The organism is Xylanibacter ruminicola, assembly GCF_900107775.1.
Taxonomy (GTDB): Bacteria; Bacteroidota; Bacteroidia; order Bacteroidales; family Bacteroidaceae; genus Prevotella; species Prevotella ruminicola_C.
The window spans coordinates 115,343-173,013 of the sequence record NZ_FNRF01000006.1; the positions used below are offsets into that span (position 1 = coordinate 115,343).

The 57,671-nt window shown below is 47.7% G+C and carries 44 protein-coding genes and 3 tRNA genes (2 of these 47 running past the window's edge); 24 read left to right on the forward strand and 23 right to left on the reverse strand.

Annotated features, from left to right (window positions below; genetic code table 11):
• On the forward strand, positions 1-713 hold the 3' portion of the coding sequence (locus BLU97_RS14310) for an alpha/beta hydrolase family protein (RefSeq protein ID WP_074762160.1). The gene continues 487 nt to the left of window position 1, outside the view; the window shows 713 of its 1,200 coding nt (coding positions 488-1,200); its start codon lies beyond the left edge, outside the window; it ends in the stop codon at positions 711-713.
• A 39-nt stretch (positions 714-752) separates the two neighbouring features.
• Here BLU97_RS14310 and BLU97_RS14315 read toward each other — a convergent pair whose 3' ends face one another.
• Genes BLU97_RS14315 through frr form a run of 3 tightly spaced genes read right to left on the reverse strand, consistent with a single transcriptional unit; the run spans position 753 to position 4,698 of the window.
• A complete protein-coding gene (locus BLU97_RS14315; RefSeq protein WP_074762161.1) occupies positions 753-3,197 on the reverse strand; it encodes an alpha/beta hydrolase family protein in 2,445 nt (814 codons plus the stop codon).
• Between the two features lie 10 nt (positions 3,198-3,207).
• The gene (rsgA, locus tag BLU97_RS14320) at positions 3,208-4,137 is read right to left on the reverse strand and encodes a ribosome small subunit-dependent GTPase A (RefSeq protein WP_074762162.1); all 930 of its coding nucleotides are present in this window, start codon (positions 4,135-4,137) and stop codon (positions 3,208-3,210) included.
• Complete coding sequence (gene frr / locus BLU97_RS14325) at positions 4,138-4,698, reverse strand: ribosome recycling factor (protein WP_073046568.1); 561 nt, start codon at positions 4,696-4,698, stop codon at positions 4,138-4,140.
• A gap of 286 nt (positions 4,699-4,984) precedes the next feature.
• Between frr and BLU97_RS14335 the strand changes: the two genes are divergently transcribed.
• From BLU97_RS14335 to BLU97_RS14350, 4 genes are read left to right on the forward strand one after another with little or no spacing between them, the layout of a single operon-like run.
• A complete protein-coding gene (locus BLU97_RS14335) occupies positions 4,985-6,886 on the forward strand; it encodes a PAS domain-containing sensor histidine kinase (protein WP_175456395.1) in 1,902 nt (633 codons plus the stop codon).
• A 1-nt stretch (position 6,887) separates the two neighbouring features.
• Complete coding sequence (locus BLU97_RS14340) at positions 6,888-8,870, forward strand: PAS domain-containing sensor histidine kinase (protein WP_074762165.1); 1,983 nt, start codon at positions 6,888-6,890, stop codon at positions 8,868-8,870.
• Between the two features lie 2 nt (positions 8,871-8,872).
• Entirely contained in the window at positions 8,873-11,644 is a 2,772-nt protein-coding gene (locus BLU97_RS14345; protein ID WP_175456396.1) for an ATP-binding protein, read from the forward strand.
• A gap of 18 nt (positions 11,645-11,662) precedes the next feature.
• Positions 11,663-14,398: an ATP-binding protein gene (locus BLU97_RS14350; protein ID WP_074762167.1), complete on the forward strand. Its 2,736-nt coding sequence runs from the start codon at positions 11,663-11,665 to the stop codon at positions 14,396-14,398.
• A gap of 39 nt (positions 14,399-14,437) precedes the next feature.
• On the opposite strand, the gene nhaD is transcribed toward BLU97_RS14350, so the two are convergent.
• Entirely contained in the window at positions 14,438-15,769 is a 1,332-nt protein-coding gene (gene nhaD / locus BLU97_RS14355; RefSeq protein WP_074762168.1) for a sodium:proton antiporter NhaD, read from the reverse strand.
• Positions 15,770-15,973: 204 nt separating this feature from the next.
• On the opposite strand from nhaD, the gene BLU97_RS14360 reads away from it, so the two are divergent.
• The 3 genes from BLU97_RS14360 (at position 15,974) to recA (ending at position 18,985) form a co-directional block, all read left to right on the forward strand.
• Complete coding sequence (locus BLU97_RS14360; protein ID WP_074762169.1) at positions 15,974-16,579, forward strand: DUF6621 family protein; 606 nt, start codon at positions 15,974-15,976, stop codon at positions 16,577-16,579.
• 104 nt (positions 16,580-16,683) lie between these two features.
• Positions 16,684-17,922: a saccharopine dehydrogenase family protein gene (locus BLU97_RS14365; RefSeq protein WP_013065478.1), complete on the forward strand. Its 1,239-nt coding sequence runs from the start codon at positions 16,684-16,686 to the stop codon at positions 17,920-17,922.
• A gap of 40 nt (positions 17,923-17,962) precedes the next feature.
• On the forward strand, positions 17,963-18,985 hold the full coding sequence (gene recA, locus BLU97_RS14370; RefSeq protein ID WP_074762170.1) for a recombinase RecA: 1,023 nt from the start codon (positions 17,963-17,965) through the stop codon (positions 18,983-18,985).
• A gap of 40 nt (positions 18,986-19,025) precedes the next feature.
• Here the strand turns inward: recA and BLU97_RS14375 are convergent, their stop codons facing one another.
• Positions 19,026-20,426 carry a hypothetical protein gene (locus BLU97_RS14375; protein WP_074762171.1) on the reverse strand — a complete coding sequence of 467 codons (1,401 nt, stop codon included), beginning with the start codon at positions 20,424-20,426 and terminating at the stop codon, positions 19,026-19,028.
• A 180-nt stretch (positions 20,427-20,606) separates the two neighbouring features.
• Here BLU97_RS14375 and dnaK point away from each other — a divergent pair, with 180 nt between their 5' ends.
• The 3 genes from dnaK to BLU97_RS14390 all read left to right on the forward strand — a co-directional run bounded on the left by dnaK (position 20,607) and on the right by BLU97_RS14390 (position 24,543).
• Positions 20,607-22,520, forward strand: a complete 1,914-nt coding sequence (dnaK, locus tag BLU97_RS14380; RefSeq protein WP_033151012.1) for a molecular chaperone DnaK — start codon at positions 20,607-20,609, stop codon at positions 22,518-22,520.
• A 785-nt stretch (positions 22,521-23,305) separates the two neighbouring features.
• Positions 23,306-23,806 carry a GNAT family acetyltransferase gene (locus BLU97_RS14385; RefSeq protein ID WP_074762172.1) on the forward strand — a complete coding sequence of 167 codons (501 nt, stop codon included), beginning with the start codon at positions 23,306-23,308 and terminating at the stop codon, positions 23,804-23,806.
• Between the two features lie 11 nt (positions 23,807-23,817).
• The gene (locus BLU97_RS14390) at positions 23,818-24,543 is read left to right on the forward strand and encodes a DUF2461 domain-containing protein (RefSeq protein ID WP_074762173.1); all 726 of its coding nucleotides are present in this window, start codon (positions 23,818-23,820) and stop codon (positions 24,541-24,543) included.
• Between the two features lie 3 nt (positions 24,544-24,546).
• On the opposite strand, the gene BLU97_RS14395 is transcribed toward BLU97_RS14390, so the two are convergent.
• A complete protein-coding gene (locus BLU97_RS14395; RefSeq protein WP_074762174.1) occupies positions 24,547-25,281 on the reverse strand; it encodes an MBL fold metallo-hydrolase in 735 nt (244 codons plus the stop codon).
• 164 nt (positions 25,282-25,445) lie between these two features.
• Here BLU97_RS14395 and BLU97_RS14400 point away from each other — a divergent pair, with 164 nt between their 5' ends.
• From BLU97_RS14400 to asnS, 6 genes are all read left to right on the forward strand, one after another.
• On the forward strand, positions 25,446-26,744 hold the full coding sequence (locus BLU97_RS14400) for a phenylacetate--CoA ligase family protein (RefSeq protein WP_013064721.1): 1,299 nt from the start codon (positions 25,446-25,448) through the stop codon (positions 26,742-26,744).
• Between the two features lie 16 nt (positions 26,745-26,760).
• Positions 26,761-27,186, forward strand: coding sequence for an ACT domain-containing protein (locus BLU97_RS14405; protein WP_033151016.1), 426 nt, complete (start codon positions 26,761-26,763; stop codon positions 27,184-27,186).
• Between the two features lie 88 nt (positions 27,187-27,274).
• Positions 27,275-27,349: transfer RNA gene (locus tag BLU97_RS14410), tRNA-Val, on the forward strand.
• Positions 27,350-27,456: 107 nt separating this feature from the next.
• Positions 27,457-28,803 carry an adenylosuccinate lyase gene (gene purB / locus BLU97_RS14415; protein WP_013063464.1) on the forward strand — a complete coding sequence of 449 codons (1,347 nt, stop codon included), beginning with the start codon at positions 27,457-27,459 and terminating at the stop codon, positions 28,801-28,803.
• A 54-nt stretch (positions 28,804-28,857) separates the two neighbouring features.
• Positions 28,858-30,207, forward strand: coding sequence for a pseudouridine synthase (locus tag BLU97_RS14420; protein ID WP_074762175.1), 1,350 nt, complete (start codon positions 28,858-28,860; stop codon positions 30,205-30,207).
• Between the two features lie 27 nt (positions 30,208-30,234).
• Complete coding sequence (asnS, locus tag BLU97_RS14425; protein WP_013064884.1) at positions 30,235-31,674, forward strand: asparagine--tRNA ligase; 1,440 nt, start codon at positions 30,235-30,237, stop codon at positions 31,672-31,674.
• A gap of 42 nt (positions 31,675-31,716) precedes the next feature.
• On the opposite strand, the gene BLU97_RS14430 is transcribed toward asnS, so the two are convergent.
• The 3 genes from BLU97_RS14430 to BLU97_RS14440 are packed head-to-tail and all read right to left on the reverse strand — an operon-like array spanning position 31,717 to position 35,398.
• Positions 31,717-32,562, reverse strand: a complete 846-nt coding sequence (locus tag BLU97_RS14430) for a S1 RNA-binding domain-containing protein (RefSeq protein ID WP_013063099.1) — start codon at positions 32,560-32,562, stop codon at positions 31,717-31,719.
• Positions 32,559-33,242, reverse strand: a complete 684-nt coding sequence (locus BLU97_RS14435) for an ABC transporter ATP-binding protein (RefSeq protein ID WP_013063685.1) — start codon at positions 33,240-33,242, stop codon at positions 32,559-32,561. Before BLU97_RS14435 ends, BLU97_RS14430 begins: the two co-directional genes overlap by 4 nt.
• A gap of 23 nt (positions 33,243-33,265) precedes the next feature.
• Positions 33,266-35,398 carry a cation:proton antiporter gene (locus tag BLU97_RS14440; RefSeq protein ID WP_074762220.1) on the reverse strand — a complete coding sequence of 711 codons (2,133 nt, stop codon included), beginning with the start codon at positions 35,396-35,398 and terminating at the stop codon, positions 33,266-33,268.
• A gap of 90 nt (positions 35,399-35,488) precedes the next feature.
• Here BLU97_RS14440 and BLU97_RS14445 point away from each other — a divergent pair, with 90 nt between their 5' ends.
• Together BLU97_RS14445 and BLU97_RS14450 are read left to right on the forward strand one after the other, a co-directional pair.
• Complete coding sequence (locus tag BLU97_RS14445) at positions 35,489-36,502, forward strand: aspartate-semialdehyde dehydrogenase (protein ID WP_013065686.1); 1,014 nt, start codon at positions 35,489-35,491, stop codon at positions 36,500-36,502.
• On the forward strand, positions 36,492-36,992 hold the full coding sequence (locus tag BLU97_RS14450; protein ID WP_074762176.1) for a lipocalin family protein: 501 nt from the start codon (positions 36,492-36,494) through the stop codon (positions 36,990-36,992). The genes BLU97_RS14445 and BLU97_RS14450 overlap by 11 nt, the downstream gene beginning before the upstream one ends.
• Here the strand turns inward: BLU97_RS14450 and BLU97_RS14455 are convergent.
• Positions 36,962-37,756: a DUF4249 family protein gene (locus tag BLU97_RS14455; RefSeq protein WP_081353054.1), complete on the reverse strand. Its 795-nt coding sequence runs from the start codon at positions 37,754-37,756 to the stop codon at positions 36,962-36,964. The two genes, BLU97_RS14450 and BLU97_RS14455, sit on opposite strands and share 31 nt — an antisense overlap.
• 5 nt (positions 37,757-37,761) lie before the next feature.
• The gene (locus BLU97_RS14460; protein ID WP_074762178.1) at positions 37,762-39,816 is read right to left on the reverse strand and encodes a TonB-dependent receptor plug domain-containing protein; all 2,055 of its coding nucleotides are present in this window, start codon (positions 39,814-39,816) and stop codon (positions 37,762-37,764) included.
• An 82-nt stretch (positions 39,817-39,898) separates the two neighbouring features.
• On the opposite strand from BLU97_RS14460, the gene BLU97_RS14465 reads away from it, so the two are divergent.
• The gene (locus BLU97_RS14465) at positions 39,899-40,369 is read left to right on the forward strand and encodes a hypothetical protein (RefSeq protein WP_074762179.1); all 471 of its coding nucleotides are present in this window, start codon (positions 39,899-39,901) and stop codon (positions 40,367-40,369) included.
• Here the strand turns inward: BLU97_RS14465 and BLU97_RS14470 are convergent.
• The 3 genes from BLU97_RS14470 to rsfS are packed head-to-tail and all read right to left on the reverse strand — an operon-like array spanning position 40,361 to position 43,644.
• Positions 40,361-41,212 carry a phosphatidate cytidylyltransferase gene (locus BLU97_RS14470; RefSeq protein ID WP_074762180.1) on the reverse strand — a complete coding sequence of 284 codons (852 nt, stop codon included), beginning with the start codon at positions 41,210-41,212 and terminating at the stop codon, positions 40,361-40,363. The genes BLU97_RS14465 and BLU97_RS14470 overlap by 9 nt on opposite strands.
• On the reverse strand, positions 41,205-43,277 hold the full coding sequence (gene ftsH, locus BLU97_RS14475) for an ATP-dependent zinc metalloprotease FtsH (RefSeq protein ID WP_074762181.1): 2,073 nt from the start codon (positions 43,275-43,277) through the stop codon (positions 41,205-41,207). Before ftsH ends, BLU97_RS14470 begins: the two co-directional genes overlap by 8 nt.
• Positions 43,278-43,293: 16 nt before the next feature.
• Complete coding sequence (gene rsfS, locus BLU97_RS14480) at positions 43,294-43,644, reverse strand: ribosome silencing factor (protein WP_074762182.1); 351 nt, start codon at positions 43,642-43,644, stop codon at positions 43,294-43,296.
• Between the two features lie 176 nt (positions 43,645-43,820).
• Here rsfS and BLU97_RS14485 point away from each other — a divergent pair.
• Positions 43,821-43,891 (forward strand) — tRNA-Gln (locus BLU97_RS14485).
• A gap of 37 nt (positions 43,892-43,928) precedes the next feature.
• On the opposite strand, the gene BLU97_RS14490 is transcribed toward BLU97_RS14485, so the two are convergent.
• A complete protein-coding gene (locus BLU97_RS14490; protein ID WP_074762221.1) occupies positions 43,929-44,231 on the reverse strand; it encodes a TIGR04076 family protein in 303 nt (100 codons plus the stop codon).
• Between the two features lie 109 nt (positions 44,232-44,340).
• On the opposite strand from BLU97_RS14490, the gene BLU97_RS14495 reads away from it, so the two are divergent.
• The 3 genes from BLU97_RS14495 to aat are packed head-to-tail and all read left to right on the forward strand — an operon-like array spanning position 44,341 to position 47,490.
• Positions 44,341-44,646, forward strand: coding sequence for an ATP-dependent Clp protease adaptor ClpS (locus tag BLU97_RS14495; RefSeq protein ID WP_074762183.1), 306 nt, complete (start codon positions 44,341-44,343; stop codon positions 44,644-44,646).
• A gap of 2 nt (positions 44,647-44,648) precedes the next feature.
• Complete coding sequence (gene clpA / locus BLU97_RS14500; RefSeq protein WP_074762184.1) at positions 44,649-46,862, forward strand: ATP-dependent Clp protease ATP-binding subunit ClpA; 2,214 nt, start codon at positions 44,649-44,651, stop codon at positions 46,860-46,862.
• Entirely contained in the window at positions 46,840-47,490 is a 651-nt protein-coding gene (gene aat, locus BLU97_RS14505) for a leucyl/phenylalanyl-tRNA--protein transferase (protein WP_074762185.1), read from the forward strand. Before clpA ends, aat begins: the two co-directional genes overlap by 23 nt.
• A gap of 496 nt (positions 47,491-47,986) precedes the next feature.
• Here the strand turns inward: aat and BLU97_RS14510 are convergent, their stop codons facing one another.
• From BLU97_RS14510 to recQ, 8 genes are all read right to left on the reverse strand, one after another.
• Positions 47,987-49,375 carry an MATE family efflux transporter gene (locus BLU97_RS14510; RefSeq protein ID WP_074762186.1) on the reverse strand — a complete coding sequence of 463 codons (1,389 nt, stop codon included), beginning with the start codon at positions 49,373-49,375 and terminating at the stop codon, positions 47,987-47,989.
• Between the two features lie 67 nt (positions 49,376-49,442).
• Positions 49,443-49,517: transfer RNA gene (locus BLU97_RS14515), tRNA-Val, on the reverse strand.
• Positions 49,518-49,612: 95 nt separating this feature from the next.
• Positions 49,613-51,451 (reverse strand): DNA mismatch repair endonuclease MutL, encoded by a 1,839-nt coding sequence (gene mutL / locus BLU97_RS14520; protein ID WP_074762187.1) that lies wholly within the window; start codon positions 51,449-51,451, stop codon positions 49,613-49,615.
• 9 nt (positions 51,452-51,460) lie between these two features.
• A complete protein-coding gene (locus BLU97_RS14525) occupies positions 51,461-53,062 on the reverse strand; it encodes an OstA-like protein (protein ID WP_254771739.1) in 1,602 nt (533 codons plus the stop codon).
• The gene (locus BLU97_RS14530) at positions 53,043-54,422 is read right to left on the reverse strand and encodes a peptidylprolyl isomerase (RefSeq protein ID WP_074762189.1); all 1,380 of its coding nucleotides are present in this window, start codon (positions 54,420-54,422) and stop codon (positions 53,043-53,045) included. Before BLU97_RS14530 ends, BLU97_RS14525 begins: the two co-directional genes overlap by 20 nt.
• Positions 54,419-55,852: a peptidylprolyl isomerase gene (locus BLU97_RS14535; RefSeq protein ID WP_074762222.1), complete on the reverse strand. Its 1,434-nt coding sequence runs from the start codon at positions 55,850-55,852 to the stop codon at positions 54,419-54,421. The genes BLU97_RS14530 and BLU97_RS14535 overlap by 4 nt, the downstream gene beginning before the upstream one ends.
• A 2-nt stretch (positions 55,853-55,854) precedes the next feature.
• Positions 55,855-57,336 carry an IMP dehydrogenase gene (gene guaB / locus BLU97_RS14540; protein ID WP_013064397.1) on the reverse strand — a complete coding sequence of 494 codons (1,482 nt, stop codon included), beginning with the start codon at positions 57,334-57,336 and terminating at the stop codon, positions 55,855-55,857.
• A gap of 38 nt (positions 57,337-57,374) precedes the next feature.
• Positions 57,375-57,671: the 3' portion of a DNA helicase RecQ gene (gene recQ / locus BLU97_RS14545; RefSeq protein WP_074762190.1), read on the reverse strand. It continues 1,884 nt past the right edge of the window; only the last 297 of its 2,181 coding nucleotides appear in the window; its start codon lies off the right edge, out of view; the stop codon is at positions 57,375-57,377.

Below are 57,671 nucleotides of genomic sequence, written 5' to 3' on the forward strand. Positions count from 1 at the left end.
GCAGTGGACCAGAGAATCGTGACGAAGAAGTATATGCCCACAAGCCGTTTGCTGTAATAGCCGACCGTCTGGCGCGCGCTGGCATAGCCACATTGCGCTACGATGATCGCGCCACAGGTCAGTCGGTGGGTGGCAATATGAAGAACGCCACATCAGCCGATCTGGCTGAAGATGCCGCAGCAGGTATCGAGTGGCTACGCATGCAGAAACGATTCAAGAAAGTAGGTTTGCTAGGCCACAGCGAAGGTGGACTGATAGCCTTTATGCTGGGTGCACAGCGTAAGGCTGATTTCATCGTGTCGCTGGCAGGTCCTGCCGTCAAGGGTGATAGCATCCTGCTGTATCAGACCAGAAACAGCGGCAGTCCGCTGGCCAAAGGTATCACCATGGAGTATCTGCGCAATATGATGAAGGGCAACAAGTGGGTGGAGTGGTTTATGGATTATGATCCCACACAGAATATCAACAACACCAAGTGCCCAGTGCTGGCACTTAATGGCACCAAGGATTGTCAGGTGCCCGCTGCACAAAACATCCCAGTACTACGTCGCCTGCTGCCAAAGAACAAAAAGACGGTCATCAAAGAGTGCGAAGGACTGAACCATCTGTTTCAGCACTGCGACACAGGTCGTCCTGATGAATACTACAATATTGAAGAGACCATAGCTGAAGAGGTACTTGCAGATATTGTTGGTTGGGTAAAGACGCTATAACAATAAATCCCTCGCCGGTAAGCGAGGGATTTTTGTTATTTAAAGATGTTTCTTGGGATAGAGAGCGTCCCACCAGGTGGGATCATCCTTCAGCCACTTCTGGAACCATGCCATCTGGGTGGCCAACCACTTTTCTTTCTTAGAGTAGTCGAGAATGTGATGATTCTCACCCTCAACCTCTACCAACGAAACTTCGCGACCTAAGAGTTTCAGTGCAGTGAACATCTGCAGACTCTCGATGAGTGGCACATTGGTATCGGCATTACCATGGAGCAACAGCAGAGGGGTGTGAATCTTATCGGCATTGAACAGCGGACTCTGATCGACATACAACTGGCGATGACTCCAAGGATAGCTGTTGGCCATCGACACCTCGCTGTAGTTATAACCCCAATAGCCTTCACCCCAATAACTGGTGTGGTTGGCAATACCGGCATGCGAAACAGCGGCAGCAAAGATATCGGTCTGTGTTTGCAGATACTGGGTCATAAAGCCACCATACGAAGCACCCATACAACCAATCTTATCCTTATTAATAAATGGATGAGCCACGCAGATTTTCTTAGTTCCCTCGATGATATCCTCGGCAGGGCCACGACCAGCGGTATTAACATGGCGCGATGCCCACTCCTGACCAAAACCGGTTGCACCACTGGGCTCAAGGATATAAGCCACATAACCCAGAGAGTTCCAATACTGAGGCGCATATGGAGATTCGAAATAACGCGACACAGGCGAGCAACCACCATAGTAATAAACAATCATAGGATACTTCTTGGTGGCATCGAAATCCTTAGGCAGATAAAGACGACCATAAACGGTATCGCCCTTACTGTTGGTGAAGTTCCAATCCTGACAGGTACCAATCTCAGCATCGCCAAGTGCCTCTTTGCCATTGAACATTATACTATGAGCATTAAACTTTGCATTCTTAATAGTAGCTACATAGGCCGATGCAGGCTCCATCGTTTTATACGACAGATAAGCCAGCACAGGAGCATGAGCAGCCATATTGAAACGATAGGTATAATCGCCCTTAACAGGCAGTTTAGCAACATTTCCCGTATTCGGATTCAGTACAAACATATTGACATAATCACGATCTTCGGCAGAGAAGTAAATCTGCCCATCAGTCCACGACCAATCGACATCATTAATTGAAGGATCGAAATCCTTTGTTAATGGCTTAACCTGTTTTGATGCGATATCAAACAGGAAGAGTTCATTCTCCGTCATACTGGGTGTAACCTCGGCAGGCAGCTGACAACCAATACGATTAAAAGCCTCGGGATTACCCACAAACAATACCTGCGATCCATCTGGCGAGAAAGAACCTGAGCCCAGGAATTCGGCACCTGACAGCAACGTATCAACCTTCAGTGTCTGGGCATCCATTACAAACACATCAGAAACTGTGGTAGGACGCTTAGTCAGACGAGAACGGTTGCTGATAACCAGCAGTTTGCTACCATCCTGTGAGATGTCATACAGATACTCGCCCTTATTACCAAAAGTGATGCGCTGAGTCATACCTGTTTTAATATCGTACTTGGCCAGATAGCTGCGTTTGCGCCACCCAGGCTGACGATCGTCCATCTCGAGAATCTCGAATACTTCCTTATCCTCCTGTGGACCTTCTTCTTCAAGTGTAAAAATGAGATAATCCTCGGTAGGAGCAACCGTGTAGCTACCCTCAGGGATATCATAGGCAAAGCGCGTGCGAACACCTGTCTTGGGGTCAACCTTATATAATACGCGATGACTACCCTCTTTCTCCTCTTCCAACCAAGCGATGCTCTTTGGCATCCATCGTGGATTACGTGAAGGCTGCGAAATCAGTCGACCAGACTTCACATCGCGCAACTCATAGTTCCAACGAGTGTTACCACCACGGTCGGTTGTCTGATAAGACACACAAACAAACTGACCATCGGCCGAAAGATTGACACCACGAACGCGCTTACCATCTGTCAGATCGTGTACCATGTAAGGATGATTAGGTGTCAGCTGATAGGTGATGGATGTTGGTGTATCGAAAACCACCTGGATAGAATCGGTATCCTTAGGCTCGGCCAGATACTGGATGGTAAAGGTGTGATGTTCGGGGGCAAGCTTTAACTCACCGCCAGCCTCAACACCATCGATAAAAAGCTTGGAGTGCTTGGGACCTTTCACCTCGATCTTACCCTTGATAAAATCGGAGTTATTAACATAGAAACTCAGCAAACCTACGCTCTTACTATCAGGCAACGATGGGAGTACCTGACCAGAGAACTTTCCTGTAAAGTGAGAGGTTAAAGCAATGGAACCCAACTGCGAAACGGGATCGAACTTCTTGCCCTGCACATCAACTGTATCGATAGCAAAAGGGGCTGAAACTGCATAAGGACCTGCGAGATTAAACTCGGATACAGGCGTCTTTACTTGGGCTGTAGCCATCATGCCAATGGCCAACAGCATTTGTGTTGTAATAAGTCTTTTCATTTATGTTTGTTTAATAAGCTGCTCTATATTTGCCTTCGTCCTTATCCTCGAGCATCGAGAGATATGACTGATAGCGGCTTTCGGCAATGTAATGGTCCTCGAGTGCTTTGAGCACAGCACAACCAGGTTCGTGGGTATGGGTACAATTTGAGAATTTGCAATCCTGAGAAAAATGGAATATCTCCTTGAAATAGCTGGTAAGCTCCTCTGGCTCCATATCGAACGTACCAAAGCCCTTAATACCTGGGGTATCGATAAGCCAGCCCTCATCCAACCGTATCATCTCACTGAAAGTGGTGGTGTGCTGACCCGTGTTATGGGCATCGCTAATTTCGGCTGTACGCTGACTGGCACCAGGCACCAAATGGTTAATAAGCGTTGACTTACCTACGCCACTATTACCACTCAGCAAGGTTATCTTATCCTTGAGCAAGGGCTGCAGAGCCTCAACACCTACACCTGTTTCGGCCGAAATCTGATAACACTCATAGCCAATGGTTTGATACAGATGTACCATCGCCTCCTGATAGCGGCGTGTATCTTCATCGAGCAGGTCGGTTTTATTAAATACCAGGATAACCGGCACGCGATAAGCCTCGGCCGAAGCCAGGAAACGATCGATAAAGGTAGTGGATGTCTGCGGATTAACCACCGTAACCACCAAAATGGCCTGATCGACATTAGCCGCCAGAATATGACTCTGCTTGGAGAGGTTGATACTCTTACGGATAATGTAATTACGACGATCCTCGATCTCGGTAATAAAAGCTGTACCCTCGTTGTTAGGTACAATCTCCACCCTATCGCCCACGGCTACAGGGTTAGTACTACGGATACCCTTCAATCGAAAGTTACCCTTTATCTTACACTCAATCAGCTGGCCATCGTCGGTTAAGACGGTGTACCAGCTGCCTGTATTCTTAATAACAAGTCCGCGCATTTATACGGTCATGATTTCCTTGTTCTTGGCCGTAATCAGTTCATCAATCTTCTTGATAAACTTATCGTGCAACTTCTGGAGCTCAGCCTCGGCATCCTTCTCCAAGTCCTCCGACAGACCATCCTTAATTGCTTTCTTAAGCTTATCCTTGATATCACCACGCACGTTACGTACCTCAACCTTAGCCTTCTCGGCAATCTTGTTGCACTGCTTGGTTAGATCGCGACGACGCTCCTCAGTGGGCTGAGGAATATTCAATCGGATAATCTCACCATTATTCTCAGGAGTGATACCTACATCGCTATCCATAATAGCCTTCTCGATATTGCGGATCTCCTTGCGGTCCCAAGGCTTGATAGCAATGGTACGAGGATCGGGCACACTCACGTTAGCCACCTGATTGAGGGGCACCTTGCTGCCATACACTTCTACGCGTACAGCATCGAGAATAGCCACGTTGGCGCGACCGGCACGGATACGATTCAGCTCCTCCTCGAGGTACATAGCCGCCATTTCCATGCGCTCTTCGCTCTTGCTTAAAATTTCTTTTACGTCAACCATATTTTTGTACTTTTAGTCATTTTCTGATGACAAAAGTAACGTTTTTCTGCGAAACTTCCAAATAATTGCGTTTTTTTCGTTCAAAAATTTTGTTATTTGCGCAAAATCAGCTATCTTTGCGGGTGTTTACTACCATACTTACGGACAATTTATGCTTATATACAGCAATCATATATATATTTATCTGATAGCGGTTTTCTTGATATCCGTTATTGGCATGGTAGTATACAATCGGCTCATCTACTATCGCGAACGCAAAATAACCAGGAAAGTACAACGGCTGAATATGCAACTAACGCTGATTATGGATGCCAACAAAACTGATACCTGGACCTATCATACCAAGAAGAATATATTTAAGGTTATATCAAAACAGGATCTGACCGAGACACTCTATACACCTTTCGACTTTTCACAGCTTTACGACCGCGATGACTTTAAAAAGATACAGAAAGCCATTACAAACATACAGAACAGAGAAACCCTATCGGACACACTGACCGTGAAGAGTGCACCCAACAAAGACGGATTAGTGAAATGCTACGAGATAACCCTCTCGGTACTGCACAGGAACCGCCACGACATGCCAAGCGAGATTCTAGGTACCCAGCGCGACATTACTCTGGAGCAGCAAAGGGCAGAGAATACCCAAAAACTGATGCTGAGATACCACACAGTATTTAACTCGTCGTTAGTTGACATGATTTACTATGATGCAGATGGCTATCTGGCCGACCTGAACGATAAAGCCTGCGAGACATTTGGTGTGAAAAACCCTCAAGCCTTGCTTGACCGCCAGATGAAAATGACCGATATTCCCTCGTACAGGGAAATGGACGTACGCACTATAGAGCACACCCAGCTATCGTCGATTACCGATATCAGTCAGACAAAAGCTATCGATGAGCGTGTTCCCGAGGTAACACGCCAAGGCAAGATATACTATGAGGTGATGTTAGGGCCTATCCGAAACGAGGACAACCAGCTTTATGGTGTGATTGCAGCAGGCAGAGACATTACCGAGATGGTAGAGTCGACACACAAGCAGAAGGAAGCTAGCAAGCTGATTGAGAAACGTACCAAAGACATACAGCAATACATCAGAGACATCAACTACTCGCTGAGAATCAGTGAGGCACGCCTGGTAAACTACTACCCCGACACCCATGAACTGGAGATTCTGAGCGACCTGACCGAAACAGGTAAACGTATAGCACAGCTACATGCCGTAGCACTGATACATAGCGACGACCGTCCCAAAGCCAAGCACTTGATTCTGCATATGGACAAACGGCGTTTGGGCACGATATCAGAAACACTGCATACCAAACTGCCCGACAAGCAGGGACGCGACATTTACTTGAACTTCAACCTGATGCCCATCACCAACCACGATGGCATAGTAACGCATTACTTCGGTCTGCTACGAAACGACACAGAGATGTCGTACACTGAAATGCGACTGCAGGAAGAAACAGCCAAAGCCCAGGAAGAGGAGCAGCTGAAGAACGCCTTCCTGTTGAACATGAGCTATGAGCTGCGCGTGCCCTTACACGCAGTGATTGGTTTTGCCGACTTGTTCAAAACAGAGCACAGCCTGGAAGACGAGCCGATATTTGCCAACGAAATCAAGAAGAACACAGATGTGCTGTTAAACCTGATTAACGATATCCTGTTCATATCGCGTCTGGATGCCCACATGATAGAATACAATTACGAGGTGCACGACTTTGCCACCTTGTTCGACAGTTGGTGCCAGCATGGTTGGAGCGAGACGAGCAACGATGCCAGAAAGATCATCAACAACTCCTATAAATCACTTCGCGTGAAAATAGATAAGCACAACTTGGGTATTGCCATCGAGAAGCTGTGTAACTATGTAGGTTTGAGTACCAACGAGGGACTTATCAAATCAAGATACGAATACCTGCACGACGAGCTGATTGTGATTGTTGACAGCACAGATGGCGGTATGGACCTGGAAGATGCCACCAAGATGTTCGACCGCTTTGTAAGCGATGGCAAGAACAAGCGCATTGGCACAGGATTGGATCTGCCTATCGTGAAAGAGCTGATAGAACAGATGGGCGGTACCATCGATGTGCTGTCGGAACCCGACAAGGGTAGCTCGTTCTTTATCGCCCTGCCCTGCGAGATGATTGACTTTGAAAGAAAAATAGTGATATAGTATGCAGATACTGATAGTTATATTAACCCTGGTGGTGATTATCATAGGCGTGATATTGAACCGCATTACACTCTACAGCATTCGAAAGAATACCTGGAGAGCCAAGGATATGGCTACCATCATGCAACGCACGCTGAACGATAATAACTACGTGCTCCGATTGAATCTGCAAAACCACCTGGCCTATAACCTGTATGGCGATTTCCTGCCTACAGATGGCATGACCTACGAACAGAGTCTGGAATACATACATCCCGACGACCGCCATCTCTACACCGAATTCATGATCCGACTGGTAAAAGGAGCTGAATCGTCGGACTGTATTTTCAGATGGGACAGAAGTCAGGATAAGCACGAAAACGACTGGCGCTATATACACGATGTTGGCGTAGTGGAATACGACCAGGCTGACAAGAAAACACCAATCAACTTTTACTGCACGCTGAATGACAAGACCGAACAGATACTGACCGAGAAAGAAGAGCGCGAACTAACCGACCGCTACCGCAAGCTGTTTGAGCAGAGTATCGTTGGTCAAGCCTTCTACGACAAGGATGGTCATCTGCTGACAGCCAACCACAAGTTGCGCGAGATACTGAAGTTTAAGTCGGAAGACGACCCATTCTATCATCGCTACACGCTGTTTGATCTGCCAACTTTCCGTTATATTCTACGGAAGGACCTTACCGACGATCTCTACTTCTGCACCAAGACAGTGATGTATGAGCGTGGTGTGAACTGTTATTCAGAAATCAGGATACACCCCATTCTCAATGAAGACCACCAATTGGAGTTCTTCACACTGTATATGCGAGATGTTACCCAGGAACGCAAGCTATACCAACAGGACAAGGAGAACGAAGCATCGCTGCAACGTACCAATCAGGCCATAGAACAGTACGAGACAGAGTTGAAATACCTGATGGAGAATGTTGACATGCACTTTTTCCGCACCTCGTTCGAGAAACGCGAGGTTACCTTCTATCGCGAGATGAGTGTGATAGAAAGCAAAATGGGTTTCGACGAGCTCATTACCCACTTTATCGACGATCCGTTTGCTGAAGGATTGCGTCATCCCTACGAGTTCTTTAACGAGCCTAAGTCGACCCTGACCCACATGCGTCCGTTCTTCCACGACAGCGATGAACTGGAGTGGACCTTTATCGATAGTATTCCATACTATGATGAGAACGGCAAGCAGACGGGTACCTACGGTGTGATAAGAGATGTTACCGCCCTGATTAACAAGCAGGAACAGTTGAAGGAAGAAACCGAACGCGCCAACCAGTCGGGTATACGCAAGAGTACCTTCCTGGCCAGCATGAGTCATGAGATACGTACCCCACTGAATGCCATCGTAGGTTTCTCGGATGTATTGGCAACCATGAGTACCCCCGAGGAGCGAGAGGGTATTATACAGGTGATATCCAACAACTGCGACATGCTGTTACGCCTGGTGAACGATATTCTGGCACTCTCATCACTAGAGAGTGGCGACATTATCGTAAAACCCACAAGAACCGACTTTGCCAAGTGCTTTAACAGCGTAGCCACGTCGTTGGCGCAGCGCATCACGAACCCAAAAGTTGAATTCAAGGTAGAGAGTCCCTATCCTACCTATATCACGTCCATTGATGGCGGACGTACCCAACAGATTGTAACCAACTTTGTGACCAACGCCATCAAATATACCCACCAAGGGCATATTAAGATAGGTTACAAACAGCAGATACGACAGGATAAGGAAGGCCTATACATCTACTGCGAAGATACCGGTGCTGGCATACCCAAGGAGCACCAGGGGAAAGTATTCGACCGCTTTGTAAAGCTGAACGATTTTGTACAGGGCACCGGTCTGGGCCTGAGCATCTGCAAGCTTATTGCCGACAACAGCGGTGGTGAGATTGGCGTTACATCCGAAGGCAAGGATTGTGGCTCTACCTTTTGGGTATGGATTCCATGTAAACAAGAAATTACAGAATGATTATGAATAGATTTAAAATATTTGCACTACTTCTGGCATGCCACTTGTCATTAGGCATCGCATCTGCTCAGAAAGATAGCATCATTGTATACAATGACCAGCGACCACTGGTGTATGAGGATGCCTGGGACCTGTGGCCCTACGTCTTCCTGAACGAGAACGGCGAACCTGATGGTTATAACGTCGACCTTTTGAAGATGATTTTCAAAGAGCTCGATATTCCATACATCATCAGACTACGCCCTACCCTAGAAGCACAGAAAGACCTGAAAGAACATAAGTCGGACCTGATGTTGAGAATGGATGCCGACTTTGCCCGCAATAACTCTTCATACGGAAAAACCATTGTACAGATATTCACCCATAGTCTGGTAACCCCAAAAAGTCAGGCTATCCATGCCCAGTCTGGTAAGGACCTGACCGACTACTCCATCATTGTACATGAAGGCAGTTTCAGTCACCATAAACTGATTGATAACGGATGGGCCAAGGAAATCATTCCCTTCGACGACATGAAGGAAGCTATACAAACGGTAAGTTCTGAAAACAAGGGTGTGATACTCTGGAACTCCATGTCGCTGAAGTGGCTGATGATGAAGTACCATACCGATAACCTAGAACTCACTCCATTCGACTTCCCATACGGCGAATATAAGTTCTTTGCCAACGACCACCATCTGTTGGAACAGCTGGATAGCGTTTACTCGAAACTGCGCGCCAACGACCAGCTGACTGCAATCCAGAACAAGTGGTTCTACCCAGAGCGCCAGGAATCGGGTATCCCATCATGGATCTGGGATTGGATCAAGTTCTTTGCCATTCTGGCTTTGGCCGTTATCATGTACTACGCCTTCTTCAAGATTCGCGAACGCCAGATGACAAAGAAAATCTTGAAGGAAAATGAACGTCTGTCGTTGGTAATGCGTACCAGTAACGTAAAGTTCTGTACTTACGATGTTGCCTCACAGAATTTTGTGATGATGGATTCGGCAGGTTATCCCGAGCGCAACTACTCGCTACTGGAGTTCTCACACCGATTTGATCCTAACGACTTTACCCAACTTACCGAAGGTTTGCGCATGGTTATCGAGGAGAAAGTACCTACCTGTACCCTGCAGCTCAAGGAATACGAGAACGACCTGATTCATAGCAACAACTACACAGCAACCCTATCGGTATTGCGACGCGATAAGCACAAAAAGCCATCAATCATCATCTGTTCGAAAACCGATACTACACAGGAGCGCATGCGCCAGCAGCTCATCAAGGAGTCGATGCTACGCTATCAATCGCTGTTTAACTCGGCTATGGTTGATATGGTGTACTATGATGCCGATGGACATATCACCGACATGAACTCCAAATCACTTGCCGCAGTAGGAGTTGACATAGAAACAATCAGAAAACAGCACATCACGCTATCCGATGTGCTGGGTATAGAAGATCTGGATCTCGACGACCTAGAAATCTTCTATGCCACACAGATATTTAACGGACCTGGCGATGGGCGTACACTGAACAATCTGTTGAAACGCGACAAGCTATACTACGAGTTGCAGGTAATGCCTATCCGCGATAAGAATGGTAAGCGCATCGGGTTCTTCGGTTCAGGACGTAATGTTACCGAGGTAGCCCACTCGTACCGACAGCTACAGGAAAACACCAACGAACTACAAGAGGTTCAGGACGAGGTTACCAGCTATGTGCGTAACATCGACTATGTGCTGGCTGTAGGAGGCATCAGTCTGGCCAAGTACCACCTCGACACGCATACGTTGACCGTGTTCAGCGAGATTAATCACGAAAAATATTCGCTTACCCAAACCAGGGCATTGGCATTCATCGCCCCCTCATCGGAGAAACAGGCACTGCGCATACTGAACAAGATGGATAATAAGCAGCCTGGCAGTCTGCGAGCAGAAATCAAAACCTGCATCAGGCGCAAGGACCGCGTTACCCTTCACCTGCAGTTTAACTTTGTGCCCACCTACAAAGATGGACAGATAGTGGAATACTTCGGACTGATTCGTGACATCAGCGATATCAAGGCCGTGGAGGAGAAACTAGCATTGGAGTCGGTTCGTGCCCAGGAGGTTGAAACGGTAAAGAACGCCTTCCTGCACAACATGAGCCACGAGATACGTACACCATTGAATACGGTAGTAGGATTCTCCGAGCTGTTTGAAATGGATCACTCGCCTGAAGACGAGGCTGTATTTATCAATGAGATTAAGGAGAGCTCGGCCTCGCTGCTCAAACTGATCAACGACATTCTGTTCCTGTCGCGACTGGATGCCGGCATGATTACCATCTCGCCTCAGCCCATCGATCTGGCCAGCATCTTCGAGGGCCGTTGCTCATCTGTATGGGACAACCACAGGCAACCAGGCGTAGAGTATATTGCACAGAATCCGTTTAAGCGATTGATAGTTGAGATTGATGAGCCCAATGTATCGATGATTCTCAACAAGATACTCACTAATGCCATACAACACACCACCTCGGGATCTGTATTGGCACGCTATGAGTTTATTGCCGACAGACTGATTGTATCGGTAGAAGATACTGGTTGCGGTATTAAGCAGGAGGATCTTGAGCACATTTTCGACCGTTTTGTAACTGGTGCCAACAATGGTGCCGGTCTGGGTCTCAGCATCTGCCATGAGCTGGTAGAGTATATGGGCGGACAGATAGAGCTTAAATCTACCGAAGGCAAGGGCACCATGGTGTGGTTCTCGATACCATGTAAGCTGATAGAAATGGAACGTCGTTAAAACAGAAACTTATTGAACATGACAAAAAAGATATTCATACTCGCTATTACCAGTTTGCTTGCCATATGCCACGTGCAGCAAGCAAAGGCCAAATATATACGTGAATATACCACCGAAAATCCACTGATTATTGTGAGCGACTGGGAGTTTCCGCCTTATGAGTTCAGAAACGACATGGGCGAACCCGATGGCTATAATGTTGAGGTACTGAACCTGATATTAGACAAACTGGGTATCCCGCACAAGTTTGTGATGAAAGAGTGGTACCAGTGTACAGAGACCTTCGACAAACACGAAGCCGACCTGATCCACTGTCTGAAGTTCAAATACGACCGTCCTCCCTTCGAGTACACCCAGAACATGATTACCTATTATAAAGTAAGGGCTGTGCGACTGAAGGGCACCCGTCCGCTCCGACGCATCAGTCAGCTTACCAAGGACGACACTCTGACTCTGAAGAAGAACGACTATGTGGACTTGAAGGTAGCCGAACAGAAGAGCAAGCCGTTTAGGGTAGAATACCATTCACCCCGCGAGGCCCTGATGGGTATCCGAAGTGGCAAGTACAAGTACTACATGTGGGGCGAACAGCCACTGATGATGAAGGTTAAGGAGCTGAACATCGATGATGTTGAGTTTGATGAGACCGACATCCCTGCTGGCGAGCTACGTATCATCGGCTACGATAAGGAACTGATTCATGCTATCGACGATACATTTGCACGTATGGAGCAGTCGGGAGATATTGAGAGGATATACGACAGGTGGTTCCATCCAGAGAATGTACACAACGATGCCTCACCCATGACACTCATTCTGCTGGTTGGCATCATCGCGGCAGCCATCTTCTTCCTGCTATTCAGTCAGGTGATGCGTATCCGTGTACGAAAGGCTGTTGAGAAATCTGTTGACCTGAACGAGATGATGCATAAAGCACTGAGTTCTGGTAGATATTATGTGATAGAGTTCGACATCCAGACGCAATGGTTGAAAAACAGATATGGCGACATGCTACCCGAAGAAGGTATGAGTCATGCCGTGTTTATGGAACGCCTACCCGAAGAAGAGAAAGGTAAATTCAGCGAAGCCATGCGAATGATGAGTCAAGGGCACAAGGATCTGGGCTACCTGAAACGCCGTTACAACAGAGGCACCATTGACCAGCCCGACTGGCATTGGATTGAGGGACATGCCGTAGTAGAATATGATGAGGACAAGCCACGCTACATCATTACCTCGTTCAGGGATTACACCAACGAGGTACAAGAGGAGCGCATGAACGAAGAGATTGCCAGCAAATACAAGAACATGTTCGAGTATGGCTTGATAGCCATGTCGTTCTATGACAAGGATGGAAAACTGATTGACGTGAACCGTCGCATGGCCGACCTCTGCGAGTTTGACAAGGATGGCGAGGAATTCTTCCGCCAGATGAACCTGTTCGAAGTTCCCCTGGTAAAAGGTCTGTACCACAAAGGCGACAAAGAGAACTTCCACGTTTGTCAGCGCATGTTCTATCCCGAGATTGGCATCTACAAGTATATCGAGATTAAGGTACGCCCAACATTCGATGAGAATGGCGAGATGCAGTTCTACGTGGTAACGGCCCGCGATATGACAGCCGAACGACACCTATATCTGGAACAGCATAGGCACGATACCGAAATTCGTAAAGCTACCGAGAATATTAAGACCTACGAGAACCAGCTGGGTTATCTGCTTGAAACCTGTAAGATGTTTGTTTGGACATTCGACTTGAAAGAGGGACTCATCCACTTCAGTTATAGTGGTCGCAAAACCGACTATACCAAGACTCTGGATGAATTCTATGGAGGCGTAACTGACGAGTTTAGCGAAAATGCACTCAAGGATGCTATGGCAACAATTGCCCAAGCTAAGCCATACAACCAGACCATCCACTTCAAGTACACCGTTATCAACCCTAATCCTGTATGGTATGCCATCAGCGGTATTCCTAGTTTCGATGAGAATGGAAAGGTATATCAGTATTTTGGTGTGGCTCGTAACATCGACACCCTGATGGAAGCTCAGCAGAAACTGAAGGACGAGACCCTGCTCGCTGAGGAATCAGGTAAGATGAAGGCTGCCTTCCTGGCTAATATGACCCATGAGATACGTACCCCACTGAATGCCATTGTGGGATTCAGCGATCTGCTGCCAGTGGTTGAGGAACATAGCGAGCGTATGGAGTTTATCCGCATTATCCGCAACAACTGCGACATGCTGATGCGACTCATCAACGATATCCTCGAAGCATCTAACGTGGGACAGGCATTGGCTATCAAACCTGAACAGGTTGATTTTGCCAAGGTGTTCGATGATATCTGTCAGACATTGGCCCAGCGTGTAGATGAAGCAGGCGTACAATTCATCAAGGATAACCCATACGACACCTTCCCTGCCACACTCGACAAGGGGCGCATACAGCAGGTACTTACCAACTTTACCACCAACGCCATCAAGTATACCCACGAGGGACACATCAAGGTGGGCTATCGCGAGCAGGATGGTGGCATCTACTTCTACTGCGAGGATACAGGTGCTGGTATCCCCAAGGACAAGCAGGCAGCTGTGTTTGAGCGTTTTGTAAAGCTGAACGACTTTGTACAGGGTACTGGTTTAGGATTGAGTATCTGTAAGGCTATCGCCGAACGATGCGAAGGAAAGATTGGTGTTGACTCAGAAGGTGAAGGTCATGGTTCTACCTTCTGGATGTGGATACCAAGGAAATAAAAACAATAAAGCCCTCGCCATTTAGCGAGGGCTTATTATTTAGAAGAACAATGCTCTTTCAACCCAGTAAGTAAGAATACCTGCCAGATAACCTACAAAAGCCACCCAGGTAATCTTCTTCATATACCAGCCAAAGGTAATCTTCTCCAGGCCCATCACAACCACGCCTGCAGCCGATCCGATGATAAGCATTGAACCGCCCACACCAGCACAGTAGGCCAGCAACTGCCAGAAGATACCATCGATAGCCATATCGCCAGTAGCAGCTACGGGATACATACCCATACATCCTGCTACCAGAGGCACGTTATCAACAATCGAAGAGAGTACACCAATAATACCTGTTACCAGGAAGTGATTACCCTCGAAAGTGGTATCAAGCACACCACCCAGCATGGTGAGTACGCCAACCTCCTGCAGTACGGCTACTGCCATCAGGATACCTAGGAAGAACATAATGGTAGACAGGTCGATACGCGACAGCAGATCGCTTACACGCTTGGCCATGGTGTCATCATCAGAGGCACTGTAATGGAAGATTTCTGTAACTGTCCAGAGCAGACCCAGCACAAGCAGGATGCCCATGAATGGAGGCAGATGGGTAATCGTTTTGAAGATGGGCACGAAGCACAGACCGCCAACTCCCAGCCAGAAGATGATGTCGCGCTGCGACTTGGTAAAGGTGCTGACATCGGCCTTTGGCAGATTCTGCTCCTTATCAAACTTGCCTTCCAACTGATACTGCAGGATAAAGGCTGGTACCAGCATAGAAATCAGCGATGGGATAAAGATTTCGGTCAGCACTCCCTGAGTAGTAATAACGCCCTTGATCCAGAGCATGATGGTGGTTACATCGCCAATAGGCGAGAATGCACCTCCCGAGTTTGCCGAGATAACTACCAGAGCAGCATAAATCAATCGGTCGTTACGACTCTGAACCAGCTTACGCAGCACCATAATCATCACGATAGATGTTGTTAAGTTATCAAGAATAGCCGAAAGGAAGAAGGTCATAAAGGCCATTCGCCACATCAGCTTACGCTTAGAGCGTGTCTTTAATGTATCGCGAACAAAGTTAAAACCACCGTTTGAATCTACTATCTCAACGATGGTCATGGCACCCATCAGGAAGAACAGGGTACCAGCGGCATCGCCCAAATGATGTTCGATAACCTCGGATATGTGGTGCATCACATCACCACCTAATAAGCTGGGATAATACGACGTAGGATCGAGCATAAGCAGTGTCCAGCACAGCACACACATCAGCAGCGCAATAGCCGCTTTATTTACTTTTGTCAGGCTCTCAAGAGCTATACAAAGATAGCCTATACAGAACACAACGACAATCAAAATTGTTAATGTTGACATTTTTGTTTAGAATACTTTTAATTATTGTTTTGAATTTGGCTGCAAAGGTACGAATAAGTGAGAAGAAAACCAAATATTATTTGAGTTTTCTCGAACGGAAGTACCTTAGAGCGAAGCTCAGAGGTAATAATAAGTGAGAAGAAAACCAAATAAAACGAGAAAAGTTTGTTGCTTAGCGAAAAAGTTTGTATATTTGCACTCCATATGAACAACGAACTGAATAATGAAGTAAAGTGGAGTGACAACGTGGTACTGGTAGATGCAGACTACGTTGACACTGTGGCATTTAATCTCATTGTGAACTTCGAGCGCATGATTGGAAGACGCATACCACAGGCTGATATCGCCAAGTGGCTCGACTGCGTGGCACTCGATGGCGGTGTGAGAGAGGGCGAGAACGAGATACAGGTAATCCTGATTCACCAGAAGGACCAGCAGCAGATGAAAAACTTCGTACCAGGAAACTATGCTAACGACTTGAGCGAAAAGGCTTTCAAGGATCATCTGGGCGAGTTTACCATCAATGCCTACCAGCCCGAAGGGTTTGCCAAGACAGGTGATTTCTTTGGCGAGGTACTCGAACTGGTCTGCGCCCAGAAGAACATTAAGCGCCTGATGGTGATTCCAAATGCCGAAGATGCCTCTATATATAATAAGGTACGCGAGACGTTACGCCATGCCGACGATGATGACAAGCGCATCACCGTGTTCAGCATGCAGCCACAAGCAGGCGGTAACTATCGTCAGGAAATCTTAGGCTACTCGCTAATGGCAGCACTCGGTATCAAAGCCGACGAGATTAAAGATTAAAGATTAAAGGCCTCGATTAAGTGAGAGCAAAGCCAAGCTTGCTTGAGCTATGCCGAACGTGAGAGGGCTCAATACGAAGTATTAACATTAAAAATTATAGGACTATGGCAAAAGTATTAATGATTGGCGCTGGTGGCGTGGCTACCGTTGCAGCGTTTAAGATTGCTCAGAACGCTGACGTGTTTACAGAGTTTATGATTGCTAGTCGCCGTAAGGCTAAGTGTGATAAGATTGTGGAGGATATCCACAAAGCTGGATATAAAATGGATATTAAGACCGCTCAGGTTGATGCTGATGATGTAGAGCAGCTCAAGGTGCTGTTCAACGACTTCAAGCCCGAGCTGGTTATCAACCTGGCCCTGCCCTATCAGGACCTGACAATTATGGATGCCTGCTTGGCTTGCGGTTGCAACTATCTTGATACAGCCAACTACGAGCCAAAGGACGAGGCTCACTTTGAGTACTCATGGCAGTGGGCTTATCGCGAGCGCTTCGAGAAGGCTGGCCTGACAGCTATCTTGGGTTGCGGTTTCGACCCAGGTGTAACTTCTATCTATACCGCCTATGCAGCCAAGCACCACTTCAAGGAGATTCAGTATCTGGATATTGTTGACTGTAACGCTGGCGACCACCACAAGGCTTTCGCTACCAACTTCAACCCAGAGATCAACATCCGCGAGATTACCCAGAAGGGACTGTACTGGGAAGATGGCAAGTGGGTTGAGACTGAACCTCTGGAGATTCACAAGGATCTTACCTATCCAGAGATCGGTCCTCGCGACAGCTACCTGCTGCACCACGAGGAAATCGAGAGTCTGGTTATCAACTACCCCACCATCAAGCGTGCCCGTTTCTGGATGACCTTCGGTCAGCAGTATCTGAAGCACCTCGAAGTGATTCAGAACATTGGCATGAGCCGTATCGACGAGGTAGAGTACGAGGCTCCATTGGCCGATGGTACTGGTACTGCCAAGGTAAAGATTGTACCTCTGCAGTTCCTGAAGGCTGTACTGCCTAACCCACAGGATCTGGGCGAGAACTACGAGGGTCAGACCTCTATCGGCTGCCGCATTCGTGGTATTGGCAACGATGGTAAGGAGCATACCTATTATGTATATAACAACTGCAGCCACCGTGCCGCTTACGAGGAGACTGGTATGCAGGGTGTTAGCTACACCACAGGTGTACCTGCAATGATTGGTGCCATGATGTTCTGCAAGGGTCTTTGGAACACCCCAGGCGTTCACAACGTAGAGGAGTTCGATCCCGATCCATTCATGGAGCAGCTCAACAAGCAGGGCCTGCCTTGGCATGAGATCCACGATGGCGACTTGGAATTATAATCAATTATAAATAATAACTCATCAAATAGTAAAACTAACTATGGCAAAAGAAAAAGAAGAGGCCTTGTCGCCTCAGCAGGAAAAAATGAAAGCGCTTCAGGCAGCCATGTCGAAGATTGAGAAAGACTATGGTAAGGGCTCGATTATGCGCATGGGAGACGAACAGATAGATAATGTTGAAGTCATCCCAACAGGTTCGATAGGTTTGAATGCAGCCTTAGGTGTAGGTGGCTACCCCAAAGGTCGTATCATCGAGATATATGGTCCCGAGTCATCAGGTAAAACCACACTGGCCATTCACGCCATTGCCGAGTGCCAGAAGAATGGTGGTATTGCCGCTTTCATCGATGCCGAGCATGCTTTCGACCGTTTCTATGCAGCCCACCTGGGTGTTGATGTGGAGAACCTCTACATCTCACAGCCCGATAATGGTGAGCAGGCTCTGGAGATTGCCGACCAGCTGATTCGTTCGAGCGCCATCGATATCATCGTCATCGACTCTGTTGCAGCTCTGACTCCTAAGAAGGAGATTGAGGGCGACATGGGTGATTCTGCAGTAGGTCTGCAGGCCCGTCTGATGAGTCAGGCACTCCGCAAACTCACCTCAACCATCTCTAAGACCAACACTACCTGTATCTTCATCAACCAGTTGCGTGAGAAGATTGGTGTGATGTTCGGCAACCCCGAAACTACCACAGGTGGTAACGCCCTGAAGTTCTACGCTTCAGTACGTCTGGATATCCGCAAGTCGCAGGCCATCAAGGATGGTGATGAAATCGTTGGAAACCAGGTAAAGGTAAAGGTTGTAAAGAATAAAGTGGCTCCCCCATTCCGCAGGGCTGAGTTCGAGATTACCTTTGGCGAGGGCATCTCAAAGATTGGCGAGATTGTAGATCTGGGTGTTGAGTACGAGATTATCAAGAAGAGCGGCTCATGGTTCAGCTATGGTGACTCGAAGTTGGCTCAGGGCCGTGATGCAGTAAAAGCGCTGCTCAAGGATAACCCAGAGCTTTGCGAGGAACTCGAAGCAAAGATTATGGAAGCTATCGCTGACAAGAAATAATAAAAACAATTATCCCAGCCGCTTGGCTGGGATAATTGTTTTATTCTTCCAAAGGATCGGCTTTACCACCCATCCAACCTTTTACTGGCTGAGGTTTCTTCTTTTTCTTACCAGTGCCTTCGTTCATATCCTTTACGCTGGTTTTCTTAACCACACCCGTTCCATCGAACTCTACATACAGCAGTTTATCGTTCGAGCGGTTAAACACCCAGAAGTACTGTCCACCCTGTCCGGGCTCAACCTTATCGGGCTCACCAGCTGCCATCTGAACCTCGTCCTCGCTCATACCGATACCTACGTGTCCGGCACGAATCATAGCACGACTGGCTTCGCTGGTTACAACCTTCTTACCAGGACCAGGAGCAAATATCAAACCGAAAAACTGATCGGGATGAGCCTCGCTCTGATACTGATCAAGGAAGCACTCGGCATAGAAGTAGGTACCAAGTGTGGTATTCTTCAGCTTAACGGTAGCCATATTATCGCTCTTGTGGGGCGTAATCGATTCAATCTTGTACTCAGCCAAACGTGGGATAGCCTGCTGCTTGCTGGTGACCTCGTTCAGCATCTTTACAGGAATCTTGGTGTGTACCACCTTACCAATAAACAGCTTGTAGTTACGACTGCTGATTGACATGATGTCGTCCTGCAACTCAAACGAGTTATTGAACAGGAATCGGGCATCTTCACCTGCCAACTCATCGTCGCGCAAGCCACAGTTGGTTCTCGACATCGTTACGTTCTGGTAGAACTGGTTGCCATCCTTATCCTCGACAACGATTTTAACTGGGAAATTACGCGAGCCAACACCTACAGCCACTACTTTTACCACCATGTCCTGGTCAACCAGCATCTCCTGATAGCCCTCGCCATCATACTCGGTATCCATACGGTAAAGCTTGGTCTTGGTGTACAGCATCTTATCCATCAGCTTCTCCTTGGCAATATCCACATCGCCCAGATAGGCCAATGTGGGCACACCCGTTTTCTGGAAGCAATAGTCCTCAAAGGTGCCGTAATCTATCTCGTAATAATAGGCTTTGCCATCATCCTGACACTGGAAGTTAATCAGCGCATGCCCATCCTTACTCTCCGAATGGCCTTTGTAGATCATGATTTTGTACTTCAATGTGAGGTTGCTCACATTCTTGCCCGTGGCAGCATCAGTAAAGGTTTTCACCACCAGATCGTACTTATCAGGCATCACCATAAACTTCATGCCTTCCTCCCAATCACACAAACTGTGAAAACGGAAGTTCTGGCTGATGAAGTCCTGAGCACTCTCCTCATCCTCCTCCATCGCTTCGGCAATCTCGTCAGCCATATGATTCTGAGCACTCTTGGTAGCACCCTTAGTCTTCACGATATAAGAGTTGGTCTGAGCCGAGGCTGCCAGAAAGGCAAACGCCATACAGGCAGTTAAAAACGTTTTTTTCATCATGACCGATTGTTTTAATATAGAATTCTGTGTGCAAAGATAGACTTTTTCGGATGAATATCCAAATATTTTGTGCCAAAATGACGTAATAAAAAACATTTTTATCATAAAAGGACATTTTGGCACATGCTTTGCACTCCCGATTGTGACAAATTGAGTATAAATTAAAAAAATATAAGAATTATGGGAAAGATTATTGGAATCGATTTAGGAACTACCAACAGCTGTGTTGCCGTATTCGAGGGTAACGAGCCAGTAGTAATTGCCAACAGCGAGGGTAAGCGTACAACACCTTCAGTAGTTGGTTTTGTTGATAACGGTGAGCGTAAGATCGGTGATCCTGCTAAGCGTCAGGCCATCACTAATCCTAAGAACACTGTTTACTCTATTAAGCGTTTCATGGGTGAGAACTGGCAGCAGACCGAGAAGGAGATTGGTCGTGTACCATATACTGTAGTTAACGAGGGTGGCTACCCACGTGTAGATATCAACGGTCGTAAGTACACTCCACAGGAGATTTCGGCAATGGTTCTGCAGAAGATGAAGAAGACTGCCGAGGACTACCTGGGTCAGGAGGTTACCGAGGCTGTTATCACCGTACCTGCTTACTTCTCTGATTCTCAGCGTCAGGCTACTAAGGAGGCTGGTCAGATTGCCGGTCTCGACGTAAAGCGTATTGTAAACGAGCCTACAGCCGCAGCTCTGGCTTACGGTGTTGACAAGGCTAACAAGGATATGAAGATTGCCGTATTCGACCTGGGTGGTGGTACATTCGATATCTCTATTCTGGAGTTCGGTGGCGGCGTATTCGAGGTACTCTCTACCAATGGTGATACTCACCTGGGTGGTGACGACTTCGACCAGGTTATCATCGACTGGCTGGTACAGGAGTTCAAGAACGACGAGGGTGCCGACCTGACAGCCGATCCTATGGCTATGCAGCGCCTGAAGGAGGCTGCCGAGAAGGCTAAGATCGAGCTGAGCTCAAGCACAAGCACCGAGATTAACCTGCCTTACATCATGCCTGTAGCAGGTGTACCTAAGCACTTGGTTAAGACGCTGACTCGTGCTAAGTTCGAGCAGCTGGCTCACGACCTCATCCAGGCTTGTCTGGCTCCATGTCAGAAGGCTATGGCCGATGCTAAGCTGAACACAGCTGATATCGACGAGGTAATCCTGGTAGGTGGTTCAAGCCGTATCCCAGCCGTTCAGACTCTGGTTAAGAACTACTTCGGTAAGGAGCCTTCAAAGGGTGTTAACCCCGACGAGGTTGTAGCCGTAGGTGCATCAATCCAGGGTGCTATCCTGAACAAGGAAGGTGGCGTAGGCGACATCGTACTGCTCGACGTTACTCCTCTTACACTGGGTATCGAGACCATGGGTGGTGTAATGACTAAGCTGATCGAGGCTAACACTACTATCCCTTGCAAGAAGAGCGAGACATTCTCTACTGCAGCTGATAACCAGACCGAGGTAACTATCCACGTTCTGCAGGGTGAGCGTCCAATGGCTTCACAGAACAAGTCAATTGGTCAGTTCAACCTCACAGGTATCGCTCCTGCACGTCGTGGTATTCCTCAGATCGAGGTAACCTTCGATATCGATGCCAACGGTATCCTCAAAGTATCTGCCAAGGATAAGGCTACAGGTAAGGAGCAGGCCATCCGCATCGAGGCTTCATCTGGTCTGTCACAGGACGAGATCAACCGCATGAAGGCCGAGGCTGAGCAGAATGCTGAGAACGATAAGAAAGAGCGCGAGCGTATTGACAAGCTGAACCAGGCCGACTCAATGATTTTCCAGACCGAGAATCAGCTGAAGGAGCTTGGCGATAAGATTCCAGCACAGCACAAGCCAGCTATCGAGCAGGCTCTGCAGCAGCTTAAGGATGCCCACAAGGCAGGCGACGTAGCTGCTATCGACACAGCCATCGCAGCCCTGAACACTGCTTGGCAGACTGCTTCGCAGCAGATGTACCAGCAGAGCGGTGCAGCCGGTCAGCCTGGTGGCGATCAGTTCCAGGGCGGTCAGCAGCAGGCTCAGCAGGGTCCAAAGCCTGAGGACATCCAGGACGCCGACTTTGAGGAGGTAAAGTAAACAATTGATTTACTTACAACATAACCAAGAGGTGCAGATTCAACGTCTGCACCTCTTTTGTTTTATTTCTCAATCAACCAGTATGCCATATGATTCCATTTTCCCCAAAAATTTTTCGGCATATTGCCTACATGCCTACATAAAATCGCTCGAAAACCGCATGCGTAAATGGTTTCTGGCGTTTTCAAGCCTACATAAAGTACCACAAAAGCCTACATAAAGCCTACATAAAATCGACCGAAAAGTAGCTTTTTAGGGTACGAAAAGTAGCTTTTGGGCCTTTTGATGCTTACTTATCAGTATGCGAAAAGCTACTTTCTGCCTTGCGAAAACATACTTATTAATGTACTTGCAATATTTCTTCCTAAAGGACGCTGCGAAATTCTCTAGAGAATTTTCGGCTAAGTGTCTTACTAAACATTACTGAGTGCCTTGGTAGCTGCAAAATTCTCTAGAGAATTTCGCAACGAGTATTAAGGATAAAAGCTGCTAACCAGGCAAACAATATCTGTTAGTACGTAGGTAAACGGCAAAAACATGTAGGCTGCATGTAGGCTTTATGTAGGCTTTTGTGGGGCTTTATGTAGGCTGCAATCTTTGTAACACATTGTATAATAGGTGTTTAAGGCTAAAATATGTAGGCATGTAGGCTTGTTGCAAAACTTTTTCTTGCAATTATCCAATAAATTAGCTACCCATAACAGCAATTCATAATTCATTTATTTCAAAATTTTCATTCTAGTTTGAACAGAAATTAGTAACTTTGCCGACGGTAATAGAAGATAATGATAATGAATAGAACCATCACAAAAGCCAACCCGCAGCAGGTTGACGACATCATGAACGTCATCGCTGCAGCCAAAAAGATTATGCGGCAATCGGGCAACATGCACCAATGGGCCGACAATTACCCCTCAACAGATGTGATTCTGCACGACATAGAGATTGGTGGCGGCTATGTGGTAGAAGACGATGGCACCATCGTGGCCTATTTCGCCTTTCTACCCAGTCCAGATCCAACTTACGCCAAAATCTACGAGGGCAACTGGATAGAGGACACTCTACCCTATCACGTAGTGCATCGCATAGCCAGTTATCCTGATGCCCACGGTGTTTTTAAGAGCATCATGGACTTCTGCTTTGCCCACGACAGCAACATCCGCATCGACACCCATCGCAACAATCAAATTATGCAGCACGTCATCCTCAAACAGGGCTTTACCTACTGCGGCATCATCTACCTACTCTCAGGCGACGAACGCCTGGCATATCAGAAAACGAAATAAATACGAAGAATATGGATACAAAACGAATTCTAAGCTATCTGAAGCAGTTGATGGCAAATAACAACCGTGATTGGTTTTGGGAGCATAAGGCAGAGTACGATGCTGTAAGAGCTGATTTCGAAGCAGGAATTGAAATGGCAATTAACAGGATTGCGAGTTTCGACCCCTCGATTGCACATCTTACAGTAAAGGATTGCACGTATCGTTTTAATCGCGACACACGTTTCTCACCCGATAAGTCGCCCTACAAGAACCATTTTGGCGGCTATATTGCAGCCCATGGCAAAAAGGCTCTGCATGGCGGATACTACCTGCACCTGGAGCCAGGACATTGCATGGTGGCGTGTGGCAACTACTGGCTGCCAACCAACATACTCACATCGTGCCGCAATGAGATGATGGGCAACACAGCCGAGTGGCTGAAGTGCGTAGAAAACAAAGAATTCAAGAAATACTATGGTAGTCCTGTAGCCAGCAGCTTCACGACACCAACAGATGTATCAAGCTGGGACCAGCCTCAAGGCTTTGGACTGGAGAAACTGAAGAAATGCCCAGTGGGATTTCCCAAAGACTGGCCCTACGTAGAGTATCTGCGCATGAAGGACTACTGTTGCTGGCATCAGGTGCCAGATGACTTTTATGAAGGCGAAAAATGGCTCGACGAAATTGAACGCATGTTCAAAGCCGCCAAGCCAATGATGGATTTCATGAACTCAGTAATCGACGATTACGAGTAGTCCTTACTCGTAATGACGAATCCTTACATCGATACCTGTTCCTTCAAGCTGAGCAGGTATCGAACTCAGGTCGGTTTGTCCGTAGTGATAAGGAAACAGTACCTTGGGTTTGATAACCTTTGCTGCACGCACCAGCTGATCGGGTGTCATCGTATAAGGCTGGTTACAAGGCAGGAAAGCAATGTCGATATCCTTAATCTGCGCCATCTCCGGGATATCCTCGGTATCGCCGGCAATATAGATACGCAAGCCATCGATGGTAAGGATATAGCCATTATCGCGCCCCTTGGGGTGGAACTGCTCGCGACCTACCGTAGAGTTATACGCAGGCACAGCCTCAACACTAACATCGGCTAACTGCAGTTTGTCGCCATTTACCATCACTTTCCCCGAACCATACATATCGGCACAGCGCTTATTCATCACCAGCTGCGTTTTGTCAGCCGATAATGTTTTAAGTGCAGCAGCATCGTAATGGTCGGCATGCTCATGGGTTACAAAGATGTATTCGGCCTTAGGCATGGCTGCATAGTTAACAGAACGATTGCCCAGCTTCGACACAGGATCAATCTGTATCTCCTTACCATCGTACTGGATACGGATACATGCATGCATCAGCGCATGAAACTTAACGGTTTTACCACTCGCGGTGGTAAACTCATCTACCTCGTAAGGTGACTGGCCACAGGCTGTGTTGAGACCTAAAACGGCCATTAGCAATAAAAATAGTTTCTTCATACCTTATTAATATATAGAACTGGGGCAAAAATACGATAAATATACGAAAGTTCCAAACCAAATAAATAAAATATACACTTTTGATGGTACTTTCTTGGTTGATTCAAAAAAATACCTTAACTTTGTGCCCGTAAAGTACATATAATCAACGACAAGAAACAGACATGATTTGGAATGAAACAATGGAGTGCATGGATCGCGAACAGCTTCGCGAAATCCAGAGTCAACGCCTAGTAAAAATGGCAGAGTATGTATATTACAACACCCCCTTCTACCGTAAGAAGTTTCAGGAGATGGGGTTGGAACCTGGCGATATCAAGAGTATCGACGACATCACCAAGCTGCCTTTTACTAACAAGCTCGACCTCCGCGACAACTATCCCTTCGGACTGGCTGCCGTGCCCATGAGTCAGATTGTCAGAATCCACGCCTCATCGGGAACAACCGGTAAACCAGTTGTAGTACTTTACACCCGCAAAGACCTTGCTATGTGGAGCGAAGCCATTAGTCGCGCCTTTACCGCCTATGGTGCAGGTAAGGACGACATCTTCCAAGTGGCTTATGGCTATGGTCTGTTCACTGGAGGTCTTGGCGCTCACGACGGAGCCACCAACATCGGCGCATCGGTAATCCCCATCTCTTCAGGTAACACCCAGAAGCAGATGACCCTGATGCACGACTTTGGCACCACCATTCTGTGCTGTACCCCCAGCTACGCCATGTTCCTGGGCGAGGCCATGAAAGAGTGCCCATGGAGCCGTGACGAGTTTAAGCTGAAAGTGGGCGTGTTTGGCGCAGAGCCTTGGACCGAGAAGATGCGTAAGAAACTGGAAGAGAGTCTGGGTATTAAAGCTTACGATATCTACGGACTGAGCGAGATTGCCGGTCCTGGCGTAGGCTACGAATGCGAGCACCAGTGCGGCACCCACCTGAACGAAGACCTGTTCTATCCAGAGATTCTGGACCCAAAGACTGGCGAGCCTCTACCAGAAGGTCAGTTCGGCGAACTGACATTCACCCACCTTACTAAAGAGGGTATGCCATTGCTCCGCTATCGCACCCACGACCTGACAGCCCTGCACTACGACAAGTGTAAGTGCGGACGTACCTTGGTACGTATGGACCGTATTCTGGGCCGTTGCGATGATATGCTGATTATCCGTGGTGTGAACGTATTCCCATCACAGATTGAGGATGTCATCCTGAAGTTGCCTGAGTACGAGCCTCACTTCCTGCTCACCGTCGATCGCGTGAACAATACCGATACCTCAGAGCTGAAGGTTGAGGTGAAGGAGGAGTACTTTACCGACGATATGGCCACGATGGTTGGTTTGCAGAAGAAACTGGAAGGCGAGCTGCGTAGCGTGATCGGACTGGGCTTCAAGGTTAAGCTGGTTGAGCCAAAGGGCATTGAGCGCTCGGAGGGCAAGGCCAAGCGCGTGATTGACAAACGTAACATCTAAAAATACAATCGTAATTATGAAGACTAAGCAACTATCAATTTTCCTTGAGAACAAGTCAGGCCGTCTGACTGAGGTGACCGAGGTGCTTGGTGCAGCTGGCATCAACCTTTCGGCCATGAGTATTGCCGATAACAGCGACTTTGGTATTCTGCGCTGCATCGTTTCCGATCCCGACAAAGCCTATCAGGTTCTGAAAGAGGCACACTTTGCCGTGAAGATTACTGATGTGATCGGATTTGTATGCCCCAACACCAGCGGTTCGCTGGCCATCGTACTGAAGCACCTCTCACAGAACGGTATTTTCATCGAGTACATGTATTCGTTTGCTAATGGCGATGTGGCCACAGTGGTAATCCGCCCCACCGATTTGGATGCCTGCGAGAAGATACTTTCAGACAAAAAAGTGGAGTTGATGGCCGCAAACGACCTCTATCAGCTATAAATTTACAAGAAACTGCAAGATTTTCGCCTGAAAATTTTGCAGTTTCATTTTTTCTTTGTACCTTTGCACCCGCAAACAAGAAAAACAAGGGCGTTTAGCTCAGCTGGTTTAGAGCATCTGCCTTACAAGCAGAGGGTCGGCGGTTCGAATCCGTCAACGCCCACAACACAAAAAATCCGCTTTCCGCAGCCGATGAGGTTGCGGTTTTGGGTTAAAGAAGGATATTGAACATTTAGAAATTATCGATAATTACAGGAATTAATTTAAAACATGGATTTAAGTTTATTGACAGCCATCTCGCCTATTGATGGCCGTTACAGAAGTAAGACCGAACCATTGGCAGAATACTTTTCAGAGTATGCCTTGATACGTTACAGGGTACGCGTTGAAATCGAGTATTTCATTGCCTTGTGTGAATTGCCATTACCTCAACTTCAGGGTATCAACCACTCAACATTCGATCAACTTCGTGACATCTACCGTAATTTCACACCCGCTAATGCACAGCGTGTGAAAGACATTGAGTCGATTACTAACCACGACGTAAAAGCCGTAGAGTACTTTATCAAGGAGCAGCTCGACGCCATGGGCGGTTTCGAGAGCTACAAGGAGTTCATCCACTTCGGCCTCACCTCGCAGGACATTAACAACACCAGCGTTCCCCTTTCTATCAAGGAGGCTCTGGAGCAGGTTTACTATCCTATGGTTGAGGAGCTGATTGAGCAGCTGCACGATTATGCCGAGCAGTGGAAGAACATCCCTATGCTGGCCAAGACCCACGGACAGCCTGCATCGCCTACCCGCCTGGGTAAGGAGGTAATGGTTTACGTGTACCGTCTGGAAGAGCAGCTGCGCGGCCTGAAGGCTACCCCTATCACCGCTAAGTTTGGTGGTGCTACCGGTAACTACAATGCCCACCACGTGGCTTATCCACAGTACGACTGGCGTGAGTTTGGTAACACATTCGTAAGCGAAAAGTTAGGATTGGAGCGCGAACAGTACACCACTCAGATTTCGAACTACGACTGGTTGGGTGCTATCTTTGATGCTATGCGTCGTATTAACACCATCGTCATCGACCTGGATCGCGACTTCTGGATGTACATCTCTATGGACTACTTCAAGCAGAAGATCAAGAAGGGCGAGGTTGGTTCGAGTGCTATGCCACATAAGGTGAACCCCATCGACTACGAGAACTCTGAGGGTAACCTGGGTATTGCCAACGCCATTCTGCAGTTCCTGGCAGCCAAGCTGCCCGTAAGCCGTTTGCAGCGCGACCTGACCGACTCTACCGTTCTGCGTAACGTAGGTGTACCTATGGGTCATGCTGTGATTGCTTTCCAGAGCACCCTGAAGGGCTTGCGCAAGCTTATTCTGAACGAGGAGAAGCTGCAGGAGGATCTCGACAACACCTGGGCTGTAGTAGCCGAGGCTATCCAGACCATTCTGCGTCGTGAGGCCTACCCCAACCCATACGAGACACTGAAGGCGCTGACTCGTACCAACGAGAAGCTGACTGGCGAAAAGATCAAAAATTTCATTGAAACACTCGAGGTGAGTGAGGATGTAAAAGAAGAACTTCGTGCCATCACCCCATCAACCTATACAGGCATTTAATTACACATTATTTATTTTATAGACATTAGTAACATTTTTAAAGAATAACAAGTCATGGATTTCGAAAACAACGAGAAAAAACAGGAAGAGACAGCACAGGACGGATATCAGAAGGAGTATCGTCCAGGTCGTTCACCACGTCCACGCATTCATACCGCTGCGCGCCCAGTATATGAGCGTCCCAGCTATCGCAATAACAACGACGAAGGCGAGTTCCGCCCAGAGGGATTCGGCGCAGGTCTGCAGAGCAATGCACCTCAGCGTCCTCAGGGAGGCTATCGCCCACGTAACAACTACAATAACGAAGGTGGCTACGGCCAGCAGCGTCAGGGTGGTTATGGTCAGCGTCCACAGGGTGGTTATGGCCAGCGTCCACAGGGCGGTTACGGTCGTCCTCAGCAGGGTGGCTATGGCCAGCGTCCACAGGGTGGCGGTTATGGTCAGCGTCCTCAGCAGGGTGGTTACGGTCGTCCTCAGCAGGGTGGTTATGGTCGTCCTCAGCAGGGTGGCTACGGTCGTCCTCAGCAGGGTGGCTACGGTCGTCCTCAGCAGGGTGGCTATGGCAAGCCTTACGGAGCTGCTCCTTATAAGAAGGGTCCACGTCAGCGTACAGCCGACTACGATCCAAATGCAAAGTACTCAATGAAGAAGCGCATCGAGTACAAGGAGATTAACTACGATCCAAACGAGCCACTGCGTTTGAACAAGTTCCTGGCTAATGCCGGTGTTTGCAGCCGTCGCGAGGCCGACGAGTTCATTCAGGCAGGTGTAGTATCGGTTAACGGCGAGATTGTAACCGAGCTGGGAACAAAGATTCTGCGTACCGATGTTGTTAAGTTCCACGATCAGCCCGTAAACATCGAGAAGAAGGTTTACGTACTGCTCAACAAGCCAAAGGACTATGTGACTACCAGCGATGATCCTCAGCAGCGTAAGACTGTCATGGACCTCGTTAAGAACGCTTGTCCTGAGCGCATCTACCCCGTAGGTCGTCTCGACCGCAACACTACTGGTGTGCTGCTGCTCACCAACGATGGAGATCTGGCTTCTAAGCTTACACATCCTAAGTACCTGAAGAAGAAGATTTATCACGTTTACCTCGATAAGAACGTTACCGCTCACGATCTGGCACAGATTGCCGAGGGCATCCAGCTTGAGGATGGTGAGATTAAGGCCGACGACGTTCAGTATGCACATCCTACTGATAAGAAGCAGGTTGGCATCGAGATTCACTCAGGTAAGAACCGTATCGTTCGCCGCATCTTCGAGAGCCTGGGCTACCGTGTTCAGAAGCTCGACCGCGTACAGTTCGCTGGTCTGACCAAGAAGAACCTGAAGCGTGGCGACTGGCGCTACCTGACCGAGGAGGAGGTTGACCGCCTGCGTATGGGAGCTTACGAGTAAGTGATAATTGACAATTGATAATTGACAATGAAAAGAACAAAGATTATTGATGTGCTGAAGAGCACTGAATATGGCAAGGAGGTTTGCGTTAAGGGTTGGGTGCGCACGCACCGCAGCTCTAAGGCTGTAGACTTCATTGCACTCAACGACGGTTCTACCATCAAGAATGTGCAGATTGTTGTTGATCCTACTAAGTTCGACGAGCAGGTATTGAAGGATATCACCACAGGTGCCTGCATCAGCGCCGAGGGTACACTGGTTGAAAGTCAGGGTGCCGGTCAGAGCAGCGAAATCCAGGCTACTAAACTTGAGGTTTACGGTCTGTGCGGCAACGACTACCCCATGCAGAAGAAGGGCCAGAGCTTCGAGGTAATGCGTAAGAACGCTCACATGCGTCTGCGTACCAACACTTTCGGAGCAGTGATGCGTATCCGCCACAACATGGCGATGGCTATCCACACCTACTTCCACGAGCATGGTTTCTTCTACTTCCACACCCCACTGATTACTGCCAGTGACTGTGAGGGAGCAGGTAACATGTTCCAGGTAACTACCAAGAACCTCTACGACCTGAAGAAGGATGAGAACGGCAAGATAATCTACGACGATGATTTCTTCGGCGAGCAGACTTCGCTGACTGTATCTGGTCAGCTGGAGGGTGAGCTGGGTGCTACCGCACTGGGTTCTATCTACACCTTCGGTCCTACTTTCCGCGCAGAGAACAGTAACACACCTCGCCACCTGGCCGAGTTCTGGATGGTTGAGCCTGAGGTTGCTTTCTTGGATCAGGAAGAGCTGATGGATCTTGAAGAGGACTTCATCAAGTACTGCGTACGCTGGGCTCTCGATAACTGTAAGGACGACCTCGAGTTCCTGAACAAGATGATCGACAAGACTCTGATCGAGCGTCTGGAGGGTGTACTCAAGGAGACCTTCGTTCGCCTGCCTTACACCGAGGGTATCAACATCCTGCAGGAGGCTATCAAGAACGGTAAGAAGTTCGAGTTCCCCTGCAACTGGGGCGACGACCTGGCCAGCGAGCACGAGCGCTACCTGGTTGAGGAGCACTTCAAGAAGCCAGTTATCATGACCGACTATCCACGTGCATTCAAGTCGTTCTATATGAAGCAGAACCAGGACACTGCCGATGGCGGTTCAGTAGGTTACAAGGGTGCTGTTGCCCCTGGTCCTACCATGCAGGGTACCGATGTACTCTTCCCACAGATTGGTGAGATTATCGGTGGTAGTGTTCGTGAGGAGAGCTACGATAAGTTGATGGGCGAGATTAATCGCCGCGAGATGGATCAGACCCACCTCTGGTGGTATATCGACACCCGCAAGTGGGGTTCATGCCCACACGCCGGTTTCGGTCTTGGTTTCGAGCGTCTCATCCTGTTCGTAACAGGTATGCAGAACATCCGCGACGTGATCCCCTTCCCACGTACTCCGAAATCAGCAGAGTTCTAAACATAAAAAAGCCTCGCCAATCGGCGAGGTTTTTTATTACTTTTATTTTACTAAGCGGATTCCATCAGGTTCGATAGTGATGAGGCGGCGCTTATAGAGATCGCCAACTGCTTTCTTATAGGCCTTCTTTGATACCTGGAAGCGGTCGTAAATCAACTCGGCAGGCGACTTATCTCCCAGATTGCAGAATCCATCGTTCTCGTAAAGATAGCGTAGCAGTGTCTCAGCAAAGTCCAGCGTTTGCTGTCTGCCTGTCTGCTGCAGCACGATATCAATCTTGCCATCCTGGCGCACATGATCCACATAAGCCTTGAGTTTCATACCACTGTGTAGAGGCTGGAAAATCTGATTCTCGAAAATCAGACCTTGGAACTTATTGTTCACAATCACCTTGAATCCCAGATCGGTCTTCTGCCACACTAAGATATCCACCTCGGCACCATGCTGCAACGATGGCAGATCGGTAATTATAGGTGTAGTGAGATATTTCTCTACCTTGGCCGTAGCCATCAGGCGATAGCTGTCTTCATCTACCTTAATATATACAATATGACGCTGCCCCTGCTCCATACGTTTTTTCTGCTCACGGAAGGGACAGAAGATATCCTTCATCAGGCCCCAGTTAAGGAATGCACCAAACTGGTTAACCCATGCCACCTCTAAGCTCACAAACTCGCCCACCTTGGCATAAGGTGTTTCTGTTGTAGCCACAGGACGCTCCTCCTGGTCGAGGTAGATAAACACCGTAACCTCGTTACCAATTTTCATATCGTTAGTAACATAACGCTGGGGAAGCAGAATTTCGCCTTCCTCGCCACCGTCGAGATAAAGTCCGAAGTCGACCGACTTCACGATTTTCAAGGTATTGTAATCTCCTAATTTTATCATATTTCCTCTGTTATTTCAATGTTTTCCGTAGGTAATATCAGTCCATCCTTAAGATGAATAGTTCTATCTGTAATCGAAGCAAGTCCCTCATCGTGGGTAACAATCACAAAGGTCTGTCCGAACTGATCGCGAAGATCAAAGAACAGCTGATGCAGTTCTTCCTTATTCTTTGTATCGAGCGAACCAGAAGGCTCATCGGCAAGAATCACTGCAGGATTGTTTACCAGCGCACGAGCCACAGCCACACGCTGCTTTTCACCACCCGAGAGTTCGTTGGGCTTATGGGTTGCACGATCGGCCAGTCCCATAAACTCGAGCAGTTCTTTGGCACGCTGCTTGGCCTTGCTCTGCGACGTGCCAGCAATATATGCGGGAATCATGATATTCTCGATAGCAGTAAACTCGGGCAACAGCTGATGGAACTGGAACACAAATCCCAAATGACGGTTGCGGAAATCAGCTAGATGCTTGGATGAGAGCGTGGTTGTATCGATACCATCAACCACGACACTACCCGTATCAGGACGGTCGAGTGTACCAATAATCTGCAGCAACGTGGTTTTACCAGCACCGCTGGGACCTACAATGCTTACCACCTCGCCCTTGTTGATATGGAGGTCGATGCCCTTCAGCACCTGTAACGAGCCAAAGCTCTTGGTTATATTCTTTATATCAATCATCTCTAATCTATAATGTTGAATTTTTAATGTTTAATCTTCCTCTCATGTATCCAGCGCAGAACAGCATCATAGATACTCTTCTCCTCGTGATGCTGTGCCTCAGTAAAGCTCATACGCTCATCCTTGGTATCACCATGCTGATCGGGGAAGATAATAATAAGGTTCTTACCCGAGAAATGCTTCTGCAACTCATCTGGCAGTCGCTCCAACGCCGTTTTGTATGAGATGGTACCCTTACGGGCTGTTACTACCACAAACAGATGGTCGTCGGCAATACCCGCAGCCAACTGAGGCAACTCGTTCCAATGAGCCATGTAGGTATACTCGGCACGCACATTGGGATGACGATTGTTGATATACTCCTTGATGAGCATCAGACTCTCGTTGCGACCATGAAACTGGATACGGCAGTCCAACTGACCAGCCAACCTACTCAACCTTTCGAGCCAACGATGGAAACCGGGTTCGAACTCGGCTCGTGAAGGCACTGCCACACGAATACGGCGCAGCGTGGTCATAGGCTGAACGAAACGTACCAGCAGAATCTGACGGTTCAAGCCATTATACAGACTCTGGATAAACTCTCCCCAGAACCTGGGGTTGATATCGGTATGCACGTGCATACCCATCACAATCTCCGAGCAACCAAACTCACGGAAAGCATGCTTAATACCATTGGCGATATTGGTAGCTAAACGCACCTGCGTTTGCACCTTTACCTCACTGGCACTGGCAGTATGCTGCAGTTGCTCCAGCAATCGGATACCCTCTTCGCGAGCAGCATTGCTACGTTCATCATCGTAAACCACATTCAGCGCCACCAAGTCGCGGTTCAAACGCTGGTTACGCATGAACATCGACATATACAGCAGATGCGGTGCAATCTCGGGATATTTCACACATAGCAATATCTTCTCGTCGTCATCCTTAGGCACATCGCCCTGCAGATGGGTCTTCTCCTGAATGATAATCTTCTTGGCAGCATGCTCGGTCATCATGGTACTGATGATACAGGTAAACAGAATCATCATAATGATACCATTCAGCATATCGTCGCTCACCAAGTATTCGCCAGGAGCCACCTCTAAACGGATACCCACCATCACCATTGCGATAGCACCAGCCGCATGGGCCGATGTAAGACCGAACATCATGTGTCCATCAGCCTTCGACAAGCGGAACAGCAGACTACAGATATAGGCAGCCACAGCCTTACCAAATGTTCCGAAGAACACGATAAGCAGTACAATCCATACCATCTGCATGCTAGAGAACAGCGTACCCAGATTGATGAGCATACCCACACCAATCAGGAAATAGGGGATGAACAGCGCGTTACCGATAAACTCGATGCGGTTCATCAGTGGCGACACACGTGGGATATATCTGTTTAATATCAGACCAGAGTAGAATGCGCCAAACACACCCTCGATACCAATGAGCGACGAGAGTGCCGCACTGAGGAACATCACCGCCATAACAAAGGTGTACTGCATCACGGCATCGCTGTATCGGCGCAGGAAATAACGTGTCAGTTTAGGTATCAGCACGACACTACCCACACAGAATGCGGCAAATTTAACCACAAACAGCACCCAGAAGGTCCAACCACTATCCTTACTGAACGATCCTGAAATGGCAGCCAGCATGACCAGCGCCATAAATAGTGATATCATCGACGAACCCACACTAAGCGCCACGCTCTGGTGCTTCTGCAAACCGTATCGGCCTACAATAGGATAAGCTATCAGGGTGTTCGATGCCATGATACAACCCAACAGGAACGAGGCCGATGACGAATAGTCAAGGATGGTCACCGACATGGCATAGGTAAGTATCAGCGGTACAAAGCAGGTCAGCAGTCCGAACAGCAGGAATCGGCGCGAATGTTTCTTCACGCCCTCCATGTCCATCTCCAGTCCGGCCAGGAACATAATATAGTAGAGACCGACCCTACCGAAAAGTTCAAAAGAGTTGTCGCGGACCAGAATATTAAAACCATATTGACCGATGGCGATACCCGCCAGAACCATGCCAATGATATGCGGAATTCTAAGTTTACTCATCACGATAGGAGCAAACAGAATGATCATCAGCACCACAAAAAAGATAAAAGTTGGGTCTGTAATCGGCAAATATGATAATAATAATGTCATTTTGGCTACAAAGGTACTCATTTTTTTGGTAAAATGAAAAAAAAAACATAATTTTGCGGCCAAATTGTAACCATTTAAAGGATTATCAAGATGAAAGTAGCAATTGTAGGTGCGAGTGGAGCCGTAGGACAAGAGTTTCTGCGCATCCTCGCTGAGAGAAATTTCCCAATGGACGAACTGGTACTGTTTGGCTCAGAGCGCAGTGCCGGAACGAAGTACAATTTTAAAGGTAAGGAGATTGAGGTTAAACTGCTTCAGCACAACGACGATTTTAAGGATGTCGACATCGCCTTCACTTCAGCAGGTGCAGGCACATCGAAGGAGTTTGCCGAGACTATCACAAAGTATGGTGCTGTAATGATTGATAACTCGAGTGCATTCCGTATGGACGACGATGTACCCCTGGTAGTGCCCGAGTGCAATGCCGAGGATGCCCTGAACCGTCCTCGTGGAATCATCGCTAACCCTAACTGCACCACTATCATGATGGTAGTTGTTCTCCAGCCTCTGGAAAAGCTCTCTCATATAAAACGCATTCATGTTGCTTCATATCAGAGTGCTTCAGGTGCCGGTGCCGCTGCCATGGCCGAACTGCAGCAGCAGTACAAGGAGATGGTAGAGGATGGTGAGGTTAAGACCGTAAAGAAGTTTGCTCACCAGCTGGCATATAACGTTATCCCTCAGATTGACGTGTTCCAGCCTAATGGCTACACCAAGGAGGAGATGAAGATGTTTAACGAGACACGTAAGATTATGCATACCGATGCCAAGTGCTCGGCCATGTGTGTACGTGTTAGCTCACTGCGCTCTCACTCAGAGAGTGTTTGGATTGAGACCGAGCGTCCCATCAGCGTAGAGGAGGCTCAGAAGGCCATCGCCGCTGCTCCTGGCTGTACACTGAAGGACGATCCCGCTACACTTACCTACCCCATGCCTCTGGAGACTGCTGGCAAGGACGATGTTTACGTAGGTCGTGTTCGTAAAGACCTGAGCGACGAAAACGGTCTGACCTTCTGGCTCAGCGGCGACCAAATCCGTAAGGGTGCTGCCCTAAACGCTGTTCAGATTGCAGAGTACTTAGTTAAGGTTGGAAATGTTAAGTAAGTTTTTATACAGGGCAGCTATAGTGGCTGCCCTGATCTTTATGACCGCTTGCGGTGGTGGTGACGACGATGGACGCCGACTGGGCGAATTGATTGTCGGCACCTGGCAACGCGGTTGGGGCGAAGGTGATGTTGTGATTGATGGCGACACCGACTTAGGCCCCGATAACTTTACGTACGATCAGTTTGTTTTCCGTGGTGATGGCAATTACAATGGCATGGTACGTAAAGGTACTTTTACCGCCTACGACACAGAAGGTATGGTGATTTTCGAAGGCGACTATCAATGCGACAACAACAATCTTAAGCTTACATACGTTGACGATGACGGCGCCAAGCGCTCGCTCTTAGCACAGGTGCTTTCGTTTACCGACAGTTCTGTGCTTATCAGGTACGACTACGAACAAAAAGGCATAACTGTTACTTTCATTATCCGCAAACTATCAAACGAAACCAACGGTTATTCGTCATCTTCGGTTACATCGCGGTAATAGAAGTCCTGATAGTATTCTATCTCGCTGTTGGCTGAGAAATACCCCAGACAACCACCTGTAAAGTTATCAATAGGATTGGTAGCCGTGCTCGACATCTGCTGCATAGAGTACAGATAGTCGTAAGCACGCTGATCGATGGCACGGATAACGATATGCAGCTCGTCGCCATCCTGCAGCACGTCATTATCATGCTGACCATCACGGAAGAAGGTAAACAGCTGCTGCAGTTCCTTGTTTGGATTCTTATCATCCTTCATCACCGCCCAACGATAACCTAAACCATTACGGTAAATATGCATAAAATACCAGTTACTCTCGTTAGGTATGTCCTGCAGACGCAGGTCACCAAACAAATAACGCTCCGTCAGCATCTTCTTCCACACCAACTTAAACTCGTTCATCTTGGGTGTGCGCTGCATGGTAGAAGTTGACGTAAAATGCTGTCCATCAACCTCAACATCCAACTTATAAACAGTACCGGCAATACCAGCAAACTTAGAACGGTAGTAGCCATTGCGTACAAAAGGAATGGTTGCTGTGGTACCATCGTCGGCTGTCAATGTCACGGTAGCATTGTTCACATCGCTACCAGTAGTGTTATCCTCCATCGCATTAGTGGTGCTCACACGAATCTCCGTACCATCATTGTTAATAGTTCCTTCAACCACATAGCGTGTATCGTGACTATGATAGTCGATGCTGATTTCCTTTGTACACGACATCAGCCCTAATATACCTATTATATATAGTAATCTACGCATAGTTATCAGAAATTAATATTAAACGATACCGATGGTACAATGCCAAACAACGAATACTGCTTGGCCTTGGTGCCTGCACCATACTCACCATCCTCGAAGTTAATGAGGAAGGGGTTGTAGCGGTTATACAGATTGTAGATACCGAACACCAGCTGATGGGTGCGATTTCTGTATTTCTTGCTCCACACAGCACTTACATCCAAATGGTGCGAGGCCGGTGCGCGATAACCATTACGCTCGGTGTAATAATATATCCAGTTGTCCTCAATCATATACTTTCCACTGGGAGCAGTAAAAGCCTGACCACTGTTATATACCCACGAGGCACTCAGGTTCCAACGCTTATTCAGGTGATACATAGCCACGATATTGATGTCATGACGGCGATCGTTGTTAGCATCATACCAACGGCCCTGATTAATCCCATCAATCTTGGTTTTCGACCACGAGAGCGTGTAACCAATCCAACCAGTCAACCTACCATTGTTCTTGCGAGCACTCAGCTCTATGCCATAGCCCTTACCCTTACCAGCCAGCATCAAGCGCTCAATCTCTATTTCGCTGGCAAACGATTTACCGTCGCGATAGTCTAACACATTATTAATATGACGAAAGTAAACCTCAGCCGAGAAGTCGTAATCCTGATTGGGAGTCATCATAAACAAGCCAGCACTTACCTGGTCGGCCACTTCAGGCTTAACAATGTTACTACTCATGGTGTAACGGTCGAAGGGGGTTGCTGTGCTCTGGTTGCGTAAGGCATGCACATTCTGCGAAGTACGGGTATAGCCAAACTTGAGCGAGGCGACAGGTGATAGTTGGTAGTTAACAGAGAGTCGGGGCTCAAGCACCGTGTGGGTTTTAACAATCTGGTTCTTGCCATAGTTGTAGTACCAAGCTATGTCGCCATTATCTTCCAGATCGTAATACAACGAGCCACCCAAAGGCGAGAAGGCACTCACACGCAGACCGGCCGAAACATCAAGTTTTTTGGTAATGGGTGTCATCAAGTTCAGCCAAAATGCATTATCCCAAGCACGGCGCTGTTCTTTCTCGTGCAACGACACCTGTTTCCACTCGGCCGACTTCACATTAAGCAAAGCCGTTTGCAAACCAGCATCTAGCCTATACTTTCCCAAGTTGGCATGGAAATCCTGTCGGAAACCAGTCTGACGGATATGACCTGAGAACCAGATATTCATACCCAGAAAATCTATACCATTATCCGTCTGATAGCCACTGTAGTAAGCCGTCGACTGAGCATAGGCATTACTACCAAAATGGTGCAACCACTTTAAACTGGTTGAAAGATTGTTCCAACGGATGTCAACCATATCCTCAAGTGCTGTACGGTCGTGACCTGTAAAGAAACTCAGAAACAGTTGGTTGTTCTCGTTAATGGTCCAGTCGGCCTTGGCATTGATATCGTAGAAATACAAAGTATTACCTTTAAAATCGGACGACAGTTTCAGAAACATGTCCATATACGAACGGCGTGCCGTGACTAAGAAGGCGGCCTTATTCTTCACAATCGGACCTTCGATGGTACCCTTTGCTGAGAGGAGTCCGATACTGGCGCCACCGTGGTACTCGCTCTTGTTACCTGTTTTCCCGATAATATCAAGCACCGCACTAGAAGCGCCACCATACTGTGCTGGCAGCAAACCTTTATAGAGCGTAGCCGACACAAGGGCATCGCTATTAAAGGCCGAGAACAATCCGGCCAGGTGACCCACATTATATACAGGAGCAATATCAACGAGTATCTGGTTTTGGGCTGATGTACCACCTCGCACCTGGAAACTGCTAGATGCGTCACTCTCGCTCTTTACACCTGTAAGCAGCTGCATAGAGCGCATAATATCATGTTCGCCAAACAGTTGCGGCGAGTTAGTAAGGTCCTTCAGTTGCACCTGCTCAGCACCAGTCTGTATCTGACGCAGACGTTGGCGAGCCGAGTTCGACTTCACCACTACCTCATCAAGCTGTTCCTGTCGCAGGGTATCGGGTGTTATAGGCATGGCAACAAGTGCCGTAAGTAGTAATGTTGATAGAAACATGTTGCAAAGTTAATAGATTTTTTGGAAACTCCAAAAAAATTATCTATCTTTGCCACCGAATATTACAAAAAACTAATTTGTTATGAAGAAATTATTTATTGCCGTAGTGGCTATTGCAGCACTCTGTGCTTGTGGAAATGGCGAGAAAAAGTATCTCGACTATCGTGGACTCTCAATGGGTATGCCCTTTAAAACCTTCTGCGACTCGCTCGCTGCTCGTGGTTTTGCTATCGATTCAGCCAAGACCGACTCTAATTTTGCCCGTGTATCGATGTATCACCCCAACCTTAACTACCGCCTGATGTTAGCTCAGCGTAACGATACGTTGGTTGCACTGCAGGAGAACTACACCATCTCTACCAACGATAGCACCCGAAAAATGTGGCAGCAGATGCATGATGCATTTGAGGAGCAACTGGATGCTTGGCCTAACATGCTGAAGGATGGAAAAGACCACCGTATCGCAAAATTCGAGGATAAAGGTGGTTTCATCACCCTTACCCTCGAAAATACATATAAGCCAACTTTAAGTGTACTTTATCAATCAAAGTAGCATAATGGTGTAGAGGTAAACTACTGCAGCTGGAATGGCCAGCAGCGACGAATCGAAACGATCCAGCATGCCACCATGTCCGGGCAGTATGTTACCGCTATCCTTAATGCCGATGGTGCGCTTAAACAAGCTCTCCACCAGATCGCCCCAGGTGCCGAAGACAACTACGGTAAGTCCCAATCCGGCCCACTCAACAGCGGTCAGTCCTAACTGGTTAAGCTGATACGCATCGGTAAGATACCATACCAGCACGGCTACGGCTATCACTAAGATGCCGCCACCGATACTGCCTTCCCAACTCTTTCCTGGCGAGATGCGAGGGAAGAGTTTATGTTTACCCAACAGCGATCCACAGAGGTAGGCTCCTGTATCGTTCATCCACAAGAACACGAAAACCGACAAGGGCAGCACGGCATCGTAAGCCACAAAGCCCTGAGGCGCAGCGTGGAATGCCAGCGTATTAAGCAGCGAGAACGGCAGGGCGATATACAACTGGGCCATCATGGTATAGGCCCAATCGTGTATGGGATCCTCGTTCTTCAGGTACAGTTCGGCCACCATCAGATAGATGATAGACACAAGGTAAGGGATGAACACTGCAGATGGGGTAAGCTCGCTGCAGAAACCTGCCATGGCAAAAAAGAGATATACACCTGCCACAGTAGATATCATGCGGTTAACCGTCACCTGCGCACGATCGTTAACCAATCCGGTAAACTCCCAAATGGTCAGTCCTGTAATCAGCGCAAACAGCAGCACCATTGCCTGCGGACGCAAAAAGCTGCACACCAGCACGGCAACAAACAGCACGCCAGTAATAGCTCTAACAATAAAATTACGCATCCTTATCCTCCTTTTCTTCGGGTTTACTCTCTAATGCTTTCTGCTCAGCAGCCATTGCTTCAGCTTCGAGCTCCTTGGCACGCTCTTCAGCCATACGCTCAGCATCGGCTTTCATCTGGGCTTCAAGCAACTCCTCTGCACGACTGGTCCAGGGACGCTTACCAAAGATCTTCTCTACATCCTCGGCAAAAATCACCTCACGATCTATCAGCAACTGAGCCAGCTGGGCATGTCCCTCCTTATGCTCGGTAAGTATCTGTTTGGCACGCTCATACTGCTCATTAATCATGCGCAACACCTCATCATCCATAATCTTAGCAGTAGTTTCCGAATATGGTTTTTGGAATTGGTACTCAGCATTGTTATAATAGCACACATTAGGCAGTTTTTCGCTCATACCAGCATAAGCAATCATGCCGTAAGCCTGCTTGGTGGTGCGCTCAAGGTCGTTCATGGCACCTGTCGAGATATGACCCACAAACAATTCTTCGGCTGCGCGACCACCCAGCAGCGAACACATCTCATCCAGCATCGCCTCCTTGGTTTGCAGCACGCGCTCCTCAGGCAGATACCAGGCAGCACCAAGGGCTTGGCCACGTGGCACGATAGACACCTTAACCAATGGGTTGGCAAACTCAGTAAACCATGAGATGGTGGCATGACCAGCCTCGTGAATAGCTATCGAGCGTTTCTCGGCCTGTGTCATCACCTTGGTCTTCTTTTCAAGTCCACCAATAATACGGTCAACAGCATCCAGGAAGTCCTGCTTCGTTACAGTCTGACTATTATGACGGGCCGCAATCAGTGCAGCCTCATTACAAACATTGGCAATATCAGCACCCGAGAAGCCTGGTGTTTGACGAGCCAGGAAGTCGATATCTACGCTTTCATCAATCTTCACAGGCTTCAGGTGTACCTTAAATACCTCCTTGCGCTCGTTCAGATCAGGCAAATCAACGTGTATCTGACGATCGAAACGTCCTGCACGCAGCAGAGCCGAATCAAGCATATCGGCACGGTTGGTAGCAGCCAGAATAATAACACCGCTATTTGTACCGAATCCGTCCATCTCAGTCAACAGGGCATTCAACGTATTCTCGCGCTCATCGTTACCGCCCATGGCAGGATTCTTTGAACGAGCACGTCCCACAGCATCAATCTCATCGATGAAGATAATACAAGGACTCTTTGTTTTGGCCTGCTGGAACAAATCGCGAACACGACTGGCACCAACACCTACAAACATCTCAACAAAGTCAGAACCACTCATTGAGAAGAAAGGCACACCAGCTTCACCTGCTACAGCCTTAGCCAATAGGGTTTTACCTGTTCCCGGAGGACCTACCAACAGAGCTCCCTTGGGTATCTTACCACCCAAGTCGGTATATTTCTGTGGATTCTTCAGGAAGTCAACAATCTCCTGTATCTCTTGTTTGGCACCAGCCTGTCCGGCCACATCCTTAAACGTGATGCCTAACTCACCACCCTTCTCATACATCTTAGCTTTGCTCTTACCTACGTTGAAGACACCGCCACCAACGCCACCGCCTCCGCCGCCCATGCGACGCATCAGGAATATCCACAATCCTACTATAAATAAAATAGGAATGAGGTTAGATAGAATCAGCGATAAGAACTCGTTATCACGTTTATTGTCGAAAGCCAGATCACCGGTGAACACCTTCTCATCCTTAGCCTTAGCTACAAACTGCTCAACCTGATCTACACTACCAAACTCAACTTCCAAATAAGGTTCAACACCCGTTTGCTGCGTGCCCTGATGGAACACATCACGAATATGTTCGGGCTTTACATACATACGTAGCATGCTCTGAGCCTTGTTCACCACAATCTTTTTGGCATAGCCACGCTCAACCATCGTTTTGAACTCGCTATACGATGCGGTTTTTGCTACGCTACTGTTTTCGGCACCACCACTGGTAAAGTAAAGCAGTCCTAAAGTCAGAATAGCGATGAAATATATCCAGTTCATGTTGAACTTGGGCATATTCATCTTAGGACCGTTGGCACCGTTATTTTTGCTTGGTTTTTGATTATTCTCCATATACCTATTATATATATTAGTCTAAATCTGGAATACGAGTTAGAGGTGCATCTTCCCACAGATGTTCCAAATCGTAGTACTCGCGCACATCGGGCAAGAAAATGTGTACCAACACGTCGGTATAGTCCATTGCCACCCACTGAGCGTTTTCAAGTCCTACTACGTGTGCAGGTTTCTCGCTTAACTTTTCGCGCACCACATCGCCCACCGACTCGGCAATAGCCTCGACCTGCGTGGGCGAGTTGCCAGTGCAGATAATGAAATACTGACAGATGGTTCCTTCTATTTTTGTCAGGTCGGCCACTACAATATCGCAGCCCTTCTTCTCCTGAATCGCGTCTTTAATTGTTTCTACAAGTTGTATCATTCAAAATTTGCTATTATTTGTGCACAAAGGTAGTGTAAATTGCCCAAAAAACAAAGAAAAAGTGAAAAATTTGCGGTTTTTTATAATTTTTCCCCAAAAAATTTTGGTAGTTCAAGAAAAAGTAGTACCTTTGCACCCGCAAAACAGAACAAGAGAGTTCTCAAGCAAAAACATTTTGGGGTATGGTGTAATGGTAACACTGCAGATTCTGGTCCTGCCTTTCCTGGTTCGAGTCCGGGTACCCCAACTAAAAAGGTCGCTAAGTTTTGAACTTAGCGATTTTTTTATTCTATCACCTCAATGTAAAAACTAAAGGGTCGAAAACCATCGTTACAGCTAATCATAGCGCTCATAGGATTCTGCATCCAACCATCAAAAAAGTCACCCTCACCTCGAGCCAGCTTCTCAACAAAACCACGCATCGATTCCCATGCAGATGGGCAAAGCCCTTCTGGGCACTGTCCGTTGATAGAAATCCACTGCTGTCCAACGATTATATCGCAGGCATGCTGTATAGGATTCTCGTATTGTGTCATCAGATCGTGATACACTGTTTGACGCATGGCTGTAATTCGTACTTTATTCATCATCACTAAACTTTACCAAGTGCAAAGATAAGCATTTTGCTACGTTTTTCTTGCTTAATTCAGCTAAAAAATGTATCTTTGCCACGATTTTTAAAACGAAAATCGAAATATGGCAAAAGAACAATCGGCAACAAGAGAACGGCAGCACACCAACCTGCGCGAGCCGCGACGATACAAAGTAACAATATACAACGACGATTTTACCACAATGGAATTTGTGGTGAAAATATTAACACAAGTGTTTTTTAAGAGTGAGACAGAGGCCGAGGCACTCATGCTGCAGGTACACCATAGCGACAAGGCTGTAGTGGGTATCTATAGCTACGACGTCGCCACATCAAAGGTGCGAAAAGCCACCAATATGGCCCGTGAAGAGGGATTTCCACTCCGTTTAACTGTTGAACCTGAGGAATAACTATGGCAGAGATAAAGCAAACCAAACGCGCCGCCAGGATGCTCAGCGACACCATGAAATGTTGCAAAGAGTACCGACATGAGTTTATCATGCCCGAGCACCTGCTGTTGGTAATGATAGACGATAATGAGTTCTACAACACACTCGACAGCTACTATTCGGCTAACCTGTTTCAGGAGCGAATAGAAGACAAGTTAGACGAGGTAGAGACCGTACCAGAAGACGTCGATTACGAACCCGAAGCCTCGACACAAATGGGACAACTGATAGAGTTTGCCTGCGCGCAGATCATCAATAGCAGCGCCACAGCACTCGATGCTCCTCACCTGGTGATGGGACTGCTGAATCTCCCCGAATCATGGGCATGTTACCTACAGAAAGATGCATTAGGTGACAATGAAAGCAACTTTATGAGCGACTTGATTAGTGCCTACGAGTTGGCCGACCAACTGGGCACAGGCAACCAGCAAAAGGGCCAAGAAGCTTGGCGCCGACTGGTTACCTGCATGAACACTCTGTACCAACAGCACAACCCGCTGATTGGTCGCGAGCAGGAGTTGCAGCGTACCATACAAGTACTTTGTCGACGTGACAAAAACAACCCGCTGCACGTGGGCGAACCTGGCGTTGGCAAAACAGCCTTAGTATGGGGGCTGGCACGCATGATTGAGGAGGACCAGAACCTACCTGAGCGTCTGAAAGGCAGCAAGATATACCAACTTGATCTGGGCACACTGCTGGCAGGTACCCAGTATCGCGGTGACTTTGAGAACCGCATTAAACAGATTATGGAGGGCATACAGGAGGAGAGCGACAAAAACATCATTTACATCGACGAGATACATACGCTGGTAGGCGCAGGTGCCACTGGCGAGGGTGCCATGGATGCTTCGAACATGCTGAAACCTTACTTAGAGGCCGGCGGCATCCGCTTCATCGGGTCGACGACCTATGAGGAGTACAACCGTCACTTTGCCCGTTCAAAAGGTCTGGTGCGCCGTTTCCAACAAATCGACATACCCGAGCCAACACCCGAAGAAACCAAGCACATTGTGCGCCAATTACGCTCGCAATACGAGAGTTTCCATCACGTCACATACGACGAGGCGGCACTCGACTTTGCCGTTGACGCCAGCTATAAATATGTAAACGATCGTTTTCTACCCGACAAAGCCATCGACTTGATAGACGAAGCAGGAGCTGCAGCAGAGATTAAAGATGGTGTACAACCTGCAAACGTTAGCAAAGTAGATATTGCTGATGTATTGGCAAAAACCTGCAAGGTAGACACAATGGCAATGAACAGCGATGACGATAACGCTCAACTGGAAACACTAGCCCCACGCTTGCTCCAGAAGATATACGGACAGGACGAAGCTATCCGACAGGTAGTAGAAGCGGTACAGATGTCGAAAGCCGGACTGCTTGATGACAACAAGCCGCTGGCATCACTATTGTTTGTCGGTCCCACAGGTGTGGGCAAAACCGAGGTGGCACGCGTGCTGGCCAAAGAGCTCGGCATAGCGTTGCTACGTTTCGACATGAGTGAATATACCGAGAAGCACACCGTGGCCAAACTGATAGGCTCGCCTGCAGGTTACGTTGGCTACGAGGATGGCGGCCTGCTTACCGATGCCATCCGCAAAACACCTAACTGCGTGTTACTACTCGACGAGATAGAAAAAGCGCATCAGGACATCTATAATATCCTACTGCAGGTAATGGACTATGCACGCTTAACCGACAACAAAGGACGCAAGGCCGACTTCCGCAACGTGATACTGATTATGACCTCGAACGCAGGTGCCCAATATGCCGCACAAGCCAACATAGGCTTTACAGGTAACACATCGCGCGGCGAGGCCATGTTGAAACAGGTAAAGAAAACATTTAAGCCCGAATTCATCAACCGTCTGTCGGGCACGGTAGTGTTCAACGATATGGATCACGAGATGGCCACACTCATCCTAAAGAAGAAGTTAAGCGAGTTGCAGAACAAACTGACCGCGAAACAAGTAGAGATGACACTGAGCGACGAGGCCTTTAAGCTGCTGCTTGACCAGGGTTACACCCACGAATACGGTGCCCGCGAAATGGACCGCGTCATAGCCCAGCGACTGAAGCCACTACTCATGCGCGAGATACTGTTTGGGAGCCTGAAACAAGGTGGACATATTATAATAAGTACGCGCGATGGCAGTTTATCAATTGGATAACGATCTGTGGTTTCCCGATCCACACCTTGGCGAAGAAGATGGATTAGTGGCTGTGGGCGGCGATCTATCTGTTGACAGACTACTGCTGGCCTACAGCAATGGTTTCTTCCCCTGGTTTGCCTACCGACACCAGCAGGAGCCGCTATGGTACTGTCCGCTGCAGCGCTTCGTTATCTTTCCCAACGAGATACACGTAAGCCACTCCATGCAACAAGTCATCAGGAAGGGCGAGCTACAAATAACCATCAATCAAGACTTTGAAGGGGCGATTCGTGGCTGCGCCACCGCCCAAAACCGCAACAACGACGAAGGAGCCTGGTTAGGCCCAGAAATGATTGAAGCGTATACTGAGATGCACCTACAGGGATTTGCTGCCAGTGTTGAAGTATGGCAGGGCGAGACACTGGTAGGCGGTCTTTACGGCATAAACCTGGGCACAGCCTTTTTTGGTGAGAGTATGTTCTCACTGGTACCCAATGCCTCAAAGCTAGCCCTGATACATCTGGCCCAAACCTTCGATAAATTGGGCGGCAAACTGATTGACTGTCAGTTTGAAACACCCCATCTAAAGCGCATGGGAGGCCGTTTTATACCCTACGAAACCTATATCAAGCTCCTAAAATCGTGAAAAAATGTAGCGCACTGTAAACAAGTGTAAAAAAGACCCGTTTTCGCACACAAAATGGTTGTGTTCGCACACAACAGCTTGATGTATATCAAAAGAAGTGCACTTTTTTGAGGAAAGTACATCATATTTCTTGTGTGGTTGCAAAAATCGTCGTACCTTTGCAACGTCAAAAGAAAACAAGAGTTCTTCAATAGAAGCATAGAAAACAATACAGAGGTATTAGTTAAGGTATATAAAGATTGATTGATTTAGGTTTTAGTTAGAGTTAATAGTTAGTTAGAATTTGGTTTTAGGTTTATTAGTTAAATTGGAGATAGGTATTTCTAAGGTGTTAGAAAAGATTTGTTAGTAAGGATAACAAAGACGCAGTGGTGACACTCCGTTTTTTCTCAGAAAAAGGTTTTTAGTTATTCATAGATTGTTGGTGCCACCCTCGAGTCGTTGATGACCCTTGAGCGGCTTTTTTTTGCTATCTACTAAAACAATTAATTATGAATTAAGCTTGCTTAAGTTTCAACTTATCAGCCCAACTTCCTTTGAACAAGCGCACAAGGAAGATAATACCACGGAAGGTAAGCTCAATGGCCATAGCCGTCCATACACCCTTTAAGCCCCATTTGGGCGCCAGTGTGGCAGCCAATGACAAACGAACAGCCCACATAGAGCCCAAACTCATAATAGCAGGAATGATCGTATCTCCTGCACCCACGAAAATACCGTTAACTACGATGGCAGCAGCAAACATCGGCTCAGCCCATGCTTCGATGCGTAGAACCTGAGCACCCAGAGCTATCACTTCCTCGACAGGCGACATGATAGCCATCAACTGTGGAGCAAAAGTCCACATTAACACACCCATCAACGTCATTACCATAATGCCTAAGCCAACCGACATATGGGCAAACGAGCGGGTTAGCTGTTTCTGCCCTGCACCTATACCCTGTCCCACCAACGTAGTGGCAGCCTCAGCAATACCAAAACCAGGCATATAGCATAAACTCTCTACCGTAATAGCCAACGAGTGGGCAGCAATAGCAATCGTACCCAATGGCGCCACAATCAACGTGCTCACCATCTGAGCCGATCCCATTAGCAGATGCTGCAAACCCATGGGGGCACCAATCCTAAAAGCAGTACCAATGGTATCAGCTTTTGGCTTGAATGAACCTGGGCGTCCTACCAACGAGAGCATTTTTGAGCGTACCAACAAGAAATAAAGCATCAGACTAGCAGTAACTAGCATAGCCATACCTGTTCCAATGGCAGCACCCATCACTCCCAGCTCCAAGATATAGATAAATAAGTAGTTAAACACCACATCCATTACACACATGCCGATATTCAACATCGAAGGAATCTTCATGTTACCGGAGCACTTGAGCATAGAACCTGCCAGTCCCTCCATCTGGAAAAAGATACCACTTGCTCCAAAAATACCGAAATACAACGAGGCATCACGAGCAATCTCGTCTGTTCCACCCATCCAAAAAGGCAGGAATGGACTGATAGCTACCGATGTAATGGAAATCAACAGTGCCCAAATCATACAGCACACTAAAGCCTGGCGCAAGACACGACGGGCCGCCTCAAAGTCGTTGGCACCAATAAAATGCGCCACCTGCACCGAGAATCCCATGTTAGCCGCCGAAGCCAAACCACCCAACAGCCAACCGGTTGTTTCCACCAGTCCGATTGAAGCCGATGCCTTGGCGCCCAAGTGGCCCACCATCGAGGCATCGATAAAAAACATAATAGTAGCAGAGATCTGCGCCAAGATCGAAGGAATACTCAAACTAACAATCAACCAAAGTTTTTCTCTTTGGCTCATCTCACGTCCTTCACGGATGTATGATAGTAATAGTTCGCTATTCTTAACCTTCTTCATGTGGCAGTTATGTCTGTTGTTAAATGAAAAAAGGATGTGACCAAAATCACATCCTAACTTGTTTTTGTGGGCGTTGACGGATTCGAACCGCCGACCCTCTGCTTGTAAGGCAGATGCTCTAAACCAGCTGAGCTAAACGCCCTCATTTCTTGTAAGCGGGTGCAAAGGTAAGAAGATTTTTTGAAACTACCGCATGTTTTACAAGAAAACTACCAGAATTTAACCTTCATTCACATTTTAACCCAATAAATGCTCAATATCACCCTGTGGAAGTATGCAAAGTATAGCTTTTCCGTCGGGTGTATAATTGACGTTCGAGCACGAGAAAAGATCGTTTATGATGCTCTCAATTTCGTCGTTACTCAGTATCTGACCATAAGGAATGGCTGCACTTTGGGCTAGGCGGAGTGCCAAAGCAGCATGAATGGCCTCTAACGAATCGGCAGCACCTGTTGATGACAGCATATCATGCAGCAGATTCTGAGGATTAACACCTTCGAGCCCAGCAGGAATACCATTCACGGCATAGGTATTACCACCCAAATCGCTCAGGTCGAAACCATAAGCGGTAAGTTCGGGCAACAGCTGCTGCATGGTAACACCTTCGGATGGCGAGAATGTAACCGTTTCAGGAAACAGCATTTTCTGGGTACTGATAACATGACCGTCGTGCTGACTCATGTAACGATCATAAAGCACACGGATGCTGGCACGATGCTGGTCGATAATCATCAGCCCCGATTTTACTGCCGTCATCAGATACTTGCCCTTATACTGGTAGTGAGCAGGCGACTTCTCTGAGAGAATCTCGGTAGCCGACTGTGGTGCTACAACGTTATCATCATCAAAGAATGATGGCTGCTGTACTGGCTCCTCACGGAACGAGCCCTGTTCTAATCCCTGATACAAACTCTCCCATTGATTGGGCACACTGTTGGAAGCGCCACCACTACTCTGCTTAAACGGATTGTAATCTGGATTATAGTTAACCTTGGGCGCAGCAAAACTATCTTGGTAAGTGTTGCTGTTATTATCAAACAAGGGAATGTCTGGCTGCCCCTGAGTATCGAAATCAATCGAAGGCACCTCGCAGTACTTGCCAATGCCATCACGAACAGCTGCCGACAGAATCTGCCAGATGGCCTGTTCATTCTCAAACTTAATCTCGGTCTTTGTGGGATGTATGTTCACATCTATCTCGCCCGGCTCTACTTCTATATATAAGAAATAAGGTATAGCCATACCTTCGGGCACCAAACGGTCGTAGGCTTTCATCACAGCCTTGTGAAAGTAAGGATGCTTCATATAGCGACCATTGACGAAGAAATAGTCGCACCCAGTTTTTTTGCGGGCAGCCTCAGGTTTACCAACAAAACCAGAAACCGTACACATGGCCGTATGCACCTCAACAGGAACTAAATCCTGATTATACTGCTTTCCAAACACATCAGCAATACGCTGACGTACAGAACCTGAACGCAAGTTCAACATCTCTACCCCATTATTGTGCAAGGTAAAATGAATGTCGGGATAAACGAGCACGATACGCTCGAAAGCGGTCAGTATATTATTCAGCTCGGTAGCATTTGTCTTCAGGAACTTGCGACGGGCAGGTACATTGAAGAACAGATTATCGACTTTAAAGTTACATCCCACCGGACAAGATACCGGTTCCTGTCGAGTTATCTTCGACCCAGCAATTGAAACCTTGGTACCTATCTCATCTTCCTGTCGACGTGTTTGCAGTTCAACCTGTGCCACGGCAGCAATCGAAGCCAAAGCTTCACCACGGAATCCCATGGTGTGCAGAGCAAAAAGATCGTCGGCCTGCGAAATCTTCGAGGTAGCATGACGCTCAAACGACAAGCGAGCATCAGTCTCGCTCATTCCCTTACCATCGTCGATAACCTGAATAGAGGTACGACCAGCATCAACCACTATCACATGGATGGTCTTGGCACCTGCATCAACAGAATTCTCAACCAGCTCCTTGATAACAGAAGCCGGACGTTGTATTACCTCACCAGCTGCAATCTGGTTAGCAACACTATCGGGAAGAAGATGTATTAAATCCATTTTTCAGTTTCAGTTTTCTACGCTTTTCTTTTCGCGCCAATTGAAAATGTCGTAGCGATTCATTGGGCGCACGTAGTTGTACCACGCAAAGCCTGGCAGATGCTTACGATCAATTGGAATCTGGTTTAGCGGATACATCGTACCACTGCTTTTGGGAGTCCAAACCTTTTGCAGTTTACGGTCCTTCAGGAACATACGCAGTTCTGATGTTTCCTGGTAGTTATAGATAATCGCTACACTATCGCCCTCCTCAAAATAATAGCCTATCAGTACATTACCCATAGCTTCGGCTTCGTGGATGGCGCCATCAATAAAGTAGGCAAACATCTCTTTCGACGACACCTGATTATAAAGTGTCGTATCGCTACGTAGCTGTTGTATCGAGAAACAGTTGTCGATAACATGAGCATGATCGATGAGCGAATCTTTCATGAACACCTCGATACGGTCGCCCACCAACTGCTGATTATTGTTCCACACGATAGGATCGTGATAGAGTGTCATACACGAATCAAGCGAGTTATAGATAAGTGAGTCGCAAACGGCCTGCACATCGTTTCGGAATGCACGCACATGATGGAAAGCAAAGATTTTGCGATATACCGAATCAGTTTCAATATTATAGGTTACCACCTTAAACGTATCGGCATGCATAAACAACGAGTCGCCCTGCGAGTAGTCAATGGCTACGGCACTATCCGTACACAGCGCAAAACCGGTATTCTCGTAGTACTCACCATAGTTACCCGTAAGTTTATTCTTGTTCACAGAATCCACATACACTACATTGCGGAAGGCCTGGCTAAAGCCCAGTTTGCTATCGTAGTACACACTATCTCCCACCATCATCTTACCCTGATTAGAGAGTACCGATCGGTTCATCAGACGGGCACGGTCGTTCTTGGTATCATAATAACCTTGCTCGGAATAGATATGACTCTCGCCCGAGGTGATATTAGATGGACCAACAATATGAGCCATCGACAAACGGGTATCGTAATAAAGCGTATCGGTAGTGAGGAAGAACTTGGGACTCTTCATCTTCACATCGTAGTTGAATACCGACATTTTGCTTTTGGTATTATATTCTCCCCAGTCGGACGTAAGCGTAGTCTTACCATCAATCATCTTTCCGCCCTCAAAGAAATAGGCGTTATCATACAACCGGTCGTAATCAAGACTATCGGTATAAAGGGTGGTCTTCTTGTGCTTCAACACCACATTATAGCGGGCACGAGCCATCTGCTCGTTACCATCGTAAAAAGCATAGTCGCTCAATAGCGAGAGCGTATCGCCCTGATACATCTTCACATGTCCGAACGCCTCGAACGAATTGCTGGCCTCATAGAAATAGGCGCTATCACAATACAATCGGGCACCCTGATGTGTAAAATGTACCTTACCATTCAGGATAGTAGCATCGGGATTCTTCAGTTGGTCGTAATGCAGTACATCGGCATGCACCAGATACACACGCGTATCCTTTGCCTTAGCTGTTCTACGCGCAGTCGGACGACGACGCTGCTGCTTTTGCTGGGCAAAGGCAGAAACGAAGCCAACCATCAGAACGATTGACAAGAATAGAGCAGCTCTACTTAATCCAACCTTCATATTCGAAATTGCAATCCTTATAATCGTCGTTCAGTCGGGTATAAGTGCTCTTAATCTTATCTACTACCCACTGATGGATACGGTCCTCACGACGCTTATTCAGTACCACGTCCTTCATAATCTGGAAGTCCTCGGTTACAGAAGCCTTATGACCATCGGTACGACTCTTCAGCTTAGCAATCACACACACGGTCTTTCCACGCTGGTTAATCATCTGGAAGGCATTCGATATCTCGCCCACCTTCAGTGTATCAACAGCCTTGGCTATCTCGGCTGGCAGGTCCTGCATACGGAACTTTGATGAGGTCTTACCTGTACGCATCTGATCGGTACTCAGCAGTCCCTTGGCATTACGCGTATCCTTATCGTCAGAAATCAGCGAGGCAGCATCCTCAAAGCTGAATTTCTCAGCACGCAGGTCGGCTGCGATAGAATCCAGACGCCCCAAAGCACGGTCAACAGCTTCCTGCGACACCACTGGCTTACGCAGGATATGACGTACGTTCACCTTATCACCACGCTTCTCAATCAGCTGAATGATATGGAAACCAAACTCCGACTCAACAATCTTCGACACCTTTTTGGGATCAGTAAGATTGAAAGCTACAGCAGCAAAGGCTGGATCGAGGGTACCACGCCCCATCAAACCGAGCTCACCACCACGACGAGCCGAACCAGGATCCTCAGAATATAACTGTGCTAAAGTCTGGAATCGGGTTTCACCCTTATTTACACGCTCTGTATAGTTACGCAGTTCATCCTTTACACGGTTCAGTTCTTCCTGCTCAATTTTTGGGGTAAGCTGCACAATCTGTACTTCAACCTCGGTAGGAACAAAAGGCAGACTATCCTGTGGTAGGGCACTGAAATAGCGACGAACCTCAGCAGGTGTGACGGCAATATCCTCAACAAGCTTCTGCTTCATTTTCTGAACCATCTGACGATCTTTCATCTCCTCGCGCAGGTCGGCACGAATCTGTGTCAGGTTCTGGTGCTTGTACTCCTCGAGGCGCTCACGCGATCCATCAACCATCTCGAGCCAGTAGCTAATCTGCTGCTCTACCTCCTGTGCCACATCGGCATCGGTCACCTCAATACTATCGATCTGAGCCTGGTGTTTGAATAGTTTCTGAACCGCAATCTGCTCAGGAATAGTGCAGTCGGGGTTACCACTCCATTTTACACCTTCCATAGCCGACTGCATACGCAGGGCTTCAACATCCGAACGGAGGATGGCTTCATCGCCAACTACCCATACCACTTCGTCAATGACGGTACCAATAGAATCCTTCTTCTGGGCTGTAGCTACTAAGGGCAAGGCCAGAAGCACCAGTGTCATTACTTTCTTTATAATACTCATAGATGTTTATTTACAGTTTTCAATATTTCTTGATTCACTTCTACATGATAACGATGACGTAAGGCATCAACCCACTCCTGCTCCAGGTAATCCTGCAGATCCTCAACCACTTGCTGACGCACATCCTGATAGTTATCCGGACGCTTCAGTTTCTTGCCATACACAGCGTCGATGGGATAATTAGCATCAGGTGTTGAACTGGTAGCCTGCTTAAACACCATCTTATCAATGGTAGGATTATCGCCAAGTTTAAACAGTCCTTTCTCCACACGGATGCGTATCACAGAATCGGGGTTAAAGGTAGTACGCAAAGCCTCTGCCCACTGATCGAAAGGCAGATTCTTTACACATTGCTTTACAGCCTTTACATCTTGCTTGGTTTTCACGTGGTAAGCAATACCGCGGTAACGGGGTTCCTTCCATGTGTATTTCTTTTTATGGGTGTCGAACCAAGCCTTCAGTGCAATTTCATCATTCTGGGCTTTGCTCCACACCTCACGGTTGCTGATTTCGTAAAGCAGCAAACCATCGTGATACTCTTTAAACAGATATTTCAGCTCGATATTGACAGCAGCTACCGAATCGGCTTTCTGCTGCATCACATCGTTGGCCTTCAGTTTTCCTGCCGACGCCGCCACACGGTTACGTAACTTCATATCTGCTATCTCGTTACGGATACCATGACGCTCAAGCGATGCAATGATGCCCTGTTTCAACGAGTCGAATGGTTCCAGTTGCTTACGTTCTTTCATTAAGATGATGTGGTAACCAACAGGACTCAGGAATGGCTGACTCAACTGACCTGGTGCCAGCGAATAAGCCACATCCTCGAACTCCTTCTGTGTTTGTGAAGGAGCAATCCAAGGCAGTTCGCCTCCACGGACAGCCGAACCAGTATCTTCAGAAACCTTCTTGGCCAATTCCGCGAAATCTGCTCCTGCTTGCAGTGCACGATAAACAGAATCGATACGCTGGTGTATCTTTTCCTGCTGCTGAACGGTAGCTTGTGTCGACAACTTTAACAGGATGTGCGCTGGGCGTACCAATCCTCTCGAGCCAATCATCGCCTGAGTGCGGTCGTACATCTGTCGGGCCTGATCAAGCACCTCGGCATCGGTCACCATCGTTGGACGAACCTGCTGGTCGCGATACATCTGGTATTCCTGACGGAACGACGACAGCGTATCAAGCTTAGCATCAAGGGCTGCAGCCACCTTCAGCTTATAATTTATAAATAAGGTGACATACTCATCCACCGACAGCTTGTCGATTACCCCTTCGCCATTGTTCTTATTGTACGAATACTCGAACTCCGAACGAGAAACAGGAACACCGGCCACGGTCATTACAACCGGGTCGGTAGTCTGTGCCATTGTTTGCTGCGAGGTTATCGCAGCAAACAATGAAAGGGCTATGGTGAGTTGTCTCATCATTAATCGTTTGGACGGCTGTAGTTAGGAGCCTCACTGGTGATAGTGATATCGTGTGGATGCGACTCATTTACACCGGCATTGGTAATGCGGGTAAACTTAGCATCGTGCAACTTCTCGATAGTCTGGGCACCGCAGTAACCCATACCTGAGCGCAAGCCACCAACCATCTGATAAATCACCTCCTGCACGGTTCCCTTGTAAGGAACACGACCAGCGATACCCTCTGGTACAAGTTTCTTCACATCCTTGGTGTCGGCCTGGAAATAACGGTCCTTTGAACCATGCTCCATTGCCTCGAGCGAACCCATACCGCGGTAGCTCTTGAACTTACGTCCGTTATAGATAATTGTATCGCCAGGGCTCTCCTCGGTACCAGCTACAAGCGAACCGATCATAACACTGCTACCACCGGCAGCAAGTGCCTTTACAATATCGCCAGAGTAGCGCAAACCGCCATCAGCAATCAGAGGAACGTTAGTTCCCTTCAGGGCGCTGTACACATCGTAAACTGCACTCAACTGAGGCACACCAACGCCGGCAACCACACGAGTGGTGCAGATTGAACCCGGACCAATACCGACCTTCACTGCATCGGCACCGTTGTCAACCAACATCTTTGCAGCAGCACCTGTAGCAATATTTCCTACCACGATATCGATATTGGGGAACGAAGCCTTAGCCTCGCGCAACTTCTCGATAACACTCTTTGAGTGACCGTGGGCTGTATCAATTACAATGGCATCAACACCTGCATTAACCAAAGCCTGCATACGGTCAAGGGTATCAACGGTTACACCTACACCGGCTGCAACACGCAAACGTCCCTTATCATCCTTACAAGCCATGGGCTTATCCTTTGCCTTGGTGATGTCCTTATAGGTAATCAGTCCTATCAATCGGTTATCCTTATCTACAACAGGCAGTTTCTCAATCTTGTTCTCCTGCAGAATCTGTGCTGCAGCAGTCAGATCGGTCTGCTGATGGGTGGTTACCAGATTCTCCTTCGACATGATTTCCTCTACGGGACGATCCAAGCGACGCTCAAAGCGCAGGTCGCGGTTGGTTACGATACCCACCAGGCGACGGTCATCGTCAACCACGGGGATACCACCGATATGATACTCCGACATGATCTCGAGGGCCTGAGCCACAGTGCTACCCAATGGAATAGTGATGGGGTCGTAGATCATACCATTCTCAGCACGCTTTACAATCGCTACCTCACGTGCCTGGTTGTCTATCGACATGTTCTTGTGAATCACTCCGATACCTCCCTCGCGGGCGATGGCAATAGCCATCTGGCTTTCGGTTACTGTGTCCATAGCTGCCGTTACAAAAGGAACGTTCAGCTCAATGTGCTTCGAAAAACGGGTTTTCAGCTCCACCGTTTTGGGCAGCACCTCCGAATAAGCGGGAATCAACAGGACGTCGTCGAATGTCAGACCGTCCATCACAATCTTGTCTGCAATAAATGATGCCATAATCTTTATCTCTTTTTAATTCTTCAAATCTTCAATTCTTAGTTCGCCATCTCCGAAATGAACTTAATGCGTACCAGTCGGATCTCGTCTTCCGAGTAGTCCTCGCCAAGCTCTTCCTCAGCCACACTCAACTTATCGGTTTCGCTCTCGGCAAAGTAGTCGTAGATATCATCTACGTGATCTTCATCCATTACCTCCTCAAGGAAGTAATCAATATCCAGTTTAGTACCGCTATAAACGATAGCCTCAACCTCGTCGAGCAGTTCCTCGAACTCAATACCCTGTGCTTCAGCGATATCGTCGAGTGCTATCTGACGGTCGATACTCTGGATAAT

What these genes read in the sequence shown, in the direction of transcription:
- BLU97_RS14315 (WP_074762161.1), bottom strand. Translation starts at nt 3,197, where the DNA reads ATGAAAAGACTTATTACAACACAAATGCTGTTGGCCATTGGCATGATG.
- rsgA (WP_074762162.1), bottom strand. Translation starts at nt 4,137, where the DNA reads ATGCGCGGACTTGTTATTAAGAATACAGGCAGCTGGTACACCGTCTTA.
- frr (WP_073046568.1), bottom strand. Translation starts at nt 4,698, where the DNA reads ATGGTTGACGTAAAAGAAATTTTAAGCAAGAGCGAAGAGCGCATGGAA.
- BLU97_RS14335 (WP_175456395.1), top strand. Translation starts at nt 4,985, where the DNA reads ATGCAACTAACGCTGATTATGGATGCCAACAAAACTGATACCTGGACC.
- BLU97_RS14340 (WP_074762165.1), top strand. Translation starts at nt 6,888, where the DNA reads ATGCAGATACTGATAGTTATATTAACCCTGGTGGTGATTATCATAGGC.
- BLU97_RS14345 (WP_175456396.1), top strand. Translation starts at nt 8,873, where the DNA reads ATGAATAGATTTAAAATATTTGCACTACTTCTGGCATGCCACTTGTCA.
- BLU97_RS14350 (WP_074762167.1), top strand. Translation starts at nt 11,663, where the DNA reads ATGACAAAAAAGATATTCATACTCGCTATTACCAGTTTGCTTGCCATA.
- nhaD (WP_074762168.1), bottom strand. Translation starts at nt 15,769, where the DNA reads ATGTCAACATTAACAATTTTGATTGTCGTTGTGTTCTGTATAGGCTAT.
- BLU97_RS14360 (WP_074762169.1), top strand. Translation starts at nt 15,974, where the DNA reads ATGAACAACGAACTGAATAATGAAGTAAAGTGGAGTGACAACGTGGTA.
- BLU97_RS14365 (WP_013065478.1), top strand. Translation starts at nt 16,684, where the DNA reads ATGGCAAAAGTATTAATGATTGGCGCTGGTGGCGTGGCTACCGTTGCA.
- recA (WP_074762170.1), top strand. Translation starts at nt 17,963, where the DNA reads ATGGCAAAAGAAAAAGAAGAGGCCTTGTCGCCTCAGCAGGAAAAAATG.
- BLU97_RS14375 (WP_074762171.1), bottom strand. Translation starts at nt 20,426, where the DNA reads ATGATGAAAAAAACGTTTTTAACTGCCTGTATGGCGTTTGCCTTTCTG.
- dnaK (WP_033151012.1), top strand. Translation starts at nt 20,607, where the DNA reads ATGGGAAAGATTATTGGAATCGATTTAGGAACTACCAACAGCTGTGTT.
- BLU97_RS14385 (WP_074762172.1), top strand. Translation starts at nt 23,306, where the DNA reads ATGATAATGAATAGAACCATCACAAAAGCCAACCCGCAGCAGGTTGAC.
- BLU97_RS14390 (WP_074762173.1), top strand. Translation starts at nt 23,818, where the DNA reads ATGGATACAAAACGAATTCTAAGCTATCTGAAGCAGTTGATGGCAAAT.
- BLU97_RS14395 (WP_074762174.1), bottom strand. Translation starts at nt 25,281, where the DNA reads ATGAAGAAACTATTTTTATTGCTAATGGCCGTTTTAGGTCTCAACACA.
- BLU97_RS14400 (WP_013064721.1), top strand. Translation starts at nt 25,446, where the DNA reads ATGATTTGGAATGAAACAATGGAGTGCATGGATCGCGAACAGCTTCGC.
- BLU97_RS14405 (WP_033151016.1), top strand. Translation starts at nt 26,761, where the DNA reads ATGAAGACTAAGCAACTATCAATTTTCCTTGAGAACAAGTCAGGCCGT.
- purB (WP_013063464.1), top strand. Translation starts at nt 27,457, where the DNA reads ATGGATTTAAGTTTATTGACAGCCATCTCGCCTATTGATGGCCGTTAC.
- BLU97_RS14420 (WP_074762175.1), top strand. Translation starts at nt 28,858, where the DNA reads ATGGATTTCGAAAACAACGAGAAAAAACAGGAAGAGACAGCACAGGAC.
- asnS (WP_013064884.1), top strand. Translation starts at nt 30,235, where the DNA reads ATGAAAAGAACAAAGATTATTGATGTGCTGAAGAGCACTGAATATGGC.
- BLU97_RS14430 (WP_013063099.1), bottom strand. Translation starts at nt 32,562, where the DNA reads ATGATAAAATTAGGAGATTACAATACCTTGAAAATCGTGAAGTCGGTC.
- BLU97_RS14435 (WP_013063685.1), bottom strand. Translation starts at nt 33,242, where the DNA reads ATGATTGATATAAAGAATATAACCAAGAGCTTTGGCTCGTTACAGGTG.
- BLU97_RS14440 (WP_074762220.1), bottom strand. Translation starts at nt 35,398, where the DNA reads ATGACATTATTATTATCATATTTGCCGATTACAGACCCAACTTTTATC.
- BLU97_RS14445 (WP_013065686.1), top strand. Translation starts at nt 35,489, where the DNA reads ATGAAAGTAGCAATTGTAGGTGCGAGTGGAGCCGTAGGACAAGAGTTT.
- BLU97_RS14450 (WP_074762176.1), top strand. Translation starts at nt 36,492, where the DNA reads ATGTTAAGTAAGTTTTTATACAGGGCAGCTATAGTGGCTGCCCTGATC.
- BLU97_RS14455 (WP_081353054.1), bottom strand. Translation starts at nt 37,756, where the DNA reads ATGCGTAGATTACTATATATAATAGGTATATTAGGGCTGATGTCGTGT.
- BLU97_RS14460 (WP_074762178.1), bottom strand. Translation starts at nt 39,816, where the DNA reads ATGTTTCTATCAACATTACTACTTACGGCACTTGTTGCCATGCCTATA.
- BLU97_RS14465 (WP_074762179.1), top strand. Translation starts at nt 39,899, where the DNA reads ATGAAGAAATTATTTATTGCCGTAGTGGCTATTGCAGCACTCTGTGCT.
- BLU97_RS14470 (WP_074762180.1), bottom strand. Translation starts at nt 41,212, where the DNA reads ATGCGTAATTTTATTGTTAGAGCTATTACTGGCGTGCTGTTTGTTGCC.
- ftsH (WP_074762181.1), bottom strand. Translation starts at nt 43,277, where the DNA reads ATGGAGAATAATCAAAAACCAAGCAAAAATAACGGTGCCAACGGTCCT.
- rsfS (WP_074762182.1), bottom strand. Translation starts at nt 43,644, where the DNA reads ATGATACAACTTGTAGAAACAATTAAAGACGCGATTCAGGAGAAGAAG.
- BLU97_RS14490 (WP_074762221.1), bottom strand. Translation starts at nt 44,231, where the DNA reads ATGAATAAAGTACGAATTACAGCCATGCGTCAAACAGTGTATCACGAT.
- BLU97_RS14495 (WP_074762183.1), top strand. Translation starts at nt 44,341, where the DNA reads ATGGCAAAAGAACAATCGGCAACAAGAGAACGGCAGCACACCAACCTG.
- clpA (WP_074762184.1), top strand. Translation starts at nt 44,649, where the DNA reads ATGGCAGAGATAAAGCAAACCAAACGCGCCGCCAGGATGCTCAGCGAC.
- aat (WP_074762185.1), top strand. Translation starts at nt 46,840, where the DNA reads ATGGCAGTTTATCAATTGGATAACGATCTGTGGTTTCCCGATCCACAC.
- BLU97_RS14510 (WP_074762186.1), bottom strand. Translation starts at nt 49,375, where the DNA reads ATGAAGAAGGTTAAGAATAGCGAACTATTACTATCATACATCCGTGAA.
- mutL (WP_074762187.1), bottom strand. Translation starts at nt 51,451, where the DNA reads ATGGATTTAATACATCTTCTTCCCGATAGTGTTGCTAACCAGATTGCA.
- BLU97_RS14525 (WP_254771739.1), bottom strand. Translation starts at nt 53,062, where the DNA reads ATGAAGGTTGGATTAAGTAGAGCTGCTCTATTCTTGTCAATCGTTCTG.
- BLU97_RS14530 (WP_074762189.1), bottom strand. Translation starts at nt 54,422, where the DNA reads ATGAGTATTATAAAGAAAGTAATGACACTGGTGCTTCTGGCCTTGCCC.
- BLU97_RS14535 (WP_074762222.1), bottom strand. Translation starts at nt 55,852, where the DNA reads ATGAGACAACTCACCATAGCCCTTTCATTGTTTGCTGCGATAACCTCG.
- guaB (WP_013064397.1), bottom strand. Translation starts at nt 57,336, where the DNA reads ATGGCATCATTTATTGCAGACAAGATTGTGATGGACGGTCTGACATTC.